The 57,671-nt window shown below is 54.5% G+C and carries 56 protein-coding genes and 1 tRNA gene (1 of these 57 running past the window's edge); 21 read left to right on the top strand and 36 right to left on the bottom strand.

What is annotated here, in order from left to right:
- The 10 genes in view from HYT79_06800 to lipA are tightly spaced (at most 38 nt apart) and all read right to left on the bottom strand, a layout consistent with a single transcriptional unit that may run on beyond the window.
- Window positions 1-433, bottom strand: the beginning of a protein-coding gene (locus HYT79_06800; protein ID MBI2070296.1) for an EamA family transporter. The gene continues 485 nt to the left of window position 1, outside the view; 433 of the gene's 918 nt are visible here — the first part of the coding sequence; its start codon is at window positions 431-433; its stop codon lies beyond the left edge, outside the window.
- Window positions 430-687: a SemiSWEET transporter gene (locus HYT79_06795; protein MBI2070295.1), complete on the bottom strand. Its 258-nt coding sequence runs from the start codon at window positions 685-687 to the stop codon at window positions 430-432. The genes HYT79_06800 and HYT79_06795 overlap by 4 nt, the downstream gene beginning before the upstream one ends.
- A gap of 6 nt (window positions 688-693) precedes the next feature.
- Entirely contained in the window at window positions 694-2,142 is a 1,449-nt protein-coding gene (locus HYT79_06790) for a hypothetical protein (protein MBI2070294.1), read from the bottom strand.
- Between the two features lie 38 nt (window positions 2,143-2,180).
- Window positions 2,181-2,858, bottom strand: a complete 678-nt coding sequence (locus HYT79_06785) for an alpha/beta hydrolase (GenBank protein MBI2070293.1) — start codon at window positions 2,856-2,858, stop codon at window positions 2,181-2,183.
- 35 nt (window positions 2,859-2,893) lie between these two features.
- Window positions 2,894-3,328 carry a hypothetical protein gene (locus HYT79_06780; GenBank protein MBI2070292.1) on the bottom strand — a complete coding sequence of 145 codons (435 nt, stop codon included), beginning with the start codon at window positions 3,326-3,328 and terminating at the stop codon, window positions 2,894-2,896.
- 20 nt (window positions 3,329-3,348) lie between these two features.
- Window positions 3,349-4,767 carry a dihydrolipoyl dehydrogenase gene (gene lpdA / locus HYT79_06775; GenBank protein MBI2070291.1) on the bottom strand — a complete coding sequence of 473 codons (1,419 nt, stop codon included), beginning with the start codon at window positions 4,765-4,767 and terminating at the stop codon, window positions 3,349-3,351.
- Window positions 4,768-5,958: a 2-oxo acid dehydrogenase subunit E2 gene (locus HYT79_06770; protein MBI2070290.1), complete on the bottom strand. Its 1,191-nt coding sequence runs from the start codon at window positions 5,956-5,958 to the stop codon at window positions 4,768-4,770.
- A complete protein-coding gene (locus HYT79_06765; GenBank protein ID MBI2070289.1) occupies window positions 5,952-6,929 on the bottom strand; it encodes an alpha-ketoacid dehydrogenase subunit beta in 978 nt (325 codons plus the stop codon). Before HYT79_06765 ends, HYT79_06770 begins: the two co-directional genes overlap by 7 nt.
- Complete coding sequence (gene pdhA / locus HYT79_06760; protein MBI2070288.1) at window positions 6,930-8,054, bottom strand: pyruvate dehydrogenase (acetyl-transferring) E1 component subunit alpha; 1,125 nt, start codon at window positions 8,052-8,054, stop codon at window positions 6,930-6,932. It lies immediately after the preceding gene.
- On the bottom strand, window positions 8,044-8,949 hold the full coding sequence (gene lipA, locus HYT79_06755; GenBank protein ID MBI2070287.1) for a lipoyl synthase: 906 nt from the start codon (window positions 8,947-8,949) through the stop codon (window positions 8,044-8,046). The genes pdhA and lipA overlap by 11 nt, the downstream gene beginning before the upstream one ends.
- Before the next feature lie 37 nt (window positions 8,950-8,986).
- On the opposite strand from lipA, the gene HYT79_06750 reads away from it, so the two are divergent.
- The 3 genes from HYT79_06750 to HYT79_06740 all read left to right on the top strand — a co-directional run bounded on the left by HYT79_06750 (window position 8,987) and on the right by HYT79_06740 (window position 12,032).
- A complete protein-coding gene (locus HYT79_06750) occupies window positions 8,987-10,207 on the top strand; it encodes an acyl-CoA dehydrogenase family protein (GenBank protein MBI2070286.1) in 1,221 nt (406 codons plus the stop codon).
- Between the two features lies 1 nt (window position 10,208).
- A complete protein-coding gene (locus HYT79_06745; protein ID MBI2070285.1) occupies window positions 10,209-11,090 on the top strand; it encodes a cation transporter in 882 nt (293 codons plus the stop codon).
- Window positions 11,091-11,180: 90 nt separating this feature from the next.
- Window positions 11,181-12,032, top strand: a complete 852-nt coding sequence (locus HYT79_06740) for a peptidyl-prolyl cis-trans isomerase (protein MBI2070284.1) — start codon at window positions 11,181-11,183, stop codon at window positions 12,030-12,032.
- 13 nt (window positions 12,033-12,045) lie between these two features.
- Here HYT79_06740 and HYT79_06735 read toward each other — a convergent pair.
- From HYT79_06735 to HYT79_06655, 17 genes are all read right to left on the bottom strand, one after another.
- Window positions 12,046-12,117: transfer RNA gene (locus HYT79_06735), tRNA-Thr, on the bottom strand.
- A 64-nt stretch (window positions 12,118-12,181) separates the two neighbouring features.
- Window positions 12,182-15,250 (bottom strand): type I restriction endonuclease subunit R, encoded by a 3,069-nt coding sequence (locus HYT79_06730; protein MBI2070283.1) that lies wholly within the window; start codon window positions 15,248-15,250, stop codon window positions 12,182-12,184.
- Window positions 15,251-15,271: 21 nt separating this feature from the next.
- Window positions 15,272-16,333, bottom strand: a complete 1,062-nt coding sequence (locus tag HYT79_06725; GenBank protein ID MBI2070282.1) for an SIR2 family protein — start codon at window positions 16,331-16,333, stop codon at window positions 15,272-15,274.
- On the bottom strand, window positions 16,324-16,860 hold the full coding sequence (locus HYT79_06720) for a hypothetical protein (protein MBI2070281.1): 537 nt from the start codon (window positions 16,858-16,860) through the stop codon (window positions 16,324-16,326). Before HYT79_06720 ends, HYT79_06725 begins: the two co-directional genes overlap by 10 nt.
- 2 nt (window positions 16,861-16,862) lie before the next feature.
- The gene (locus HYT79_06715; GenBank protein MBI2070280.1) at window positions 16,863-18,428 is read right to left on the bottom strand and encodes a restriction endonuclease subunit S; all 1,566 of its coding nucleotides are present in this window, start codon (window positions 18,426-18,428) and stop codon (window positions 16,863-16,865) included.
- Window positions 18,425-18,847, bottom strand: coding sequence for a nucleotidyltransferase substrate binding protein (locus tag HYT79_06710; GenBank protein MBI2070279.1), 423 nt, complete (start codon window positions 18,845-18,847; stop codon window positions 18,425-18,427). Before HYT79_06710 ends, HYT79_06715 begins: the two co-directional genes overlap by 4 nt.
- The gene (locus tag HYT79_06705; protein MBI2070278.1) at window positions 18,840-20,453 is read right to left on the bottom strand and encodes an SAM-dependent DNA methyltransferase; all 1,614 of its coding nucleotides are present in this window, start codon (window positions 20,451-20,453) and stop codon (window positions 18,840-18,842) included. The genes HYT79_06710 and HYT79_06705 overlap by 8 nt, the downstream gene beginning before the upstream one ends.
- A 162-nt stretch (window positions 20,454-20,615) precedes the next feature.
- A complete protein-coding gene (locus HYT79_06700; GenBank protein MBI2070277.1) occupies window positions 20,616-22,196 on the bottom strand; it encodes a glycosyltransferase family 39 protein in 1,581 nt (526 codons plus the stop codon).
- Window positions 22,197-22,296: 100 nt separating this feature from the next.
- Window positions 22,297-22,821 carry a hypothetical protein gene (locus HYT79_06695; protein MBI2070276.1) on the bottom strand — a complete coding sequence of 175 codons (525 nt, stop codon included), beginning with the start codon at window positions 22,819-22,821 and terminating at the stop codon, window positions 22,297-22,299.
- Window positions 22,822-22,898: 77 nt separating this feature from the next.
- The gene (locus tag HYT79_06690) at window positions 22,899-23,672 is read right to left on the bottom strand and encodes a hypothetical protein (GenBank protein MBI2070275.1); all 774 of its coding nucleotides are present in this window, start codon (window positions 23,670-23,672) and stop codon (window positions 22,899-22,901) included.
- Window positions 23,673-23,719: 47 nt separating this feature from the next.
- Window positions 23,720-24,925, bottom strand: a complete 1,206-nt coding sequence (locus HYT79_06685) for a phosphoglycerate kinase (protein ID MBI2070274.1) — start codon at window positions 24,923-24,925, stop codon at window positions 23,720-23,722.
- Window positions 24,922-25,998, bottom strand: a complete 1,077-nt coding sequence (locus HYT79_06680) for a PilT/PilU family type 4a pilus ATPase (GenBank protein MBI2070273.1) — start codon at window positions 25,996-25,998, stop codon at window positions 24,922-24,924. The genes HYT79_06685 and HYT79_06680 overlap by 4 nt, the downstream gene beginning before the upstream one ends.
- A 12-nt stretch (window positions 25,999-26,010) precedes the next feature.
- Window positions 26,011-27,204 carry a cell division protein FtsZ gene (ftsZ, locus tag HYT79_06675; GenBank protein ID MBI2070272.1) on the bottom strand — a complete coding sequence of 398 codons (1,194 nt, stop codon included), beginning with the start codon at window positions 27,202-27,204 and terminating at the stop codon, window positions 26,011-26,013.
- 11 nt (window positions 27,205-27,215) lie between these two features.
- Window positions 27,216-28,505 carry a cell division protein FtsA gene (ftsA, locus tag HYT79_06670; protein ID MBI2070271.1) on the bottom strand — a complete coding sequence of 430 codons (1,290 nt, stop codon included), beginning with the start codon at window positions 28,503-28,505 and terminating at the stop codon, window positions 27,216-27,218.
- Entirely contained in the window at window positions 28,498-29,298 is an 801-nt protein-coding gene (locus tag HYT79_06665) for a hypothetical protein (protein MBI2070270.1), read from the bottom strand. The genes ftsA and HYT79_06665 overlap by 8 nt, the downstream gene beginning before the upstream one ends.
- On the bottom strand, window positions 29,295-30,227 hold the full coding sequence (murB, locus tag HYT79_06660; protein MBI2070269.1) for a UDP-N-acetylmuramate dehydrogenase: 933 nt from the start codon (window positions 30,225-30,227) through the stop codon (window positions 29,295-29,297). The genes HYT79_06665 and murB overlap by 4 nt, the downstream gene beginning before the upstream one ends.
- A complete protein-coding gene (locus tag HYT79_06655) occupies window positions 30,224-31,591 on the bottom strand; it encodes a UDP-N-acetylmuramate--L-alanine ligase (GenBank protein MBI2070268.1) in 1,368 nt (455 codons plus the stop codon). The genes murB and HYT79_06655 overlap by 4 nt, the downstream gene beginning before the upstream one ends.
- Window positions 31,592-31,680: 89 nt before the next feature.
- On the opposite strand from HYT79_06655, the gene HYT79_06650 reads away from it, so the two are divergent.
- The gene (locus HYT79_06650; protein ID MBI2070267.1) at window positions 31,681-32,463 is read left to right on the top strand and encodes a hypothetical protein; all 783 of its coding nucleotides are present in this window, start codon (window positions 31,681-31,683) and stop codon (window positions 32,461-32,463) included.
- Here the strand turns inward: HYT79_06650 and HYT79_06645 are convergent.
- The gene (locus HYT79_06645) at window positions 32,458-32,997 is read right to left on the bottom strand and encodes an AAA family ATPase (protein MBI2070266.1); all 540 of its coding nucleotides are present in this window, start codon (window positions 32,995-32,997) and stop codon (window positions 32,458-32,460) included. The genes HYT79_06650 and HYT79_06645 overlap by 6 nt on opposite strands.
- A 43-nt stretch (window positions 32,998-33,040) precedes the next feature.
- Here HYT79_06645 and gcvT point away from each other — a divergent pair, with 43 nt between their 5' ends.
- The 5 genes from gcvT (at window position 33,041) to HYT79_06620 (ending at window position 38,754) form a co-directional block, all read left to right on the top strand.
- Window positions 33,041-34,147 (top strand): glycine cleavage system aminomethyltransferase GcvT, encoded by a 1,107-nt coding sequence (gcvT, locus tag HYT79_06640; protein MBI2070265.1) that lies wholly within the window; start codon window positions 33,041-33,043, stop codon window positions 34,145-34,147.
- 3 nt (window positions 34,148-34,150) lie between these two features.
- A complete protein-coding gene (gene gcvH / locus HYT79_06635) occupies window positions 34,151-34,540 on the top strand; it encodes a glycine cleavage system protein GcvH (protein MBI2070264.1) in 390 nt (129 codons plus the stop codon).
- A gap of 48 nt (window positions 34,541-34,588) precedes the next feature.
- Complete coding sequence (gene gcvPA, locus HYT79_06630; protein MBI2070263.1) at window positions 34,589-35,956, top strand: aminomethyl-transferring glycine dehydrogenase subunit GcvPA; 1,368 nt, start codon at window positions 34,589-34,591, stop codon at window positions 35,954-35,956.
- Entirely contained in the window at window positions 35,957-37,399 is a 1,443-nt protein-coding gene (gene gcvPB, locus HYT79_06625) for an aminomethyl-transferring glycine dehydrogenase subunit GcvPB (protein MBI2070262.1), read from the top strand.
- A gap of 200 nt (window positions 37,400-37,599) precedes the next feature.
- Complete coding sequence (locus tag HYT79_06620; GenBank protein MBI2070261.1) at window positions 37,600-38,754, top strand: Fic family protein; 1,155 nt, start codon at window positions 37,600-37,602, stop codon at window positions 38,752-38,754.
- A 47-nt stretch (window positions 38,755-38,801) separates the two neighbouring features.
- On the opposite strand, the gene HYT79_06615 is transcribed toward HYT79_06620, so the two are convergent.
- The 3 genes from HYT79_06615 to HYT79_06605 are packed head-to-tail and all read right to left on the bottom strand — an operon-like array spanning window position 38,802 to window position 42,591.
- Entirely contained in the window at window positions 38,802-39,185 is a 384-nt protein-coding gene (locus HYT79_06615; protein MBI2070260.1) for a response regulator, read from the bottom strand.
- 17 nt (window positions 39,186-39,202) lie between these two features.
- Window positions 39,203-42,082 (bottom strand): MASE1 domain-containing protein, encoded by a 2,880-nt coding sequence (locus HYT79_06610; GenBank protein ID MBI2070259.1) that lies wholly within the window; start codon window positions 42,080-42,082, stop codon window positions 39,203-39,205.
- Window positions 42,079-42,591, bottom strand: coding sequence for a response regulator (locus HYT79_06605; protein ID MBI2070258.1), 513 nt, complete (start codon window positions 42,589-42,591; stop codon window positions 42,079-42,081). The genes HYT79_06610 and HYT79_06605 overlap by 4 nt, the downstream gene beginning before the upstream one ends.
- On the opposite strand from HYT79_06605, the gene HYT79_06600 reads away from it, so the two are divergent.
- The 9 genes from HYT79_06600 to HYT79_06560 all read left to right on the top strand — a co-directional run bounded on the left by HYT79_06600 (window position 42,584) and on the right by HYT79_06560 (window position 50,141).
- Window positions 42,584-43,261, top strand: coding sequence for a hypothetical protein (locus tag HYT79_06600; GenBank protein MBI2070257.1), 678 nt, complete (start codon window positions 42,584-42,586; stop codon window positions 43,259-43,261). The genes HYT79_06605 and HYT79_06600 overlap by 8 nt on opposite strands.
- A 13-nt stretch (window positions 43,262-43,274) precedes the next feature.
- The gene (locus HYT79_06595) at window positions 43,275-43,505 is read left to right on the top strand and encodes an Lrp/AsnC family transcriptional regulator (GenBank protein MBI2070256.1); all 231 of its coding nucleotides are present in this window, start codon (window positions 43,275-43,277) and stop codon (window positions 43,503-43,505) included.
- 10 nt (window positions 43,506-43,515) lie between these two features.
- Complete coding sequence (locus HYT79_06590; protein ID MBI2070255.1) at window positions 43,516-44,163, top strand: succinate dehydrogenase cytochrome b subunit; 648 nt, start codon at window positions 43,516-43,518, stop codon at window positions 44,161-44,163.
- Complete coding sequence (locus tag HYT79_06585) at window positions 44,160-46,073, top strand: fumarate reductase/succinate dehydrogenase flavoprotein subunit (protein MBI2070254.1); 1,914 nt, start codon at window positions 44,160-44,162, stop codon at window positions 46,071-46,073. The genes HYT79_06590 and HYT79_06585 overlap by 4 nt, the downstream gene beginning before the upstream one ends.
- On the top strand, window positions 46,073-46,846 hold the full coding sequence (locus HYT79_06580) for a succinate dehydrogenase/fumarate reductase iron-sulfur subunit (GenBank protein ID MBI2070253.1): 774 nt from the start codon (window positions 46,073-46,075) through the stop codon (window positions 46,844-46,846). The genes HYT79_06585 and HYT79_06580 overlap by 1 nt, the downstream gene beginning before the upstream one ends.
- Window positions 46,846-47,406 (top strand): cob(I)yrinic acid a,c-diamide adenosyltransferase, encoded by a 561-nt coding sequence (locus HYT79_06575; GenBank protein MBI2070252.1) that lies wholly within the window; start codon window positions 46,846-46,848, stop codon window positions 47,404-47,406. Before HYT79_06580 ends, HYT79_06575 begins: the two co-directional genes overlap by 1 nt.
- Before the next feature lie 111 nt (window positions 47,407-47,517).
- Window positions 47,518-49,107, top strand: coding sequence for an N-acetylmuramoyl-L-alanine amidase (locus tag HYT79_06570; protein MBI2070251.1), 1,590 nt, complete (start codon window positions 47,518-47,520; stop codon window positions 49,105-49,107).
- Between the two features lie 35 nt (window positions 49,108-49,142).
- A complete protein-coding gene (locus tag HYT79_06565; GenBank protein MBI2070250.1) occupies window positions 49,143-49,961 on the top strand; it encodes a glutamate racemase in 819 nt (272 codons plus the stop codon).
- A 33-nt stretch (window positions 49,962-49,994) separates the two neighbouring features.
- Window positions 49,995-50,141: a hypothetical protein gene (locus HYT79_06560; protein ID MBI2070249.1), complete on the top strand. Its 147-nt coding sequence runs from the start codon at window positions 49,995-49,997 to the stop codon at window positions 50,139-50,141.
- A gap of 17 nt (window positions 50,142-50,158) precedes the next feature.
- Here HYT79_06560 and HYT79_06555 read toward each other — a convergent pair whose 3' ends face one another.
- The 4 genes from HYT79_06555 to HYT79_06540 form a co-directional block, all read right to left on the bottom strand.
- Entirely contained in the window at window positions 50,159-52,333 is a 2,175-nt protein-coding gene (locus HYT79_06555) for a SpoIID/LytB domain-containing protein (protein ID MBI2070248.1), read from the bottom strand.
- Between the two features lie 96 nt (window positions 52,334-52,429).
- On the bottom strand, window positions 52,430-52,957 hold the full coding sequence (gene pal / locus HYT79_06550; GenBank protein ID MBI2070247.1) for a peptidoglycan-associated lipoprotein Pal: 528 nt from the start codon (window positions 52,955-52,957) through the stop codon (window positions 52,430-52,432).
- A 12-nt stretch (window positions 52,958-52,969) separates the two neighbouring features.
- Window positions 52,970-53,314, bottom strand: a complete 345-nt coding sequence (locus HYT79_06545) for a DUF4398 domain-containing protein (protein ID MBI2070246.1) — start codon at window positions 53,312-53,314, stop codon at window positions 52,970-52,972.
- An 11-nt stretch (window positions 53,315-53,325) separates the two neighbouring features.
- Window positions 53,326-53,694: a DUF4398 domain-containing protein gene (locus tag HYT79_06540; GenBank protein ID MBI2070245.1), complete on the bottom strand. Its 369-nt coding sequence runs from the start codon at window positions 53,692-53,694 to the stop codon at window positions 53,326-53,328.
- Between the two features lie 135 nt (window positions 53,695-53,829).
- Here HYT79_06540 and HYT79_06535 point away from each other — a divergent pair, with 135 nt between their 5' ends.
- Genes HYT79_06535 through HYT79_06525 form a run of 3 tightly spaced genes read left to right on the top strand, consistent with a single transcriptional unit; the run spans window position 53,830 to window position 55,882 of the window.
- Window positions 53,830-54,414 (top strand): RNA polymerase sigma factor, encoded by a 585-nt coding sequence (locus tag HYT79_06535; GenBank protein MBI2070244.1) that lies wholly within the window; start codon window positions 53,830-53,832, stop codon window positions 54,412-54,414.
- The gene (locus HYT79_06530; protein MBI2070243.1) at window positions 54,411-54,875 is read left to right on the top strand and encodes a zf-HC2 domain-containing protein; all 465 of its coding nucleotides are present in this window, start codon (window positions 54,411-54,413) and stop codon (window positions 54,873-54,875) included. Before HYT79_06535 ends, HYT79_06530 begins: the two co-directional genes overlap by 4 nt.
- 41 nt (window positions 54,876-54,916) lie before the next feature.
- Entirely contained in the window at window positions 54,917-55,882 is a 966-nt protein-coding gene (locus tag HYT79_06525; protein MBI2070242.1) for an outer membrane lipoprotein carrier protein LolA, read from the top strand.
- Window positions 55,883-56,040: 158 nt separating this feature from the next.
- Here HYT79_06525 and HYT79_06520 read toward each other — a convergent pair whose 3' ends face one another.
- The gene (locus HYT79_06520) at window positions 56,041-57,543 is read right to left on the bottom strand and encodes an FMN-binding glutamate synthase family protein (GenBank protein MBI2070241.1); all 1,503 of its coding nucleotides are present in this window, start codon (window positions 57,541-57,543) and stop codon (window positions 56,041-56,043) included.
- Between the last annotated feature and the right edge of the window lie 128 nt (window positions 57,544-57,671).

Raw genomic sequence — 57,671 nt, 5'->3', positions numbered from 1 at the left:
TGACGAAGGGAATGCCCTGGCAGACAATGAACGCGGCCCCGGTCACGCCGCCGGCGATGGCGATTATTTTCAACAGGGTCAACGGCTCGCGCAAAAATACGGCTGAAAGCAAAACAATGGCCACGGGTTCGGTCCCGATTAATAAAGAAGCATTGGTCGCAGAGGAGAGTTTTTGGCCGATATTGCCGATTAATAAGGGAGCGGCGTACCCGAAAACGCCCACAAACGCCATCCGAGCCCATTCTTCGCGCGTAAACTTCAGAGGCCGGGCAAGGAACAAAAACGGCAGAAACAGAACAGACGCGAGCAGAGTCCGCCAAAAAACAAGCTCAAGGGGTGAAAAAGCTTTTAGGGCGTAACCCGCAAAAGCATAGGCCGAACCCCCAAGCACATTGGCGGAAACAAGCAGAAACAAGGCCCGGCGAGTGATCACTGGGGGGTTCTGATTTTTAAATAGAGAACCGAAGAAGAAAGCAAAAGACTGATGGAATTAGCCGCGATCAAAGCCGTGTCTTTTTTTAGGAAGCCATAAATCAGCCAAAGCGCGATGCCGAAGGTCAACAAAGAGTACATCCCCAAAGACAAGTCTTTGACCTTCCTGCTGCGCCAGCTTTTGAGAACCTGGGGGACATAGGAGCTTGTCGTGCAAGCGGCCGCAGTCAATCCGAGCCAAGTCAATGTGTCCACTCTATTTTAGTCACATATCCCAGGTCGTGGGTTCTCATGCGGATTAAGCTCGATAAGATCAGTGCAACGCTCATTGGTGCGGCTATTGCATGGCCAGCGCCATTCTTGGTTTCTAAAGCAGTCTAAAAGAATACCGTAATGAAATGGAGAAATCCATGCGCCGCTAGAACCAGAAAAAGATCGCTGGCCATTCATAAAATCCTTGGCATTGGGCCAAAAAATTGTCTCAGATATGGGGTCATAACCAAACTCGCCGATCACCCTTTCAGGCAACTGCCCATCGCTCGTCAAAGCCGGCGCATAGTTGGTCTGATATCTGGGATAGCGGATGCCTCCCGGATGCCTGAGCCCGCAAACAGCATGGCCAAATTCCTCGGCGACATTAGTCGAATCACTGGTGCCAAAATACACGGCCGCGGCTCGGCGCAATGGTCTACCGCATCCTACTTCCCTGGCGCTATTGGGAAGAACGGCTACGACGACAGCGTCTCCAACCAAGGGGCGATAGCGGTGCTCTTCGAAATCAATGAATCCTGCGGCTGACGCTTGCGTAGAGCTGAAAACCAACGAACTGATATTAAAACCGGCCACCGGCATCAATCTTGCGGCAAGCGCATTCAAGGATGTCCTTATAGTACCTTCAGGCACTGCCGGAGTCACCACATTGCCCTGCGCGTTCACGAGCTGAACCCTAAGTTCGACGACGTCCACTTTATGAATCGCCTCAAACTCGATAGACCGCAAGAGGGCATCCGAAGAAACAATCGCTTGATCTGCGGTCCGTTTTAAGAAAGCACTGATTTGAATCTCCATTTTACCGCGGCTCCACTGTGATGGAATCGTAAAATTAAGCGTGTGTGCAATGCGACCGCGATCAATCTGGTTCGCCGCCAGCGCAAGGGCCCGATTGCGAGACTCGATCATGTGTTCCTCAACTAATCCCCGCGGCGAACGAAGGCGAACCAGCAGTTTCCCGCTAATAAAAACAGGCGCTGACTCGTTTATCAAAGACTGGGGTGTATTGATATAAACTCGAATGCCGGTCGGTTTTCCTGCTATGAGAGGGACGGAATTGTCAGGCTTTGGGCCAGCCTCCGGAGAGCCGGGGATGGGAAGAAGTTGGGATTGAAAATACTGAATTGCCTGATTAAATTCGACGCCGACGATTTTGATGCTGGATACGCTGTCAAGGCAATCGGCAAGCTCTTTTTTGAGACGATTCCTCCGATTTTCCAGTTTTCGAATTTCCGTTCGGATAGGACCTTTATTTTTAATTTCCGGATCGATTAAAAAAGTTTGCTGGTCGCTAAGAGCCGACTCTACAGCATTAAGCTCCTGCTCAATAGACTCGCAGTCTCGAAGGCCATAAATATCCAACGATAAGCCAAAAATAATCAAAAAAATTGGCAACAAAACCAGCGTCAAATATTTCTTATCGCTAAGATCAAAAATCATATTAATCCTTCCCTCTCAAGTCGGCATCAACCGCTTTCTCAGTTATCTTGAACTTGGCGCAGCCAGTTTAAGCTGCTTTGAATAGCCGCTTTTTCATTGATATCGGAAGCCGCGCTTTTCAAAACGAAATTATGATCCCCGAATAACGTATGTACGGTCACGCGAGAGCCCAAATCCTTGAGCGCTTCATGAATTTGATTGATATCACAATAGGGATCATTGACGGAAATAACAACATGCGCCTTTTTCGTTGAAGCAAAAACGGGCTGGTAAGTTTTACGGAACGTCCGCTCGGCGTCGCAATTGGGCGTCAACAGCAGCAAGGCCCTGGCCTTTTGTTCGGGACCCAGCATGGCGACCTTAGTCCCAAAACTTTTCGCGGCTAAGACAACACGGCCGGCGTCAACCTTGGATTCCTTGCGGAAATGCTCGATCACAGCATCGAGTTCTTTGGCCTCGGCCGATAAATCGGCGGATGGCTCCGACTTTTTGGGAATATACCCCCAATTAAACCGGACAACGTAATAACCCAGACCGGCCGCCCCATGAGCCAGCTCTTCGAAAATTTTTCCTTCCATGGTGTATTGCTTAGCCGGAGCAATCACCAATAAAGGAAAGGGGCCTTTGCCTTTAGGTCGGCTGACCGCGGTCTCGATAGGTCCGGCTGCAGTTTGAATCGTCTCTTTTTTGCAGGCTAAACACGGCCAAGCCGCCATCAGCAAAAATAATAACGAGACGGCCCGGCGTTTCATCAATGCGAATGAGGGCGATAAATGAAAGAAACAACGGCGCCCAGGATCAAGCATTCAACAACGGCCGCCGCAGCCCAGGAACAGGCTAATCCGCAAGAAACAGGATAAACAAAATAATTAATCAGGGCCGAATGAACGCCGGTTAAAAGTCCGGCCATCAGCCCATAGCGCAAACCTTGCGGCAAGGGAGGTTTGGCCTCCTCGTATCCCTTGGTATAAATCCAGGCGAAGACCAGGCCGAACAAGGCATGAGCCAAGAGCATGGCCGGCATCCGCGAATTCATTGTTTCCGGCGTATTCCAAATCGAAGCGAATTCAGGTTTCTGATAAGTCGGACTCAGAATGAGATGATGAACAACAAACTCCATCGCCGTCACCAAAACCACCGAAGTTCCGGCCGCGATCCCGTATTTCTTGCAATCTTTAGAACACATGTTTCCTCCTTTTATGCCTGTTATGATTGAATGGTTTGCGGCTGTGGGCGCGGCGGCAGAATATGGATGGCTTGGCCCAAGGCCGCTTCGCAGGCTTCATGGAAGGCTTCCGGCAGCGTCGGGTGAGGATGAATGGTTGAAGCCACATCGTCAAGCGTAGCCCCCAAACGCACGGCCAAGGCCGCCTCGCTGATTAAATCCGAGGCTTCGGGACCGACGATGCCCGCCCCTAGAACCTTTTTGCTGTTCTTGTCGGCCACGACTTTAACGAAGCCATCCGGTTCGCCCGCGGCCAGGGCGCGGCCTGAAGCCGCGAATGGAAACTTGCCGACCAAAACAGAAAGCCCCTGCTCTTTGGCCTGACGCTCGGTCAATCCCACCACAGCCAACTCAGGGTCCGTGAATACGGCCCAGGGCACGGCGCCGATCGAATGAAACGGGCCGCCGGCAATCGCTTGAGCCGCGGCCAAAGCCTGGGCTGAAGAGCGATGGGCCAACAGCGGCCCCGGCGTCACATCCCCGATCGCATAAATGCCCGGCGCGCTTGTTTCACCCTGCTCATTGACTTGAATAAATCCCTTGGAATCGACATTGACGCCGGCCGCGTCAAGCCCCAAGCTTTGGCTATTGGGCTTGCGGCCCACGCAAAGCAAAATTTTCTCGGCCATCAGCTCAATCTCGCCATGAGTGGTTTTAAGCGTAACCGCAGCCTCCGCTCCCTTGTCCTGGAAACCAACGGCCTGAGTCTCGATATAAGTTTTGACGCCCAATTTCTCCAGCGACCGGACCACGGGAATGACAAATTCAGGATCAATGCCGGGCAACAATTGATTCATCAGCTCAACCACGGTCACGGCAACGCCCAGTTTGGCGTAATAAGTGCCGATTTCAAGACCGATGACCCCGCCGCCGATCACCACAAGACTCTTAGGCAAAACTTTCAGTTCAAGCGCTTCCTTGGAGCCGATCACGCGGTTGCCGTCCACGGCAAAGCCCGGAATCTCCATTGGGCGCGACCCTGTGGCGATCACGGCTTTTTCAAAAGCGATTTTGTCGCTCCCCTGGGCTGTTGTAACGGTCGCTTGACGAGGACCGGTAAAGACCGCTTCCCCCATGAACAGTTGAACGCCGTTGCCTTTCAATAATCCCTGAATGCCGCGATTTAAACCGCCGATCAAATTGCCTTTCCAGGCCTGAAGTTTCTCCAAATTAACAGAGAGGCCCTGAGTCTCAATCCCAAAATTGCCTTTTTTGATTTTATGGACTAAATTTCCGGCGGCGATCAGGGCTTTTGAGGGAATGCAGCCGTAATTCAGGCACTCCCCGCCGAGCTTGTCTTTGTCGGCCAGGAGGACTTTTTTGCCTAATTGGGCGAGCCTGATCGCGCCCACATAACCGCCGGGACCGGCGCCGATGACCAAAACTTCCGTTTGAATCACTTAAAGAGACGCCGGGGCTTCGAGCTTTTTAATCAACGCCGTCATGAACCGGGCGGCCTCAGCCCCGTCTAAAACACGATGATCGAACGACAAGCAAAGGTTCATCATGTCCCTGACCGCAATCTGGCCGTCCTTAACCGCGGGACGCTTGGCCATTTTCATCACGCCCAAAATAGCGGCTTCGGGATAATTGATGACGGGGGTCGCCATTAATCCGCCGATCGGGCCGACATTGGTGATGGTAAACGTGCCGCCCTGAAGATCAGAGACTTCAAGCTGCCCGGCTTTCGCTTTCTTGATCAGCGCATCGAGCTCTTTGGCGATTTGAATGACATTTTTTTTGTCGCAGTCTTTCATCACCGGCGTAAACAAGCCTTTCTCCGTATCAACGGCCACGCCGATCGAATAGTATTTCTTCAAAACGATTTCCTGCTTCGCTTCATCAAGCGATGCGTTCAAATACGGAAACTCCTTAAGGCCGGCCGCGACGGCTTTGACGATGTAGGGAAGATACGTCAGCTTAACGCCCTGCTGCTCGGCCGTCGCCTTGGTTTGTTCCCTCAAGGCGACAAGTTCGGTCATATCCGCTTCATCCACATGAGTCACATGCGCGGCCGTGCGCTTGGAGTGAATCATGCGCTCCGCGGTTTTACGGCGAATGCCCAAAAAAGGCACGCGCTCTTCAGGGCCGAAAGCGGCTGTCGCCATCTGAGGCTGGACTTTGGGGCCGGCGGCTTGGCGGACATCTTCTTCGGTGATGCGGCCCTGACTGCCGGTGCCGCGAATCAACACCAAATCAACGCCCAGGTCCTTGGCTAATTTTCTGACGGCCGGGGTGGCCGACACTTCACCGGTCCCGGAAACGCCCGCCATCACGCGGGAGGGCTCCGCCGCAGGGCCCGGCGCGGCCGTGGCATGATCCTTAACGCCGTTGCCGGCGCCTTGATAAGTCTCCCCTTCTTGGCCGAACACAACGATGGTCTGGCCGACTTTGATCTTGTCTCCGGGCTTGGCTAATATTTTGAGAACTTTTCCGGCCCGAGGGCAGGTGATTTCAACCGTGGCTTTGTCCGTTAAAACGTCGACTAAATGCTGCTCCGATTGGACGGCGTCGCCTTCCTTAACGTACCATTGGACGATTTCCCCTTCATGAAGGCCCTCGCCGACGTCAGGAAGCTTGAATTCTAAAATTGCAGCGTCTCCTTGACGCCACGGACAACGCGATCCGCATCCGGGACATAATATTTCTCAAGCCGAAATAAAGGCATCCGCGCATCCCAGCCTGAAACTCTTTTGACCGGCGCTTGGAGTTTCAAAAGCGCGCGCTCATGAATCAAGGCCGAAATTTCCGAAGCCACCGAACAGGTCTTGGGCGATTCCTGAGCGATCACCGCGCGCCCGGTTTTAGCGACCGATGACAAGATGGCTTCCAGATCAAGCGGCGCGATGGTTCTCAAATCAATAACCTCCGCTTCCACGCCCTCGACGGAAAGCTTTTTGGCGGCTTCAAGACAGGTATGCACCATGGCTCCCCAAGAAATAAGGGTGACGTCCTTGCCTTCTTTAGCCACTCTGGCCTTGCCGATGGGCACCTCATAAGGCTGATCGGGAACGTCCTCTTTGAGGGCGCGGTAAATTCTCTTCGGCTCAAAGTAAATGACCGGGTCCGGGTCTTTGATGGCCGCGATGATCAAGCCTTTGGCGTCTTTGGGCGTCGCCGGCGCCACGACTTTGATGCCGGGCGTATGCATGAAATAAGATTCCGGGGACTCCGAATGATGCTCGGGCGCATGGACCAAACCGCCGTGCGGAGCGCGGATGACCATGGGCACCGTATGCCGGCCGCGGCTGCGGTTTCTTAACCGGCCCATATGACAAATCACCTGGTCCATGACCGCGGGCAAAAACCCCTCAAACTGAATTTCACAGACCGGCCGCAGCCCATATACCGCCATGCCGACCGAAGCGCCCACGATGCCGAGTTCCGCCAGCGGGGTATCGAGCACGCGCTCGGGGCCGAAACGCTTCTGCAGCCCTTCGGTCACACGGAAAACCCCGCCGTTTAAGCCCACGTCCTCGCCCAATAAAACAACTTTGTCGTCGGCCTCCATAGCCTGGGCCAAACCCTGATTGATGGCTTGAACGAGATTAAGCTCGGCCATTTACGGAAACCGCCCTTCCCCGTGGGCCACCACCGGGGCTTGGCGCTCCTTTTTGACTTTTAGGATTTCCTCAAGCTCGCGGCGCTGCTCCTCGACGTGCGGTGGATTCTGCGCATAAGTATTGGTGAATATATCCATCGGGTTGGACTCAGGGTAATTTTCATATTCTTCGATGGCGGCCTGGACCTGGCGCTCGGCCTCCTTGAAGAAACGAATATCCGTGTCCTCGTCCAAGACGCCTTTGCTCAAAAGATATTTCTTAAAACGCGTGACCGGGTCCTTGGCTTTCCAGGCCTCGGTCTCTTCTTTGGAACGGTAGCGCGAAGCGTCGTCCGCGGTGGTATGATCGCCGAGGCGATAAGTCTCCGCCTCGATCAGGGTCGCGCCGTCGCCCTTGCGGCCGCGCTCGACGGCATCCGCCACCGCCTTGTAGACGGCCAGAACATCATTGCCGTCCACTTGAATCCCATGCACTTTGTACCCGATGGCTTTTTGAGCGATGGTTTCAGAAGCCGTCTGCATTTTTCTGGGAACCGAGATGGCCCATTGATTATTTTCAACCAAATAAATGGCGGGTAATTTCCAAACCCCGCAAAAATTCAGCGCCTCATGAAGATCGCCCTTGGAGCTGGCTCCGTCCCCTAAATAAGTCAAAACCACGGAGGGATCTTTCCTCAACTTGGCGGCCAACGCCAGCCCCGCGGCCTGGGTTAAATGGCTGCCCACCGGGATAGAAAAAATCATGTCGTTTTGTCCTTCGGGAAAACTCACCCCCCGGTCATCGCCGCCCCAATAAAGGAGGGAATTAACCAAAGGCATGCCCCGGGCAAAATAGGAGCCTTGGCCGCGATAAGTGGGGATCAGCCAATCCTTTTTTTGAAGACAAAAGGCCGGAACCACCTGCGTGGCTTCCTGCCCGATAATCTGGGGGTAGGTGCCCAAGCGCCCCTGGCGCTGAAGCTTAAAAGCCTTCTCATCGAAGACGCGGCACAACACCATCATCCGGTAAATGTCGAGCAGCTTGTCCTTGGCGATGGCCGGGGCCAAGGACTCGTCCGCCCGGCCGTCAAGGCCGAGTATCTCCAGGCGTTCGATTTTGAATTCGGCTAATGTTTTAATCGGCACTGTTCTTCTTTAAATACCCTTCCAAAAAAAACTCCGCCGCTTTGTACGACGATCGCACAAACGGACCGGAGGCCACGTACAGGAAGCCCATATTTTCGGCTTTTTTCTTCAACTCGTCAAATCGCTCAGGAGGAACATATTCCAGAACCGGCAAATGGCGGCCGCCGCCGGTGGGCCGCAGGTATTGGCCCAAGGTCAAAATTTCGACGCCGGTCGCGCGCAAGTCGGCAAAGCATTCCAACAGTTCATCCTCGGTTTCCCCCAACCCCAGCATCAAAGACGATTTGGTGACGATCGCTGAATCCATGGACTTGATGGCTTTCAAAACGTCCAATGACTGCTCATAACCGGCCCGCCTGTCCCTAACCGGATGAGTCAGGCGCCGGACGGTTTCCAGGTTATGGGCCAAGACATCGGCGCCCGCCTCAACCACGGTCTTGAGACAATCGCGGTCCCCTCGAAAATCAGGAATCAAAAATTCAAGCAGCATAGCCGGCGCCGAGGCTTTGACTTCGCGGATGCACCGGGCAATATGGCCCGCGCCTTGATCCGGCAAATCATCCCGGCAAACTGAAGTCAGCACCGCGTAATTCAAACCCATGCGCCCCAGCGCCTGAGCCAAATGGCTCGGCTCATCAGGATCGAGCGACGCGGGCCGGGCCAGGCTTTCCACCGAACAAAAACGGCAGCCGCGCGTGCAGGCGTCTCCCATCACCATAAAGGTGGCGGTTCCCCCGCTCCAGCATTCGGAAACATTGGGGCAACGCGCCTCTTCGCAAACGCTGTTGAGATTGAATTCCGCCATCAAATTCTTAAGACGGACATAATTTTCCCCGGAGGGCGGCTTCACTCGAAGCCAGGGAGGAAACGGAGCGCGCGTCGTCACAGCCATCATGATTTCATTGATTCTACCTAAATCCTAAAATACACTTGTGGCGACACAGATGCTGCCCGATGCGACGAAAATCGCCCGCAGTCCCCAAGACCGGGAATTTATCCTGAGGCTGCGCTCGGCTCTCGAGCAACACCTGCCCAAACTCAATGAGTACGACCGCAAAGAAAATTTCCCCTGGGACGTGGTCAAAGCCCTGGCGCCCTTGGGCGCCTGGGGCATGATTTTCCCCAAAAAATACGACGGGCTTGGACTTTCCCACGGCGTTTACGTCGAAGCCCTGGAGGAATTCGGCCGCATCGATTCCGCGCTGGCCTTGACCGCGGAATCGCACAATTCCCTTTGCGGCAACACCATTTTAACGTTCGGCAATGAGGCCCAGAAAACAAAGTACCTGCCCAAAATGGCTCAAGGCATGATGGGCGCCTGGGCCTTGACCGAACCCGAGGCCGGATCGGACGCCAAAAGCATCAAAACAAGGGCCGAATTTAAAAACGGGCGATGGGTTTTAAACGGCTCCAAAACATTCACCACGCAGGGCAGCGTAGCCGGCGTTTATGTCATCTTTGCGGTAACGCAAGCGGGAGCCGGGGATCAAGGTATTTCCGCGTTCGTCGCCGAACCGGCGCCCGGCCTAACCGTGGGCAAAGTCGAAAAGAAAATGGGCTTGCGCGCCTCGGATACGGCCCAACTTCATTTGGTCGATTTAAAACTTCCCAAGGAAAGCCTTTTGGGGGCCGAAGGCCGGGGCTTTCAAATCGCCATGAAAATTTTAGACGCGGGACGCGTGGCGATTTCAGGGGTCTCCCTGGGCATGGCGCGCGGCGCCATCGAGTGGGCCATCGAGGAAATCAAAAAACAAGAAAACAAACAAAAGCCGCGCAGCCTCAGGCAGCGATGGCTTAAGCCCAACGCCGGGTTGACCGGGGAACAAAAAATTCTGGCGCGCTATGCGGCGCGGCTGCACGCCGTGCGGTTTTTGACTCATTATGCCGCGAACCTGATCGACCAAAAAAAACGCTTCGCTTTTTACGCGTCCTTGGCCAAGCTGCTCTCCGGCGAACTGGCCATGCAGGCGGCCACGGATTGCCTGGACCTCTTCGGCGAAGCAGCCGCGCGCTTCGACAATCATGTGGCCAAAATTTTCAGAGACGGCAAGCTCTATCAAATCGGCGAAGGCACCAGCGAAATCCAGGCCATGATCATTTCCAGGCACTTAATGAGCAACCCGGATTTGCTCCTGAAGCCTGGCAACCCCTAATTTGGAAGTCTCGCACGAGAACCCACAGTCCCGACAAGCCGCCCAAAGCCTGGTCTTCGCCTCCGGCCTGACCTTCGGCTATTTCATCATCGAGCTGGCGGGCGGCTTCATGACCGGCAGTTTGGCCTTGGTGGCCGACGCCTCTCATATGGCCGGAGATTTCCTTTCTCTTTTATTCGCTTGGTTCGCCAGCGTTCTCGCCCGGCGATCCACCAATCTGATTAAAACCTACGGCTACCACCGCGTGGAGGTTCTCGCCGGGTTGGTCAATGCCATGGGTCTTTGGGTTGTTTCAGGCATGATTTTAATGAACGCCTTTAAACGCTTAGCCAACCCTCCCCCCGTTGAAGCCGGCCCCATGATGCTGATCGCTTTCTTCGGTTTGGCCGTCAACATCGCCTGCGCCCTGCTCTTAAAAAAGGACTCCCAAAAAAATCTCAACGTCCGGGGCGCCTACATTCATGTCCTTTCCGATCTATTGGGTTCCATCGGCGCTCTCGTGGGCGCAGCCGTCATGAAATGGACCGGCAATTACCTGGCCGATCCGATCGTCAGCGGTTTCGTCTGCCTGCTCATCATTGCCAGCTCCTTGAAGTTGATGCTCAATTCGCTCAATATTCTTCTTGAGGGGGTGCCCCCGCATCTCGATATTGAGGCAATCCGCCGGGAACTGCGCGCGATCGACGGCGTCCACGACATCCACGATTTGCATGTTTGGAGCTTGGGCGCGGGCATGGACATGCTTTCCGGCCGTCTCGTTTTAGAATCCGGAGCCGCTGCGAAGAGTTTCGGCATCCTCGATGCGGCCGGGCGGCGCATGCAGGAACGCTTCGGCATCAGCCATGCCACCTTGCAGCCGGAAATCGTAAAAAGTAAAAATTAAAATATTGCGCGAATACGCTATTGAAATAGCGGCGTTGCGCTTGTACACTTAACTGCGATTGATAAATATTCGAATGTTGGGAGGGTGTTTATGTCGATCATTCGAGCGTTAGTAATTTCTCTGGCGGCGGCGCCGGTTGTCGCCCAGGCGCAGCCCGCGTCCAAAGGAATTTTAGTCAACGGAAAATTAATCGATAAGGCCGTGATCGAACGCCAGCTCTGGCAGCAGCACGGCAATAACATCGCCCAACAGCTTGTCGACAGCGAACTTTTACGCCAGGAAGCGCAAGCGCTCAAGATCAAAGCCAACTCCAAAGAAATCAACGCCCGCATCGCCAAGCTCAAGGAGCAGGTCGGCCCGAATTTCGAGGCCCAGCTCAAGAATTCCGGCACCACGATGGAAGCCCTGCGCTCGCAAATCGCAGACAGCCTAATGGTCGAAGGACTGCTGAAAAAAGTCAAAGGCCTGGATGTGACTGAGAAGGAAATCAAAGACGCTTACGAAACGAATCGGGACCGCTTGGGAACGCCCGAGCGCATCCGCCTGCGCCATATCCTTGTCGCCAACCGGCAGACGGCGGATGATACGATGATCGCGCTCAAAGCCGGCGCCGATTTCGGCAAATTGGCGCAAGCCAGGTCCATGGACCAGGCCACCGGCCAGAAAAACGGCGAACTCGGGCTTTTTTCGCCGGGCATGCTCACGCCTGAAATCGAAAAAGCGGTTTTTGGACTCAAGCCCGGAGAAATCAGCGAAGTGGTGCAAACCCAGATGGGTTTTCATATCCTGCAGGTCACGGAAAAACTTCCGGCCAAGCCGGCCCAGTTCAAGGACATCAAGGAAAATTTACGCGGCGCGCTTTTGCAGCAAAAAATAAGCCAAGTTTTGCCCGCTTATCTTGAGGAATTGCGCGCCAAAGCCAAGGTTGAAGTCAACCTTTAAACTTTAAAAAAATAGCCGGCGAGAGGACTCGAACCCCCAACCTTCGCTTTACAAAAGCGCTGCTCTACCATTGAGCTACACCGGCCCTCTTGCCACATTTTCCCATACAAGCCCCATGATTTCACCCTTTCTCAGCCCTCTTGGTCCGCTCACGACCAATCCTTGCCGATTAACTCCGCCTGCTCCAAAACGGTTTTAACGGCCTTCTCCTGCTTGTCGGGCGGATAGCCATGCTTATTCAAAAGCCTCTTAATCAGTCGCCGTAGATTAGCCCGGACGCTTTCCTTCACCGTCCAATCAATTGTTGTGTTTTGCCGCACGATTTGGACCAGATCGCGCGCGATGGCTTGGAGGGTTTTATCTCCCAACTCTTTAACCGCGCTATCGTTGACCTCTAGGGCGTCGTAGAAAGCCAGTTCATCTTCGCCTAAACCCATCTTTTCGCCTCTGCGATGCGCTTCCCGCATTTCTTTGGCCAGCCGGATCATCGCCTCGATTACCTGCGCCGCCTCAATCGTACGGTTGTGATACTCCCGGACGGATTTTTCCAGCATTTCGGCAAAAGAACGGGATTGAACTAAAAATTTCCGCTCGCGCAATTTAATCTCTTGGCTTAAAAGTTTTTTCAAAAGTTCCAACGCCAAGTTTTTGTAAGGCATCCCCCGGATTTCTTCCAAAAATTCATCAGATAAAATCGAAATATCCGGCTTTTTAAGCCCCGTCGCTTTGAAAATATCCACCACGCCGTCGGATGAAATCGCTTTGGACACGATTTGCTGGATAGCGGATTCGACCTCTAGGCGGTCCTTTTTCACATCCGGCCCATCGGCGCCCGCGCTTTTAGCCAGAGCCGCCCGGATCGCTTGGAAGAACGCGATCTCTTCCCTCAAAGCCAGCGCTTTCTCATGCGGCACCGCCAAAGCAAACGCCTGGGATAGCTGGGTCACAACCGCCATAAACCGTTCCTTGCCGTCCTTAACCTTGAGCACATGCTCCATGGACTCGGCCATCACCTGCAAACGCCTCTGCGGCGCGCCTTTAAAGAATTCGGAGTAATTAAACCCATGAAACATGCTTTTGAGCACTTCATATTTCTCAAACAAAGCTGTGACCGCCACCTCTTGGTCAATACCGGCCTTCTCGCGGTCTTTATTGGAATAATCCGCCAAAGCTTTCTTAAGCTCCTGGGCGATTCCCAAATAATCCACCACCAATCCACCCGGCTTGTCTTTGAATACCCGGTTAACGCGGGCAATGGCCTGCATCAGCCCGTGCCCCCGCATGGGTTTGTCTAAATACATGGTGTGCAAGCAGGGCACATCAAAACCCGTCAGCCACATGTCCCGCACAATGACCAACTTAATGGGAGAAGCGGGTTTTTTAAACGTATCCCCAATAGCGCGCCGCCGTTCTTTATTGCGGATATGCTCCTGCCAGTCCACAGGGTCCGCCGGCGCGCCCGTCATGACCACTTTGATAAATCCTTGATCGTCCTCCGAGTTGTGCCACTGGGGCCTCAACTTCATGATAGCCTGATAAAGTTGCACGCAAATTCTGCGGCTCATGCAGACGATGAGCCCTTTGCCCTCCATGGCCTCCAAGCGTCTCTCGAAATGATTCACAATATCTTGGGCCACAAGCTCGATGCGCCGTTTGGAGCCCACCAAAGCCTCCAGGCGCGACCACTTGGTTTGAAGCCTGCGTCTTTCGGGCTCTTCCTCACCCTCTGTTACTTCCTCGAATTCGGGATCGATCCTGGGTTTTTCCTCTTCCTTGAGCCCCAGCTTGGCTAAACGGGCTTCATAGTAAATCGGAACTGTCGCCTTATCTTCGATGGAACGGTGAATGTCATAAACATCAATGTAATTGCCAAAAACCGCGGTGGTGTTCCGGTCCGTTTTTGCGATGGGCGTAGCCGTAAACCCAATAAAGGAAGCGCCGGGCAAAGCATCCCGCATGTGTTTGGCGAAGCCGTCAATAAAATCATACTGGCTTCGGTGCGCTTCATCCGCGATGACGACAATATTGCGCCGCGCTGAAAGCGAAGGGAATTTATCGCCTTTTTCTTCAGGAAAAAATTTCTGGATGGTGGTAAACACCACCCCGCCGGAGGCTACTTTTAACAACTCTTGCAATCGCTCGCGGTTTTCCGCCTGAACCGGCGTTTGGCGCAAGACTTCACCGCAACCTGAAAAAGTGTCAAAAAGTTGATTGTCCAAATCATTGCGATCCGTCAAAACAACCAGAGTTGGATTTTTCATTTCCGGGTGCTGGGCGATTTTGCCCGCGTAGAAAACCATGGTCAAACTTTTTCCCGAACCCTGCGTATGCCAGACAATGCCCACCCGCCGGTCCCCACGCGTGGCGGCCAAGGTGCTCTCCACCGCTTTCTCCACGGCATGAAATTGGTGGTAGCCCGCGATTTTTTTGGCAACGCCCCCTGGAGTTTCCTCAAAGACCACGAAATGGCGGACAATATCTAAAAATCGCCGTTTATCGAACACGCCCTTAAGCAAAACCTCAAGCTGGGGAAGCCCCGTAGGAGCCAAATCTTTGCCATCCACCGTGCGCCAGGGCATAAAGCGGTCCCAATCGGAGGTGACGCTTCCCATCCGTGCTTCAATGCCGTCTGAAATAATCAACGCCTCGTTGTAAGTAAAAAGCGATGTGATCTGCGCCTTGTAAGTTTGGAGTTGATTAAAGGCATTGCGGATGGTGGCGTTTTCATCGGCCGGATTTTTAAGCTCGATAACGCCCAGGGGCAGGCCATTGATAAAAATCACCACATCCGGCCTGCGGTCATGGCGGTTTTCAATCACGGTGAATTGATTGACCGCGAGCCAGTCGTTGTTATCTAAATTCTCAAAATCGGCCAGCCAAACCTGATCATGCACCGTGCGCCCCTCGGCCTGATATTCCACCGGCACGCCATCGGTCAAAAACTTATGAAACCGCCGGTTATTTTCCGTAAGGCTAGGATGCTCCGTGCGTAAAACCTTACGCACCGCCTCTTCCCGCGCCTCTTCAGGAATCTCGGAATTAATTTTCCCAATAGCCTCCCGCAACCGCCCCTCTAAAACAATCTGCTCAAACTCCGTCCGCTCCGCCCTGGGTTCTTCCGGCGCAATCTCCGGCCCAAACCGCACCTCATACCCAAGCCCCCTCAGCCATTCCAGCGCGGCTTCTTCAGCAGTGGATTCGGAAAAATTTTGGCGCATCAGAATTTATACGCAATTAGATTAACCATTAAAATCTTTGGCAAACTCTCGAATATCTTTGTATTTAAATAATTCGCCAAGTGGCCCCAGTGCTGGCGAAAATAGCCGAGAAAATTTTTCTTTAACAGTTTCGCTCGGATCAGCCAGATAGAGTTGCTTCAAGTAATTCCTTCTACTCCTAGCCGCTCTTGACCGGATTACTTCTGCAAATAATGCCTGAGCAAGTAGATCCGTTTCTGGAAGCGAATAACCCAGGATGACGATTGATTTACAATTTTGGAGTTTACCACCAGCCATGCGCCAAAATGTGCTGTATGGCTGCCTTTCGATTCCTTCTTTCTTCCAACCTGGTGGCAAAATAGCGATATTTTCTATACCAGGCTTGTTATTTCGATTTCTGCGAACAACATATGGTCGATCTTTGAGTCTAATTTGCTGGTTGTTATAAAGACGCCAGTTCAAACTGCCATGTAGCTTGAGCAAGGAAATGGAGCTTTCGGTTATTGTTTCAGCCTCAGACTCTTTACGTGACTTGAGCCAGTTGCGACACCATCCCCGAGTTCCTCCATGCACCTTAACTCCATAGCCATCCGTGGGTTGCCAAAGAGATGATTGAGCAAACGATTCCTCTATCACCAAATCATAATTGAATGTGACGATAGTATCGCCAGCAGTAAGGTGCTTTAAAATATCTCGATGGATGCTACTTGCCTTGGGACTGAAGGAGGGACCCTCTGTGTCACAAGCAGTGTGTATATAAACACGACGGATCAGCTCCTCCAGCTCCATGCGTCTTCTACCCCACCGCATCGGCTGATTAGGCGGCTTAACAAATCGGCCAATCACCTCCCGCGTTTCGATATCTCTATAGTAGCGCTCGAGACTAATCCCTCGGGTTTCTCCGTACAAATCCCAGACAGAATTTAATACTTGCCTGGCCAGTGAATCTGTCCCGTGGCCCTGCAATTGGCCAGCAATGTCAAAAAAATCTCTATCGATAGGCGGCGAGAACTTTGAATCCTCAAACGCTCCACGGGTAGCCCCCGCACCAAAAATGAAGACTGCTGGACGTATTATCTCCATAAAATAAATTTAACCAATCGCCAAATTCCTTGAAAAATAGGCGCGGATATCAATCCTCCGAGAATAGCCCCAACAATCGTCAAAACCAGCTGCCACCGGCGCTCTGCTTTTTCTTTTGTAGACTGAGCCAGCCAGTTTTGTAAATGCTCTTTGGCTTCCAATTCGAGAGTTTCGGCTTTTTTCTCCAAGTCATTCAGCGGAATATATTGGCTGGTATGTTTGTGGGGGGCATTGCGCAAAAATAGGATTTCCTCTTTTATTGCAGATGAGTGATGCGCTAAAAAACCTTCAGTTTTTAACTTGGAGCCTCCGCGTTCCCAGGCATTTTTCGCTAATTCCAGCCACTTAGCATGAAAGGTATCGAGCGTCCTATACGCCACCTTCTGAGCCACTACGATGACTTTTCCTCCTCCTGGAGTTCCGACTTGTGCGTTTATCTTTTGAATTTCCTGGTAAATATCTTCGGGAACTTGATGTTTATGCGTCTCAATAAAATTTTCCCACCTTTCCTGAAAAATACTATCCATAACTACGCTCTTTCGGCAGCCTTTTCTATTCCCATAGGTTTTACTTCGCCGGACAAAAGTTTAGGCAACAGCGCATTGCGAGTAGCAGCGAGGGCGTGGGATTCATGCTCAGATGAATCCATCCTTTTGTACAGTTCATTCACAACTGAATGAAAGCTCTCGAGGATAGCTGTCGGCGGTAATAAAACGGGCTGTAATTTCAGATCGGTTTGTGTCAGGAGGGGTTGAGTTGAGCCCCTGTTCAAAGAATTGAAGTCAATGCGCTTTAAATGAAGAAATAGGTATTCAAGCGCGTACAGATTGTTTGCCTTCAGGAAAAGCGTATTATCGGAAGGCCAACACGGTGAGGTGATTCTAAAAACAGACCCGAGCGTCCCGACCCGACCAGTCAGAAGAACTGGATAATTTATCAGAGCTTCTGGCACGAATGCCATCGGTCCATTACCACCCCAGAGAGGCACGCGAGCTTCTTCCGAAACTTCGGGATACCTGACGTCCGGCCTCTTCCCGCTGGATACATCAGCGAGGTCTTGAGTGGCTCCAACGCTCCATCCTGCCGGAACTTTACCCAATTCAGAGTCCTGGAAAGAATCAGGGAACAAATCGGCGATTTCTTTGGGGAGGCCGTGGTCGCGGCCTTTGGATTTGGCGTGGACGGGGTCGAAGTCTATGAACCAGGATTTGAAAATCGCCTGGGCCATGGCCTCCAGCGTCTCATTCATCCGCCGGTTCAACTCAATCTTGTCATCCAGCGTACCCAGAATGTGGGCAATGGCGCGTTGTTCAGTTAACGGCGGAAGTGGGATTGGGACTTCAGCGATATCCTCAGGCAAAACTGCAGGATAGGCAGCCCCCTTCTCCACTGAGACAAGGTAATCGGTGAATCTTTTGTGAAAGACGCAAGCATACAGGTACCGAGGGTCAATTTTTTCTGGCTTGGGTCGAAGAACTGCAAAGCCAGTGGAGACAACCCAGTCGTCCTCAGGCTTTGAAACGAAGAACATGGACCGTCTGTTTGGTCGCACAGTGGAAAGGACGGTGTCTCCCTGTCGCACGATCCGCTTTGCGCGACTTGGAGCATTCGAGAGAGGAACCTGTTCGGGTGGTTCAAGAATCATGCCTTCACCGACTGAAGATATATCGATATAGCGGATATGGGTAAAGGGCCAAGCTTTATCTACGACATCAGGGTTGATTTCCACGACATCCCCTAGAGATGCTTCACGCCAGTCACCCGACATGCCCTGGCCTTTGATCTCACGCTCAGGCTCCTGGAACACGACATATTCTTTTTTAATGTTGCGGTGGAAGTTTTCAGGGAGATCGTTCCAGGCGAGCAAATCTACGCGAAATGGCAGGGAGCTTGATTCGAAGGCTTCTTTGAGGGCGCTGAATTGGCCGGCGTGTTCCGGTTTAGTGAAAGCGACCAGATCAAAATCTGAATTGGGGCGCGCGGTCCATTTCACCCTTGAGCCGTAAGCCCAGACGAGGACTTGGGGGAGGTGTTGGCGCAAAAGGGCAAGGATGGTTTTACGCTGCTCTGGAGTAATGTCTATGGCGGGGCTCACTCCCATGTTTTGCCGGTGAGGGTTTGGTAAAGGCCGATGGCGTCATCTATAAAAGGCGCCATTATTTCGAGGCAAGCGTCGGCTTTTTCCTCACTGTAATCATGGGCGGTGTCAACGCGGATATCGGAGTATTTCAGCCATTGCTCAAGCCGGGAATCTAAAAGTTGGTTTTCATCGGCAAGCCGGAAGACCGGCTTAGGACTGTTCGGCGCTTCGGGCAGGCCCAGTTCTTCGATCAGGTGGCGCTTGAGGTGTTTCCAGAGAGTGTCGTAGCAAGTTTCAAATCGCTGAATAACGGACTCCTTGAGCGCTTGGCGGTCTAAATCGTTGAAAGCTCCGCCTTCGTGGGGGCTTTGGTAGTTTTCAAACTGTAACTCAAGCTGTTTGAGAGATTTTTGAAATTTTTCGTAATCAATCATGGCCATACCCCAATTTTTTTAAATTTTCTTTTATGGCTGATTCCAATTTGGCGGATTCGGCGAATTGGCCTTTGAGTTCGGCGGTTAAGCGTTTCATCTTTTGTTCAAAGGGTTCGCCGTCATCTTCGGCTTCCTCCGCGCCGACATAGCGGCCGGGGGTGAGCACATAATCGTGCTTTTTGATTTCCTCCAACGCGGCGCTTTTGCAAAAGCCGGGGACGTCTTTATATTGGCCTGGATTCCCGCCTTCGCGGGAATGACGGGCATTGCCGCGCCAGGCGTGGTAGACGCCGGCTATTTGGGCGATTTCTTCATCCTTGAGATCGCGGTGAACGCGATCCACCAAAAAACCCATTTTGCGGGCGTCAATGAAAAGAGTTTGGCCGCGCCGGTCGCGGAATTTTCCGTTTTTCTTATCGCGCGCGATAAACCAGAGGCAGACCGGAATGGCGGTGGAGTAAAAAAGCTGGCCGGGCAGGGCGATCATGCAGTCCACCAAGTCGGCCTCGATTATTTTTTTGCGAATTTCGCCCTCCCCTGAAGTGTTGGAGGACATGCTTCCATTCGCCAAAACGAATCCGGCCAGGCCCCCGGGGGCCAGATGGTGAATGAAATGCTGAACCCAGGCGAAGTTGGCGTTGTTGACCGGGGGAGCGCCGAATTTCCAGCGCACATCATCGCGCAGGCGCTCCCCGCCCCAATCGCTCATGTTAAAGGGCGGATTGGCGAGAATAAAATCAGCTTTCAGATCAGGATGCTGGTCCCGATGAAAGCTGTCCGCATTCTCCACTCCTAGATTCGCTTCAATGCCGCGAATAGCCAAATTCATTTTGGCCAGCTTCCAGGTGGTGGGGTTGGACTCCTGTCCAAAGACGGAGATGTCTTTCAGCCCGCCCCCGTGAGCTTCGACAAATTTTTCGCTTTGCACAAACATGCCGCCGGAGCCACAGCAGGGGTCGTAAACCCGGCCTTTGTACGGAGTGATCATCTCAACTAAAATTTTGACCACCGATTGAGGGGTATAGAATTGCCCGCCTTTTTTGCCCTCGGCGCTGGCGAATCGAGAAAGAAAATATTCATAAACCCGGCCCAAAATATCTTTGGAACGATTTTCTTGATAGCCCATGCCGATTTTGCCGATAAGATCGATTACTTCGCCCAATAGGCGCTTATCGAGCTCGGGGCGCGCGTAACTTTTGGGCAAAACGCCTTTAAGAGACCGGTTGTCTTTTTCGATGGCCACCATGGCGTCATCTATCAGCTTGCCGATGACGGGTTGCTTGGCGCTGTCTTGAATGTGACGCCAGCGGGCCGTTTTGGGTACCCAGAAAATATTTTCGGCCCGGTATTCGTCCGGGTCTTCGGGGTTTCCAAAGCCCTTGTTTCCGTCTCGGACATGGGCTTCTTTCTCTTTGATTAAAAATTGATGCCGCTCATCAAAAGCATCGGAAATATATTTGAGAAAAATGAGGCCCAGGACAACGTGTTTGTATTCAGCGGCGTCCATATGGCCGCGAAGCTTATCCGCCGCCGCCCAAAGAGCCGGTTCAAAGCTTAAACCGGCGCCATTTGAATCCGTTTTTTCCTTAAATTTAGCGCGAGCCATACAGGAAAGATTCTACCAACCCAGAACTCTAAAACATATTGGTGGAACGTCCTTGGGGTCAAGACTCAACTTGATACTTCTTGGTAGAGGGGGTCCAGAATTTATTCCGCGTATCGGGCTCGGCTGACGGAATCCCCGTGGGTGGGGCGTTGAACGATTCATTTAGCGCTTCAATGAGGCCAGTTGCCGGGCCTCATCCTTGTGGCCGACGTCATTTAACAGCTTAGCCACGCGCTCACGCAACATCCCGTCGTCCGTGATGTCATAAATCAAAATGGAATACGCGATCAAGGCTTCGGGCCGGCGGTCCCTCAAAAAATCAAAGACGCCTTTGCGGGAATAATAAGTGCTTTGGAAATTCGTGACGGACACGGCCAAATAAAGCCTTTTTTCCGTCAGCGCCGGCGATGCGTCCGCTGTCCGGGCGACATTGCCGACCGCGCCGACGGGGACATGGCGGATGCCGTAGGCGCCGGGATCGCCGCTGCCGAAATAAGAAAGATAAATAGCCCCGGCGCCCCGGTCCTTCAGCCATCGCGCCAGGGCCGCCAGCCCCTGACCCCAGTCAACGCTCGAATCGGTGAAATAACGATGGGCTTTCGACGGACCTCCGGCCAATTCGTTGAAATACGAAAGAAAATACGGAGAGCATCTCGCCGTTGAAACCAACCCCGCCAGAACAAGAACAACGGCAACCGCCTGAATCTTGCGGGTTCTCGAAAGCAACTCCTTAAGCCCGGCCCCGGCCAATACCACGATGAAAGGATACGCGGGGAGAATGTAGCGATGGCCGATCTGAATCTTGGAAACGGACGTCACGAAAAAAAACGCCACGGGCATCAAAAGACAGGCGATCAAATACCCGTTGTCCTTGGCGCGCGCGAGGGCGCCCCGGCGCAACAGATTCCGGCCGAGGATGACGGCGCCTGCGACGGCCAAGACCAAGTGGCTGATATTGGTTTTCAGCAGCAGCAGCGCCGGATAGTACAACAGCCATCCCGTCGGGGAATAGTCGCCGAAGAAAAAGCTCCCGCGCCCGGCATCGAGCCGCCGCAGCGTCGCCGTCAAGCCCTCTTGATAAAAATGCCAATCAATCCCTTGATAAACAAGCGTAAACATGGCGGCGAACGACGCCGCGGCCAGCGCCGCGCCTCGAAAATGTTTCGTCGACAACCGCTTGCGGACAAGCCACAACAAGAGCAACGCTACGGGGAAAAAAAGAAGATTCGTGTATTTCGTCAAACTTAAAGCGGCCGATGAGACGCCCAATAAAAAAGAAACCTTGGCCGAAGGACGATCCGCCCAGATCAACGTCAACAGCGTAGAAGCCGTCAGCAGCGCGGCCGAAGGGAAATCTTTGGTGGCCAAAGCCGCATGGGCCAGAAGGTTGGGTTCGATGCAAAGCAACCCAACGGCGTAAACTCCCGAGCCCGGCCGGCAACGTTCGGCGAAAATAAACAGGCTGACGGCGAGCACTGGGAAAAAAACCAGACAGCCGCTCCACCGGCCGGCCGCCGTAATGAGGTCATGGGGGATAGAACTGCCGTAGATCAGGCGATCGGCGACCTCGTAAATCAGATGATCGAGATAAGCCCGGCCGGCCGGATCAAAAACAAGCGGGTGCGAACGCCCGGCCATCGACAACCAAGCGGCGGAGACCATTTCCGCCAACGGCGGATGGTCGAATCCCTGAAAGTGATAATCCTTACGGCTTAGGGCCGCATAGCCGCCGGCAATTTGCACCGGCTCGTCATAAGTTAGGGAGAGGCCGTTGATGGCGCGGCTTGTCCACCATAGGAAAAGAGCCGCCGAAGCGGCGACAACGACCCGAGTTAAATCGTTCCTACCCCCACCAATTTTTGGCCCAAGATTTGTTCCACCAGGAACGCACCGGAACCAATGTCGTCGTCTGCCAGCCGGGCTTTTGAAAATCAAGCACATGATTCCAAACCTCGTTCCAATTCTTCCCCCCGACCCAGGTCACCCAATCCCAATCGCCGGGAACGGAGGCGGAGGAGACGGCCCATTTCCAGTTCGTCGTCTTTTTCCATGAGCCGTTTAGCTTGTTGTCGCGCCATAGAACCCAGGCCCCGGCGGGCCAATCCCACCACCAACTGCCGTTTTTATGGCCATGATGCACCCAATGCGAAGACGAGGACTCGATCCAATTTTCCTTTCTCATTTTGGCGACCAGATCGTAGACGCCGTCCCATGAGTAAGCGTCCACCCAAGCGATCACATCCCAATCGCCGGTCACGACCCAAGCGCCGATGGCTTCGTCGCATTGCTGAAACGATTTCCAGACTTTCTCAGCCATGCCGGGCTTTGCTTTCATCAAAACGTACGCGCTGCGGTTTGTCCACTCCAAGGCAATATCCTCCTTAACAGAGTTTCGGATTAAAAATTCTTTTTTAGTTTATCAAAAGGATCGGGCTAAATAATGATTTAGAACTCGCCGGAAACGTTCAGGCCGCCTTGACTGCGGCAGCCGCTGGCATTGATGGCCAGCCGATGCACGCCGATTGCGGGAATATGCCGCAAGCCGTAGCTGACGCCCGCGCACCAGGGATTGGCCGGATCATCGAAACGCCCGCTGCCGATAACGCCGAGTCGCCCGATCTCAGGCGATACCTCCGCGCCCGCGCTGACGCGATACATGGTCCAATCGCCGCTTAAGCCCAATTGCGCGCCTGAGAGAACGGGCAGGTCAAAACCCAAATAATCGCCGAACGCCGTGCGCGAATCGCCGACATGAATACCGTCTCCGGAGAGTTGATTCAAGATTCGATCGCCGTCGAAACCGTCGGATGATTCCGGTTCGGAAGCGGCCGCGCGCAAGGCCGCATCTTGCGAAAGATCAGCGGTCAGACGATACGGCATCTGCCAAGACCTCAGCCACAAGGTGTAAACATGGCTCGATGAAAAATCAGCGGGCGAACCTTCGGGAAACGGCATCTCGCCGTCATCGGCTTGAGGATACGGTGGGCTCCCGGCATTCCTATACAGCGGCTTGCGGGGGCTCGGGGAAACCGCAGACTCATCTTCGGTATTTTCCAAGGCTTCGATAGGAACGGGCTTTTCAGAATGCCCGCGTTTTTCAGAGGCGGCTTCAAAGGTGCGGACGGAATCTTGGGCTAAACGCCCGGCATCCTCGGACGGCTCATCGGCCCAAGCCGTCAATGCCGGAAAGAAAAAAACGGCAAACAGGAATGTTCGCATTCATCTTAGGGTAACAGGGTCCCGGCGCGAATGCCAGGACTGCGGCTTTAGCCGGCGATGGCCGCGACGCCGGGCAAGGTTTTCCCTTCCAAAAATTCAAGCGTGGCGCCGCCGCCGGTGGACACATGAGAAAAGCTTCCTTCTGGAACGCCGGCCTTGCTGACGGCGTGGATGGTGTCGCCGCCGCCTAAAACCGTCAACGCTCCCGCTTTCGTGCGCTCGGCGATCAACCGGGCCAAGGCCGAACTGCCCCGGTCAAAAGGCGGCACCTCGATGACGCCCACCGGCCCGTTCCAAAAAATAGTTTTTGCGTTATTAATTTCCCGGCTGAAAACATCCAACGTTTTCGGTCCGACGTCCAAACCCTCCCAGCCTGAGGGAACGCCGGGATTTTCCGTAACCTTGGCTCCCTGGGGCCGGTCCAGGCCTTGGGCGATCCAATGGTCTTTCCTTAAAACGATGCGGCTGGAGCCGTTCTGGCGGGCCAGCAGCTCTTTAACCCGAGGCACCCATTTTTCCTCAACCGGCGAATTGCCCACTTCATGCCCCTGAGATTTCAAAAACGTGTACGCCAGAGCTCCGCCGATTAAAATTTTATCCACGCCCCGGTTGAGCAAATTTTCAATGGCGCCGATTTTATCCGAAACCTTGACGCCGCCTAAGAGCACCACAAAAGGCTTGGACGGATTGGTCAACAAAGCACCCAAAGTGTCGAGCTCTTTAGCGACCAAGAATCCGAACGCGCGCTTGGCCATCAGTCGGGGCAAAGCATCGGTCGACGCATGGGCCCGGTGAAGCGCGCCGAAGGCCTCCTGAACGAACACTTCGCCTAATTGAGCCAGGCCCCGAGCCAGATCAGCGTCGTTTTTCTCCTCGCCCGCGTGAAACCGAAGATTTTCCAAAACCAAAATTTCGCCGGGCTGCAATGTTTTCGCCCGCTCGGCAAGCTCAGGCGACGGGTAAGGTTTGTCCCAAAGCGAGCATGCCGTGACCGGCAATTTCTCACGCCGGAGAATTTGGTTCAACTCATCAACAACCGGACGCAGCGAATACTTGGGCTCCCAACCATTGGGGCGGCCCAGGTGGGAACAGATGATGACCGAGGCCTTTTTTTCCAAAAGCCATTTAAGCGTGGGCAGTGTGGCGTCAATCCTCTTTGGTTCGGCCACGCGGCCGGCGTCTAAAGCCACGTTATAGTCGACGCGCAGCAAAACGCGTTGACCGGCGATGATGTTGAGTTCTTGAAGCCTCATGAACCGGCGACGACGCCGCGCACCCTGGTCATGAAATCATCCGGATTGGAGGCCGCGGCCCGGCATTCATCAAGCTCCGCCCAGCCGTTGTTGTAGACCTCGAGCAGGCTCTGCAGGAAACTTTGCATCCCGTAATGGCCGCCCTGCTCGACGGCCTTGGGGATCTCCGAGATTTTATTGTCGGCGATCAATTTGCGCACGAAGGCCGTGCCCACCAAAACCTCGGACGCGGGCAGGCGCCCCCCCTCTTTCTTGCGGATGAGCCGCAAAGCGATGGCGCCGCGCAAAAGCTCGGCCAAACGCACGCGAAGCTGCGACTGTTCATGGGGCGGGAATAAATCAATGATGCGCGAAACCGTCTGCACCGCGTCCACGGTGTGCATGGTTGACATCACCAAATGCCCGGTCTCTGCCGCTTGAAGCGCCAAACGAACCGTTTCCAAATCCCGCAATTCCCCGATCATGATCATATCCGGGTCCTGACGCAGCGCATAGCGCAGAGCCGCCGGAAAATCGCGGAAATCTTCGCTCAATTCTCTCTGGCTGATCAGCGACTTTTTCGAGGTGTGGACGAATTCGATCGGGTCTTCAAGGCAGACGATGTGCTCAGCCATGTTCCGGTTGACATGATCGATCATGGCGGCCAAGGTCGTCGATTTCCCGGAGCCGGTGGGACCCGTCACCAGGATCAAACCGCGGTGTTCCTCCGCTAATTTGAGAACGGAGGGAGGCAATCGCAAGGACTCAAACGGCGGAATCTGGCTCGGGATCATCCTCAACGTGACCGCCGACAGGCCGCGCTCCAAATAAAAACTGCCCCTGAAACGCGCGCCTAGATCCCTTCGCTCGATCGAAAATTCAGCCGTCCCCTCTTTTTCAAGCGTTTCACGCTTGCGCTCGGTCAGCAAGGGATAAATTTCTTTTTTGATGGCGGCTTCATCCATCGCCGCGAAGCCGTCCAAGCGCACAATGCCGCCGTCCAAGCGCACGTGCGGAGAAAGGCCGGACTTGATATGAAGATCGCTGCCTTTCTTTTCGACGATTTTTTTAAGAAGGTCGTCGAGGAGAGCCACTATTGATCCCGATTATTTCAGCCGGCGGCTCGTGATGCGCAGGTAAGCCGGCTTCTTCAACAAATCATCCATGGCCTGCGGGCCGATTTCCGCAGGGATCTCGCCATCCCCTGCGACGCGCCCGGGGAACGAATGGCGCGACGGGCGCGCGCCCGGGCCGTTTCGCTGAAGCATTTCCTCGGATAAAACGGGCACTTTTCTGGAACCGCCCAGATGATGGGCGCGGGACAATGTCGAGAGACGTCCGTTTTTCTGCGGGAATCCCGTGGCGATCACCGTGACCTTGATCCGGTTCTCCAAACTCTCGTCAAAGGCTTGACCGTAAAACACATGCGCTTCCGGGCTCACCACGGAATGGACGAAACGCATGGCTTCCTTAATTTCAACGAAACGCACGCTGCGGCTGCCCGTGATATTGACCAGCACGCCGCGGGCTCCGTCGATGATGACATTCTCCAACAACGGCGAGTCAATGGCTGTCTTGGCCGCTTCAACCGCGCGATTGGGCCCTTCGCAGACGCCGATGCCCATGAGCGCCTCCCCGGCGCTGGTCATAATCGAACGCACATCCGCGAAATCCACGTTGATTTCGCCCGCGGTTGTGATGACGTCCGTGATCGCTTGAACCGCCTGTCTTAAAACGTCGTCGGCCATACGAAAAGCCTGATCCGTGGTCGTTTTCTCATCGATAATCAAAAACAATTTTTCATTGGGAATGACCAGCAAGGTGTCCACATGCTGGCGGATCTCCTTCATGCCTCCGTCCGCCTGCTGGGCCCGGACCCGGCCCTCATACTCGAACGGCCGCGAAACCACGCCCACGGTCAAGGAGCCCTGCTCTTTGGCGATTTTAGCCACCAAAGGCGCGGCGCCCGTGCCCGTGCCCCCGCCCATGCCGGCCGTGACAAACACCATATCCGCGCCGGCGATCACCTCGCGGATGGCCTCAATGGATTCCTCCGCCGCCTTTTTGCCCTGAAGCGGGTTGCCGCCCACGCCCAAGCCGCGGCTTAATTTCTCCCCTACTTGAATTTTCACATGCGCCTTATTGCGGCGCAAATCCTGGGCGTCCGTGTTGATGGCGATAAATTCGACGTGGCGCAGCCCGGCCTCAACCATGCGATTGACCGCGTTGCCGCCGGCGCCGCCGACGCCGATGACTTTGATGATTGCGGGCTGCTCTTTAAACTCTTCGGTCAGCTTGATGCGGACTTGGCTCAAGAAAATAATTCCTCGAGAAAATTGGTGAATTTGCGCGTCAAGCCTTTGCGCGATTTTGCGCCCAGGCCCAAATCGATTCCCGATCGGCCCCTGCTGCCGGCCTTATCGGTCCAAAGAGGCGGCTGCTGGATGAACTGAAGCAAAGACAGCGCCGTGGCGAAGGACGGGTTGCCCGTCAATTCCCCGGCCACCGTAACCGCCTGAAATTGCGGCAAACCGATGCGCGAAGGCACGCCCAAAAGCTCCATGCTGGCCTCAACCAAGCCCCGCATCTGAGAACCGCCGCCGGTCAAAATGGCGCCGCCGGGGACAATCACCTCAAGCCAGCCCGAAGTCTCCAACTCCTTCGCCACCATGGCGAAAATTTCCTCGATGCGAGGCTGAATGATCTCAACCAAGGTCCTCTTTTTGACGCGGCGAATCTCCCGCCCGTCGATGGCGTGAAACTCGACTTCCTCATCCGGAGAAATCAGGCTGGTCAGGCACGCGCCATGCTCCTCTTTCAAGCGCTCCGCATTGACGAGGGAGGTGCGCAGCGCATAAGCTAAATCTCGCGTCAAGGAATCGGAACCCAAAGACATTTCCTTGGAATGCCGCAAAGCGCCCTCGGAATAAACCCCGATGCCCAGCGTCTGGCCGCCGAAATCCAGCAGCAAGCAGCCCTGCTCTTTCTCCTCCTGAGTAACTGCAGCTTCCCCTAAAGCGTAAAGCCCGTAAACGATGCGGCTGACTCGAAAACCGGCTTGGCCGACGGCCTTGGCTACATTGTTCAAATGCGAAGCCGTCGCTGTTAAAATATGGACATCCGCCTCAAGAAGGGAGCCTTCCATGCCCACGGGATTAGGAACGCCCTTCTGCCGGTCCACCCAAAAATCCTGCGCCACCACATGAAGCACTTCACGGTCCTGGGACATGGGCACGGCCTGGGCGATGTCCAGCACGCTTTCAACGTCCGCGGCCGTGATTTCCTTGTCGGTCCGGGCGATATTGAAGGCGCCTTTATTGTTGAAACTTTGAATATGGCTTCCGCGAACCGCAAGAATCACTTCGTTGACCGGCGCCAAATCCGCGTCCTTGACCTTTTCTTCGCAGATTTCAATGGCCTGAGCGACGGCGCGGGCCGTTTCCGGAATATTGACCACGACGCCGCCGCGCAAGCCGCGGCAAGCGACTTGGACGCCGGCTAAAACCGTGATGTTTAATTCAGCGGGATCTTGCTTGGCCAGGATGGCCATGATTTTCGAGCTGCCGATGTCAAGCGCGCACAGCGTGTTGGATTTACCCATGAACCATCACCCTTCCCTCATTAATCAACCCGCCATCAATATACTTAAATTTCTCTTCATTATTTTGAAAATGACGGAGCAAAACGCCGAGCTTGGCCGCAATCGCGCCGAGTCGGCCCGGTTCAAGATCGGCCAAAGCCAATTCCAAGCCTGCCTCAGGCCCCAAACGAAAAAGGACGCGCCCGCGTCCCCGCAAATCCATGGCCGTAATTTGTCCGGCAGGCAGCAGCACGTCGTGAAGGCTCTCGGCCGCGGCCAGCGCGCGCCGCAACGCTTCGCCTTCCAAACCCGGCCCCACGCCGATCAGGCGGCCGGCGTCGAATCCCGACGGACAGGCGAACGCGAAGCCGCCTCGATCCAAACAAACGGTCCGGCCGCTGACGCGCGCGGCGGCCACGGGCATGCGAAACGCAAAATCAAGACGGGCGTTGCCGCCGAACACCAACTCCCACCAATGAACATGCACGTCCTTCAAATACGGATGTTTCCGGCCGAGATCCCGGGCCAACCCTCCGGCGCCCAAGGCGCAGCGCAGGCGGCTTTTGCCCTGCCAGCGTCCGATCACTTCATCGGTCAGAATTTTTTCCCAAGGAGCCTGAAAGTCATGGTTCTGATCGCGGTTGATCTCAAAACTTTTAACCGGAAGAATTTCCATCTCGCGAAGTTTCCCGGCGCCCAAGCGCGCGCCCGCGCCCAGCATCAACGCGACCAGCAGCCATTTGACGAGGCCCAGCTGGCGGCGCAATTGCCAGTATTTCCATTTTGAGCGCGAACGAAATTTCGCCGGTTTCACTTTTTGAATTCTCCCAGAAAGCGGACTTCGGGTTCAAGGCGGACGCCGAATTTTTCCTCAACCGTCTCCCGGACCACCCGCATTAAGGCCGCGACGTCCTCGGCGCGCGCGCCGCCTTCGTTGACGATGAAATTGGCGTGCCTCGGTGAAACGACCGCGCCCCCGACGCGTTTTCCTTTCAACCCCGCGGCCTCGATGATCCTTGCCGCAAAATCGCCGGTTGGATTTTTAAAAATAGAACCCACATTCTTGGTGTCGACCGGCTGCGTGGCCTTGCGACGTTCCATAAGGTTCCTTATCTTATATAGCAGGTCTTCCTTGGATTTTGCAACCGGGAACTTAAATAAGGCGCTCACGATAATATCCCCGCTTCCCTGAAACGAAGAGCGGCGATAGCCGAAATCGACGGATGAAGCCGCTTGATTTTTAAAATCTCCCACGGCCTGAGCATAGACCTCGACGCTCAATAGATGGTCCCGGATTTCTCCGTCCTTCGTGCCGGCGTTCATGAAGAGCCCGCCGCCCACTGTTCCGGGGACCCCGACCATGGCTTCCATGCCTTCGAAGCCGCGCTCAGCCAGCTCGGTGACGAATTTTTGAAGCCGGCAAGCCGCTCCCGCGCGCGCGCCGTCGTCGTCGTCAAAAACAATGTCTTTGAATTCGCCCGAAAGCCTGATCACCAACCCGCTCAGGCCTTGATCCGAAATCAACACATTGGACCCGAACCCTAATAACGTCACGGAAGCGCCGTTTTCCTTGGCCAAACGGCCAACTTTTTTTAATTCGCTTCTATCCTCGATCTCGGCGAAGTATTCCGCCGGGCCGCCGATCCCGAACGTGGTCAGCGGAGCCAGAGGGAAATTCGCTTTCAGGCGCGAGCCCAATAGGCGTTTAAGTTCCTCGGCGAGGCCCATGATGGACGGCGTCAACCGTGCATCCGGCGAGCAAGGTCCTCGCCGATTTTCCAAACATCGCCGGCGCCCACGGTCAAAAACGTGTCGCCGTGGCGCAAATCCTTTCTCAAATCAAGCGCCCTGCCGGGATAAGAAGCGCAGGCGACGCCCGCCTTCCTCAAAGCATCAAGAACCAACTTTTCGCTGACTCCGGGAATGGGCTTTTCGCTGGCCGAATAAATCGGGCAAACCCAGACGAAGTCCGCGCCCTTGAGCGCAGGTCCGAACAACCGCGCCAACTGCTTGGTGCGCGAATAGCGATGCGGCTGGAAACAAACGAGCAGGCGGCCGCGGGCGTAAAACTCGCGCGCGGCTTTAAGCGTGGCCGCTATTTCCGTGGGGTGATGGCCGTAATCATCAAGAAAAAGGACTTGCCCATGATGCCCCACAACCTCCATGCGGCGGCGAATGCCTTTATATTCGCCTAAAGCCATGGCGATGGACGGCCACGAAGCCCCGGCCAAATGCGCGGCCGCCGAAGCGGCCAGGGCGTTCAACACATTGTGGCGCCCGGGCACTTTCAGCGTCACCCGCGCCACGCGTTTGCCCTGCCACAAAACGCCGAACGAAAACCCGAACCCCCGTTTGGCCAAGTCAACGCCCTGACAGTCCGAATTCCTGCTCAGACCGTAAGTCACGGTCGGGCATTTCAGCTGCGGCAAAATTTTTTCCGACAGCACCGGGTCGTCCTGGCAAACAACGGCCCAGCCGTGAAAAGGCACCTGGCTCAAATGCTGCCTGAAAGCCGCTTCCAAGCGCGCCATGGACCCATAATGCTCCAAATGATCGTTATCCACATTGGTCGCCACTGCGATCCACGGAGTGGTCTCTAAAAAACTGCCGTCCGATTCATCGGTTTCCAAGACGAAAAAATCCCCTTTCCCCCAAAAAGCATTGGCGCGAATATTTCTGATCTCGCCGCCGACGATCACTGTGGGTTTTAATCCCGCGCGCTCTAAAATCCAGCCGATCATGGACGAAGTTGTGGTCTTGCCGTGCGTTCCGGAAACCGTGACCGCCCGCTTTAATCGTGATAATTGAGCCAACACGCTGCCCCGGCGCATCATGACGATATTGCGCCGCCTAGCTTCCAAAATTTCAGAATTGTCCTTAAGCGGCACGGCCGAGGAATAAACCACCATGGTCGCCTTTTTGGGAACATTCCTCCGGTGATGGCCGACGGCCACGGGAATGCCGGCTTTGCGAAGCTCCTCAATCATGCTCGTGGCCTTCAGGTCCGAACCCGATACGCGAAAGCCCATTCTCTTGAGCAGGAAAGCCAGGCCGCTCATGCCCGAGCCGCCGATGCCGATCATGTGGATGACGGTGGCTTTCGTCACAGCCCCATCCTATGATTTAGCGTTCAAAATCGCCATACTCAAATCTGCCAAACGCCAAATGAACTGACGAGAAATCCTATGATTCGCTCATGGATCATTATGCCGTTTTGCTCACCGATGCCCGACATTTTCAACCGCCCGCCATCGCCAAAGCGATCGCCGCCTTTAAAGGCATACCGCTCTACGATGCGGCGCGTTTGGCTAAAAAGTGCCGGGGCATTGTGGGCGAAGATTTGGAAGAAGAGCCGGCCAAAAAACTCGCCCAAGAACTTAAAACCACGGGGCTCGAAGGATTGATCGTGCCGATGGCTTCGTTAGCGCAGCTTCCCGTGGCCGAACCGATTGCTCAAATCGACCCGGACTCCAAGGGTTGGCGTTTTTTATTGAAAACGGGCCAATTTGCCACGGCTGATTCAACGGCGCTCTCGCTCATCACCGCCGTCGGCTGCGAAGAAATAACCGCCAAAACAACCGAGGTCAAACAAGGGCCGACCGTCGCCCAGAGGGCGATGAGCATCGGCCTGATGATGACGACCGGCCTGCCCATTAACATCGGCGGCAAAAACCCCATGGTTAAAAAAACCGAACATCAAACCAAACAGCTTTATTTCGCGGATATTTTTTTAAAGGACCCTCCGCGGCGCTTGCGCCTCGATGCCCAGGATCTTAACTACGCTTATTTGAAGGAGCGTAAGGCCTATAACGTTTTCAACAATTTCAAGGCTTTGCTGAACGACCTCATCAAAAGCGCGCCCGGCGCCAAATTAAATTTAGGCGCAACGTCGATTATTCAAGCCAAGCCGCTCTACGACCTAGGTTATGAATCCTTGGCCGACGGCGAACGCGAAAGCCGTTGGCTGCTGACGCTATGACCCGACGATTCTTTTGAGCCAAGCTTGAAGCTCAATTTTTACTTGGGGGTAGTTGGCGCGGGTCAGCTCGATTAAGCGCAGGTTGGCAATGTTTTTAATATCGTCGGTGAACGGCCGGCTCTTGGAGCGAATCGTTGCCAAAACCGGCTTGGCTTGATCCCTTAAACATTCCATCGCCAATCGCCGGAAGTTTTCGTTTTGAATTTCCATGGCGCCGATCTCATCGATGACGATCAACTTGATCGCCTGGTTTTGGCGGGCTGATGCGACGGCTCCGAGGCCCAGCTCCTCGAGCACCGCCAAATCCAGTCCATATTTATCCAGCCGTACGGCGGAGGCCATGCCCTTGCTCGCAAAAAGGCCCCTCTTGCCGTCCGGCAGGCGCATGATTTCAAAACCCCGCCGGGCTCCGTTTTCATCCCTCACCTCGATCGTCATGAAACCGCCCGCGCGGTCCTGATATTTTAAAAGGCATTCGCGAATCAGCGTTGTTTTGCCCACGCCCGGGGTTCCGACGATCAACAGATGTTCCATGGTTTCTATGGACGATGATGCAAAATTGTTAAACTTAGCTCCCGTGGAAACAGCCGAACTGAAACGAACTCCTCTCTACGAAATCCATAAAACCTTGGGCGCCAAAATGGTTCCGTTCGCCGGCTATGAAATGCCGATTTCCTATCGTTCCATCATTGATGAGCACAACGCGGTCAGAAAAGGGGCGGGCCTGTTCGACGTCTCTCATATGGGCCAAATTTTCGCGGGCGGCCTGAAATCCGGCGCTTTCCTTAATTATTTGCTGACCAATGAAATCGAAAACCAGCCTCTGGGGAGCGCCGTCTATACCCACATGAGCAATAAAACCGGCGGCGTGATCGACGACTTGATCGTCTATAAATTTTCGGAGCGCATGAATTTGCTGGTGGTCAACGCCTCCCGGATCGCAACGGACTGGGCTTGGATCAAGGATCACGGAAAAGACTTCGAAGTCGAGTTGTCCGATGAATCCCCCAATTACGGGATCGCGGCCCTCCAGGGTCCGGCGGCGGCGGGCCTGGCCGCGGCCTGGCAATCCGAAACCCAAAAAATCGGACGCTTCAAAGCGGGGGTGATTCCCTGGCATGGCCGCGATGTCATCATCGCGCGCACCGGTTACACCGGCGAAGACGGCTTTGAGTTCATCGCGCCCAACGACGTGATCGCGGATCTCTGGGACAGCCTCGCTCGCCTGGGCCGCTCATCGGGCGCGCCTTTTGAGGCCTGCGGCCTGGGGGCCAGGGACACGCTCAGGCTTGAAGCCGGGTATCCTTTATGGGGTCATGAACTCGATGAACACATCACGCCGGTAGAAGCCGGTTACGACTGGGTCGTCAAATGGTCCAAACCCGATTTTATCGGCAAATCCGCGCTGGAAGCAATGAAGCGTCAAGGCCCTTCGCGCAAAATTTTCGGATTTGCCGGAAAAACAGCGGGTCCGGTGGCGCGCCAAGGATGCGCCATCCTCACGCCGAACGGGCAACAGGCCGGCATCGTCACCAGCGGCAGTTTTTCCCCCACCTTGGGCAAACCCATCGCCCTTGGGTTTCTTAATAAAGAATTCTGGGGGCAAACCGATTTTGTTCTAAAACAAGGCGAGCGCTCGCTCAACGCGCAAGTCGCTGCCTTGCCTTTCTATAAAAGGAGCTAAGTTATGACGGACACCAGCCGCTTAAAATTCGCCAAAAGCCATGAGTGGGTGCGTTTAGAAGGCAAAGAAGCAACGGTGGGCATTTCGGACTTCGCCCAACAGGAAATACGCGATATCGTTTATTTGGAGCTGCCTAAAGCGGGCAAGGAACTCGCCCAAGGCGCGGTGGCCGGAACCATCGAATCCGTGAAAGCGGCTTTTGAAATTTACGCGCCCGTGGCCGGCCGGGTGATGGCGACCAATGAACAGGCGCTCAAGGACGTGGCGCTGGTGCACAAAGACCCCTACGGACAAGGCTGGCTGTTTAAGCTGGAGGTCAGCGACCCGGCGCAGCTCGATTCGTTGATGAATGAAAGCGCATACGCTAAAATGACTTCCGAAGGCCATCACTAGCGGAATTTCAAATCTCAAATTTGAAATTTAAGATCGGAAAAAAACGGGATGTCTGAAGAAAAATTGCTGAAAAAAATCGGGGTTAAAAGCCTTGAGGAGCTTTTGCCCCCCATCCCCAAAGAGCTTCTTTTTCCCTCCATCAATATTCCTGGGGCCAAGACCGAATTGGAATTTGACGCCCATGTGACGCAGCTCGCCGCCAAAAATAAAAACGTCGTCAATTTCTTAGGCGCGGGCGCCTACGATCATTTCATCCCCCAAACCGTATGGTCATTGGCGACGCGCGGCGAATTCTTAACCGCTTACACGCCGTATCAGGCGGAGGCCAGCCAAGGGACGCTGCTCTACCTATTCGAATTTCAAACCATGATCAGCGAGTTATTCGCCATGGACGCGGCGAATGCCTCGCTCTACGATGGAGCCACGGCCCTCGCTGAGGCGGTGATTTTGGCGCGGCGCTGGTATAGCGAAGAATTGGCCTTAACGCCGCGGAAAGTTCTAATCCCGCGCGCCCTGCATCCTCAATACAAAGCCACGCTGGCCACTTATTTGCGCAACCTCAACGTGGAGATCGTGGAAATTCCTTATGACCGGGCCACGGGCAAGCTGGCCCTGCGCGTTCTGCAGAACGCGCTTCAAGACCCCGGTGTTTTCGCGTTCGTGGCCGGCCAGCCGAATTTTTTGGGCATTTTGGAAGACGTGGACGCCTTAGCCGAGCTCCGGCAAAAAACCCAGGCCCTCTTCATCAGCGTGGTCAATAACCCCATCACGCTGGGCTTGCTCAAGCCCCCCGGCGAGTATAACGCGGATATCGCGGTGGCCGAAGGCCAGCCGCTGGGACTGCCGTTGAATTACGGCGGCCCTTATCTGGGCCTTTTTGCGGTCAAGCAAGCGCTGGTGCGGCGCATGCCCGGACGCATTTGCGGACGCACCGTCGACGCCCAGGGCAAAACCGGCTATACCCTGACGCTGCAAACCCGCGAACAGCATATCCGCCGCGAGAAAGCCACGTCCAATATTTGCACGAATCAAACGCTTTGCGCTTTGGCGGCCACCATTTATCTCTCCCTCTTGGGCCCGGAAGGTTTAAGAGAAGCGGCCGAACTGACGTTTTCCAAAGCCCATGAGCTTTGGGGGCGCTTGGCTGCGGATAAAAATTCGGGCCGTCCGCTGTTCGAGCATGAAGAATTTTTCCAAGAATTTCCTTTTGAATCGAACATGACGCCCGAACGCCTGGAAGCGGCGTCTGCGCAGACAGGGCTCATCGCCGGTTTTCCGTTAAATCGCGATTTCCCGGAATTAAGCAACTCAATCCTGATCGCGTGCACGGAAAAGACCACGCCGTTGATGATGGATCAATTGGTTAATTTTCTGGGCCGTTCAACAATAAAAACCCCGATAAAGGAAACGATTTAAATGTTGCCGACTTTATACGAGCTCTCGACCGAAGGCCGCCGGGCTGTTCGCTTCCCCAAAGGGTCCACGCACCCCTGGCAAAAAATTCCCTCCGGACTTTTGCGCACAAAAGCGCCCAAGCTTCCCGAAGTGACCGAGCTCGATGCCGTGCGTCATTTCACCCAAGCCAGCCAGCTCAATTACTCGGTGGATACCCAGTTTTATCCTTTGGGTTCATGCACCATGAAATACAATCCTAAAGCCTGTTTCCGCCTGGCCTTTCATCCGGCATTCGCGGGCGCTCACCCGGAATCCCCCGCCTGGGCTATTCAAGGGACGTTGCGGGCGGTCAAAGATTTTGAAAACGGCCTGCTTGAGATCACGGGCATGGATGCCATCACCTTAGCGCCGGCCGCCGGCGCGCACGCCGAATTGGTCGGCATTTTAATAACCAACGCTTATTTCAGGGATAAAGGCGAATCCAAACAGCGCAAAAAAATCATCATCCCGGACTCGGCCCACGGCACCAATCCCGCCTCGGCGGCCTTAGGCGGCTATGAAGTGGTTACGATCAAATCCAACCGGCGCGGCCGCATCAATCTCGAGGATTTGAAAGCCCACCTGGATGAAACCACGGCCTTGGTCATGATGACCGTGCCCAACACCTTGGGGCTTTTTGAAGACCAGATCATGGAAGCGGCCCGCTTGGTCCATAACGTCGGCGCGCAAATGTATATGGACGGCGCCAATATGAACGCCTTGATGGGCATCGTCAAACCGGGAAGTTTAGGTTTCGACATGATGCATTTGAACCTGCATAAGACGTTTTCCGTTCCTCACGGCGGCGGCGGCCCGGGAGCCGGCGTTCTTCTCGTTAAACGGCACCTTGAGCCTTTTTTGCCTGTGCCCAGAATCGCGGAAAAAAACGGGGAATTGACCGTCGAAGACAACGCTCCTAAATCCATCGGCCGCATCCGCTCGTTCCATGGCTCCACCGGCAATTTACTCTGGGCCGCGGCTTACCTCGACCTTCTGGGCAAAGAAGGCGTTTTCGACGTCTCCAAACAAGCGATTTTAAATGCCAACTATTTGCGGGTGCTCTTAACAGAAGCCGGCCTGACGCCCTATGACGACGGGCCCTGCATGCATGAAGCCGTATTCACCGTCGACCCTAAAAAACTCAACGGGGTTCGCACCTTGGATATCGCCAAACGATTGCTTGATTTCGGTTTTTACGCGCCGACCGTTTATTTCCCCCTCATCGTTCCCGAAGCCATCATGGTGGAGCCCACGGAAACCGAATCCCCGGAAACGTTGGAAGCCTTCGCTCAAGCCGTCAAAACAATTTTGGAAGAAGCCCGGACCAACCCGGATCACGTCAAATCCGCGCCCCACAAGCTTCCCGTGCGCCGCTTGGACGAAGTCACCGCAGCCAGAAGCCCGGTGCTGCGCTGGCGTCAATAGCGCGCCACGGACCTCTCTCCGACGATAAAGTTACTTTTGGCATTCTCCCCGATGCCCTCGTACCCCACGATTTTGCCCCAAGATGGACACTTTTTGGACACCAACCGGAGGCGTACCCCGCTTTGAAATAATGATTTTTCTTATTGCAAAAAGTATGTTATTTTTGCAATAATAAAAATGGTCATTGCAATGAAAGATTTATGGACATAAACGCCTTCCAGAAAAGCTCTAGCGGCCGGCTTCATAAGGCTTCTGCAGGTTATTGGTATTTTGCTCCCAATCCTTTGCCGCCTCAAAAAATGCCGGACTTTAAGGGAGAACTTTTGGCGGCCATTTCAGCGGCGGATAGGGAACTTGGCCATTTGCGCGGCCTCATTGAGTTTTTACCTAATCCTGACTTAATTATGGCGCCTTATGTAAGGCGCGAAGCGGTTCTAAGCTCCAAAATCGAAGGAACGCGATCGTCCCTTTCCGACCTTTTTTATTACGAGGCATCCGGCGAATCTAAGGACATTGAAGACGTGCGTGAAGTCTTGAATTACGTCCATGCTCTCAAAGAGGGCATGGCAGGCTTAAAGCGCCTGCCCTTATCCTTACGACTGGTTCGCGAAATCCATAAGGTTTTAATGCGGGGCGTACGCGGCGATATAGCTACCCCCGGGGAGTTGCGCAGGAGCCAGAATTGGATTGGACGGCCAGGCAGCGCTTTGGAAACAGCGACCTATGTGCCGCCCCCGGCAGAAGAAATGCACGATTGTCTTTCGGATTGGGAGAAATTTTTGCATCTTCGGGATGATTTACCTATTCTTGTTAAATGCGGCTTGATGCACTATCAATTCGAAGCTATCCATCCCTTTTTGGATGGCAACGGGCGTGTGGGCAGGCTTTTAATTTCGCTTTATTTATTCGAACGTGGGCATCTTCCCCATCCAGCTCTCTACTTGAGCGGTTTTTTTGAAAAGTACCGCCGTGAGTATTACGATGGGCTTCTTTCCGTTAGCCAACGCGGGGATTGGGCGGGGTGGCTGGCTTATTTCTTAAATGGGGTGGCGACACAGTCCGGCCTGGCCGTTCAATGCGCTAAACGGCTCCTTAAGCTTCATGAGGATTACTTGAAAAAAATATCCCAAGATAAAAACAAAAAACGACTGACAATACTTATCGATGAACTTTTTAAAAATCCCTACATTACGCTTAAAAGAAGTTCCGAACTGACTAAGGCAGCCTTTAATACCGCAAAAGCGGACATGGCCTATTTAAGCCGCTTAGGGTTCGTTAAAGAGATTACCGGCCAACGGCGCAATAGGGTGTTTTGTGCCGGGGAAGTATTAAAAAGCATTGAATCCGGCGAATAGCCGGTTTCGGCTTATATAAGTTTGCTTTCAGGAGCGGCTATCGGCGTTTATAAATCTTTAGGATTTAATCCGCCGCATGCTTCTTTGATGGTTTCTAAAATTTTGTCCTTGCTCAGCGGCTTCTCGATGAAGCCGTCGATTTCACTGCGGATCGTATCCTGGGATGAGCTGTCAAAATGCTTGGCCGTGATCATGACCACCGGGATGGATCGAAGCTCCTCTTTCATCCGAAGCACACGGATGGCGTCCCAGCCGTTGACCTGCGGCATCCGGTAATCAAGGAAAATCAAGTCGGGTTTCTCCAAAATCGCCAGCTCCACCGCGTCCCAACCGCTGGCCGCTTCGAAAACCTGGCAGTCGTAGCTCGCTAAAATTTGGCGAAACCACAAACGTTGCTCCTCATCGTCGTCCGCGATTAATATTTTGGCCATACAACCTCCTCCTATCCTCAATGACTCTCCCGCAACGGACCAAGACGTTCAAACCAATGTTCCATTTCAACGAGATGACGCTCAACGGCCTGCGCGGATTTGGCTGCTGCGGCTTTTTCCAGGGCCGCGCCGATTTGGCCCAATGAATCGAAACCGTAACTGCCTGAAACGCCCTTGATTTTGTGCCCGGTATGCTCGATCAATAAAAAATCCTTCCGGGACAGGGCCGAACGCATCTGACCGATATCGGCGCGCCGATTCGTCAAAAAAATAGGGATCAAATCCCTGATCTCCACGTCAACGCCGTCGCCCTCGCGATCGTCTTGCGATCCGGCCGCCAAAAGCGCGGGCGACCCGATATGCGCCAAAACAGCCGGCAGAAGAACGCTTTTCTTAATGGGCTTGGCCAAATGAAGGTTGCAGCCGGCGTCCAGACAGCGGCGAATCTCTTCATTTAACGCATAGGCGGTCAAGGCAATGATCGGCACCGGTGGCCGGCCGTGCTCTTTTTCCCATTGACGGATCGCCACCGTGGCTTCATAACCATCCATCTCCGGCATTTGCATATCCATGAGGATGAGGCCGTAATTTCCGGATTTAAACATCGCTAAAGCGGCCCGGCCATCCTGGGCGATATCGATACGGCAGGATAAATTCTTCAGGTAGGTCAACACCACGAGCCGGTTGTCTTCAGCATCCTCCGCCAATAAAATTTGAGGCGACGAGGCCGCCGGAACCGGACCAACGGCGGGCGGCGGCTCAACGGCAGGCATCGCCAATTTTTGGCCGGCGCTCGACAGAGCGTTCCAAAGTTCCGACCTGCGGACCGGTTTAATCACATAAGCGAGAATATTGAGGCGCTGAGACCCCATCATCTCCGCGGCTCGATCAAGCGCGGTTAGCATCATGATCGTCGTGCCGACCGTATCGCGCATCGCCTCAAGCTTGGCGACGAATTGCAGCCAAGAATAATCCGGCAGACTGCCGTCAACGAGCAAAATGTCATAGCGGCGGCCCTCCTGCTGCGCCTCTTGAAGTTTGCCCAGGGCTTCTCGAGCGCCCGCAACGGACGTCACCTGGGCGCCGCAAGGTTTGAGCATTTCTCCGATCACGGCCTGCGTTGCGGCATGATCTTCGACCAACAACAGCCGGCGGCCGGCTAAACCGGGAGCTGCCGCCGCATCGTCGTCTCCCTGCTGAGGTTTCTCAAAAACCGCAGAAAAAAAGAACCGGCTGCCCTGGCCTTCCCTGCTTTCGAACCAAATCCGCCCTCCCAGAAGCCCGACCAAATGACGCGCAATGGTGAGTCCTAAGCCGCTGCCGCCGCGATATCCGGCCGCAAGGGTTGACGCTTGGGTAAAGGCTTCGAAAATTTTATCCTGCTTGTCCGCGGGAATACCCAAACCGGTATCCGCGACCATAAAACGCAAACAGTTGCTATTGCCGCCGGGGTCTTTTTCCACCGTGACGATCACTTCGCCACGATCCGTATATTTGACGGCATTGCCGACGAGATTGAGCAAGATATGCCGCAAGCACCCCGGGTCTCCGATCAGCATGCAGGGCACATCCGGCTTGATGTCAGCCACCAACTCCAATTGTTTCCGGCTGGCCCGAATCGCCGCGATTTCGCAAACCATGGCGACAATCTCTTCAAGGTTGAAGACGATCTTCTGGACCTCCATCTTGCCCGCCTCGATTTTGGCGAGATCGAGAAGATCGTTGATCTGATCCATCAGCGTGCCGCTGGCCTTGGTCAACGTCTGCAGGAATTTGCGCTGTTCGGCGTCCAACCGCGTCTCGGAAAGAATATCCGCCATGCCGATAATGGCGTTTAGCGGGGTTCTCAACTCATGGCTGATTTTGGCCAAAAACCGGCTTTTAGCCTCATTGGCCTCTTCCGCCTGCTCTTTGGCTTTTTGCAAATCCTCCTGCGTCCGCCGGCGCCAATCGACCTCCGTTTGCAATCGTGTCTCGGATTGCCTCTGTTCGGTGATCGCGGCGGCCAGGCTTAAACCCATGGCGCTTAGAAAACCGACAAAAGCCTGAAGAAAAAGCAGCGACTCGCGAAATTCGCCTTTAGAAAAAGGACCCAATTCGTGCATGGTTCCCACAACAGCGCAAGCGCTGATCAACAGACAGCAAAAGGAAACGCTGAAGGGGCCGAATCGAAACGCCGCCCAAAAAATATGGGCCATCAGCACGAAGGCGATAGGATAATAAGCCGCTCCGACTTTCAGCACGCCGCCGAAAACCACGATGGAGGTACCCAGCGTGGCCGCCGTCAAAACAACGGCTTCCAACACCCGGCTCCCGGCCCATGAGATCGGCGTCAAATACCGGCCGCTCAGAAAAAGAGGCGCGATCAACAGAACGCCGACCAAGTCCCCGATCCACCACGTCAGCCAGGCGTAGGGAGCATGGCTCCATGGAAGGAATCCTCCATGAACCAGGGTCGCGATCCCGATCGAAGCGGCGATGGTGCAGACCGCGGCTTCAATGCCGACGAACATTAAAACGCTGCGCGCCCTGTCAAGCAGCGATCGCCGGCCGATTATTTTTTGGATCAGATAAGACCCCAGCGCAGCCTGATTCGTCGAGCCTGTGGCAATGCAGAAACTCAACCACAACGACGACCAGGCGAACGGATTGTGTTCGATAAAAAACCAGGAATTCGCGATGAACGAACCGAGCCAAATGCCGGGCCAAAATTGATTGCCCGCAAAAAGCAACGCCACCAAAGCGATTCCGGATGGAAACCAAACGGCGCAAACATTGCCGGGATCGATCGCCAGAAGAAACCCCAACTTGGCCGTCGCTACATAAACGGCGGCGATCGCCGCGTTCACCGCGCTTTCCTTAAGAAACGGGATAAAACGGCCGGAATCGATTTTCACGAAGCATCCGCCTTGCCGGCCATCAGCTCTTTAATTTTGGCCAGCAGACGAGTGGGCTTGATGGGTTTGGTCAAATAAGCGTCGGCGCCCAAATGAAAGGCCGTTTCCGTGCTTTTGATGGTATCCGCCGAAGTCAACATGATGATGCGCAGAGGTTTGGAGGAAGGGCCTCCCTTTAAATAGGCCAATAAATCAAGACCGTCCAGGTTGGGCATATACACATCCAGGATGACCAAGTCCGGCTGCCAACGCCGCACCGCAGCCAAACCCTCATGCGCTTGCGTAGCCATTTCCACCTGATAGCCGTTCTCATCGAGCAGGGCCTGGATGAATTTGACGACTCCCTCGTCGTCGTCGATAACCAATACTTTTGTTTTGCCGGACATGCCTCCCTCGCTTTCAATATAAACCATCAAGATTAGCCCATTTTCCCCGGATGCGCCAGGGGAGCCGCCCTTGATTTCCGGGGAGGCATCGCGTATTTGTTGGATAATAGACGTCATGATCATTCGCAGCGATCCTCCCGCATACGCAGCCGCCAATATGGCCGCCGACCGCGCGCTGTTCGAACAAATAAAACGCGGCCAAAGCGAGCCGGTCATCAGGCTCTACAAATGGAAGGAAACCTCGATCACGATCGGTTTCAGTCTGTCCGCCGATCATCCGCTCGTGACGCAATTCGGCATTGCGGCCGTTAAACGGCCCACCGGAGGAGGGTTGGTTATTCACCGGCCCGAAGGCGAAGTGACGGTCTGCGTCACGGCCGAACGGCCCCATCGCCGGTCCATTAATGAAATTTACTTGGCCATCCATGAACCCTTGGCCTGGGCGTTGAACAAACTTGGGTTTCCGGTTGAGCTGTCCATGCAATGCCCCCCGAAAAGCCCGCCCGCGGCCCTGCCTTCCTGCTTCGATGATCCTCCCTCCCTTTACGACGGCCTGATCAACGGCCGCAAAATTTTAGGCGGCGGTTTGCGCTTAGCCGGCGATTGCTTCATTTATCAGGGCACGATCAAGATCGCCGGGCTTCAACAAGAAACGCTGGCTCAGACGCTGCGCTCGTGCCCTTTGCTGGCCGAAAATATTTTCCTTCAAAAGGCCAAACAAGTAGAATCATATTCTGCCCAGCGATGCGCGCCCGGCATCGGGGCCAATCAAGTCCAGAGCCCTGGACTTTAACGAGGGAGGTTCCATGATCGCTTTCGTGCTGGTCAAACTGGCCGCAGGCTTGGAGCAAAAAGTTCTTTCCCAAATCCGGCAGGTCAAAGGCGTGCAGGAAGTTTATTTGACCTTCGGCGGATGGGACGCCATCATCACGGCGGAAGCCGATACGCTCGATAAACTCTCCGGTCTCGTGGTGCGCGAAGTGCGCGCCATCCACGGCGTGCAAACCACGGAAACGTTGGTGACGACAAACATATAAGATTACTCCCATGGGCTGGCTGACCCGGCTTCTCTCCTCCTCCATCGGGAAAAAAACCTTGGTGGCTGCGGCCGGTCTGTTGCTGTGCGGTTTCCTCATCACGCACTTGGCCGGCAATCTGCTGCTCGTTGCCGGAGAAAATTCCTTCAACCGCTATGCCGAGGCCCTGGAAAGCAACCCGTTGATCATTCCGGCGGAGCTTGTCCTGGCCCTTTTATTTCTGGGCCATATCGTGATGTCGCTTAGGGTCAAATACGAAAATCGAAAAGCCAGGCCGGCGGCTTATGTTATGAGCGTGGCCAAAGGCGGCCGGACTCCGGGATCGCGCACCATGATCTACTCCGGTTTGATTCTGCTCGCCTTTGTGATCATCCACATTAAGACGTTTAAGTTCGGCGACAAATCATTCGGCCTTTACCGGCTGGTCATCGACTCTTTTCAAAACAATCTCTACACCGCCTTCTATGTGCTGGCCATGGCGCTGCTGGGGTTTCACTTAAGCCACGGTTTCTGGAGCGCATTTCAAACCTTGGGGGTGAGCCATCCTAAATATACCCCCCTCATCAAACGCACGGGCCTGGTCTTCGCCGTCGTGATCGCCGGCGGGTTCGCTTTCCTGCCGCTTTGGGCCCGTTTTAGCGGCAGTTCCATGCCATGACGGAACTCAACTCCCGCATTCCGTCCGGCCCTCTGGACCAAAAATGGGACAAGCATCGTTTTGACTTAAAACTGGTCAACCCAGCCAATAAACGCAAATTCGACATTGTCGTGGTGGGCACGGGTTTAGCCGGCGCCAGCGCAGCCGCTTCTCTCGCCGAACTCGGCTACAATGTCAAAGTCGTCTGCCTACAGGACAGCCCGCGCCGCGCGCATTCCATCGCAGCCCAAGGCGGCATCAACGCCGCAAAAAATTATCCCAACGACGGCGACAGCGTCCGGCGCCTCTTCTACGATACCATCAAAGGCGGGGATTTCAGGTCCAGGGAGGCCAATGTTTACAGACTGGCCCAAATCAGCAACGCGATCATCGATCAATGCGTAGCTCAAGGCGTGCCCTTCGCCCGGGAATACGGCGGGACTCTGGCCAACCGCTCTTTCGGCGGCGCCCAGGTTTCAAGGACGTTTTATGCCCGAGGCCAAACCGGCCAGCAGCTTCTGTTGGGCGCTTACAGCGCCTTAATGCGCCAGGCAGGGTTGGGCCAGGCGACAATTTTCCCCCGGCGGGAAATGCTCGATTTGGTGATTGTCGACGGTGCGGCGCGCGGCATTGTGGCGCGCAACCTGGTCACCGGAAAAATCGAAACATACGCCGGCCATGCCGTGATTTTGGCCACCGGCGGCTACGGCAATGTTTTTTACCTCTCCACCAATGCCTTATCCTGCAATGTGACGGCCGCCTGGCGGGCGCATAAACGCGGGGCCTTTTTCGCCAATCCCTGCTACACCCAAATCCACCCGACCTGCATCCCGGTTTCCGGAAACCACCAATCCAAACTGACCCTCATGAGCGAGAGCCTGCGCAACGATGGGCGCGTGTGGGTGCCCAAAACAAAAGGGGACAAGCGCCCCCCGTCGGCCATCCCCGAAGAGGAGCGCGATTATTATCTGGAGCGCAAATACCCCAGTTTCGGCAATCTGGTGCCGCGCGACGTCGCTTCAAGAAACGCCAAGCAGATGACCGATGACGGGCGGGGCGTGGGCGAAACGGGTTTATCGGTGTACCTCGATTTTACCGACGCCATCAAACGCCTCGGAACCGATAAAATCCGGGAAAAATACGGCAATCTCTTCGACATGTACCGGCACATCACCGCTGAGAACCCCTATGAGACGCCGATGCGCATTTACCCGGCCGTTCATTACACCATGGGCGGCTTATGGGTGGACTACAATCTCATGACCACGATCCCGGGCCTGTTTTGTCTGGGGGAAGCGAATTTTTCCGATCATGGCGCGAACCGTCTGGGGGCGTCGGCTCTGATGCAGGGCTTGGCGGACGGCTATTTCGTCATCCCGTATACGCTGGGCGGATACCTGGCCTCATCAAAATTGCCGCGCGCCGACGCTCATCCGGCGTTCAAGGAAACGGCGGCCGCCGTCGAAGAAAAAACCAAAGGGCTGCTTGCCGCCAACGGCAAACGAACGCCGAATGATTTTCATAAACAACTCGGCGCTCTCATGTGGGATTATTGCGGCATGTCCCGCAATGAAAAAGGCCTCAAATCACTCCTGGCTAAAATCCCTGAAATCCGCGAGGAATTCCGGACCAACGTCAACATCGCGGGCGGCAGCGACGATTTCAACCAAACCTTGGAAAAAGCGGGCCGGGTAGCCGACTACCTGGAATTCGCCGAACTCATCGCGCGCGACGCCTTGGAGCGCCGGGAATCGTGCGGCGGGCATTTCCGGGATGAATACCAAACGCCCGACGGCGAAGCCAAACGCGACGATCAAAATTTTTGCCATGTGGCCGCTTGGGAATTTAAAGGCGTGGGCCAAACGCCGCTGCGCCACCAGGAACCCTTGGCCTTCGAGGACGTTCATTTGACCCAAAGGAACTACGCCTAATGAATTTCACGTTAAGGGTTTGGCGGCAAAAATCCCCCGGCGCGCCGGGCAAACTGGTGGCTTACGAAGCCGACAACGTGACCGGCGACATGTCCTTTCTGGAAATGCTCGACATGGTCAACGAGAAGCTATTGGCCAAGGGCGAAGAACCCATCGCCTTTGATTCCGACTGCCGCGAAGGCATCTGCGGCATGTGCAGCTTGGTCATCAACGGCCGGGCGCACGGCCCGCAGAAAGGGACGGCCACGTGCCAGCTCTTTATGCGCTCCTTCAAAAACGGCGCCACCATCACCATCGAACCGTTCCGTGCCGCCGCCTTTCCCCCCGTTAAAGATTTAACGGTCGACCGTTCGTCGTTCGACCGCATCATGGCGGCCGGCGGTTTTGTCTCCGTCGGCACCGGGCAAGCCCCGGACGCCAACGCCACGCTGATTCCAAAAAATACCGCCGAAGCGGCGATGGATGCGGCCGCTTGCATCGGCTGCGGCGCCTGCGTGGCCGCCTGCCCCAATGCCTCGGCCATGCTGTTCGTTTCAGCCAAGGTTTCCCATTTGGCATTGCTGCCGCAAGGCGCGCCGGAGCGTGACCGACGGGCGCCGGCCATGGTCCGTCAAATGGATGCCGAAGGTTTCGGCAATTGCTCCAATGAAGCCGAGTGCGAAGCCGCCTGTCCCAAAGAAATCAAACTCGGCAATATCGCCCGATTGAACCGCGAATTACTTCGCGCCGGATTTTGTTCGCAAGAAGAAACGAAGAAAACCGGCGGCGGGTAATGGGTAGTTACAAAATTTACACGAAGAAAGGCGACGCGGGCGAAACCGGGCTTTTAGCCGGAGGGCGGGTTGCGAAAAACCATCCATCCATCGAAGCCTTGGGCGCCTTGGATGAAGCGATTTCCATATTAGGCATGGTCCGGGCCGGTTTAACCCGGCGCCCGTATGCGGCTGAAATCACCGTCATCGAAACCATGCAAAAAGTTTTCTTTTATCTCGGCAGCGTCGTGGCCCGCGGCGGCACAATGGGGAAACCATGGCCCCAACACCTGGCCAAAGAGCTCGAACAGGCCATCGATCGCATGGACGGCGAATTGCCGGAGCTCAAAAATTTCATCTTGCCCGGCGCCGACGCCCTATCCGCCAACATTCACCACGCCCGCAGCATTGTCAGAAGGGCCGAGCGCCGCCTGGCGCCCATCCTTGCCCCGACGCCCGCTAAGGAGACCCTGGTCTATGTCAACCGTTCCTCGGACTACCTCTTCGTGCTGGGGCGCTGGATCAGCCAATGTGAAAAAAGCCGGGAGATTCTCGTTCATCCGGACTCCTTGATACCCTAAGGCGACATGAATACGGCCGTCTACCGTCGAGAAAAACACTGGCGCCCGAGCCCGATCAGGGGTACACTAATAGAGACCCTACGGTCCCTGATTATGGCGCGGTTTCTCTTGTTGTCCTTATTATTACCGGTGAGCGCCCGGGCTCTGCATATCCCTGCGGGCGCGGAACGCGTCCCTTTTGCCGCTGAAATTCTGCCGCGGGAAGACACCATGAATTTTTGGGCATATGAGAACGCCGGGCTGCGCTATATCCCGGCGGCCACCGTGGCCAAAATTTTCGGCGCCAAAATTCATCGCTATAACAAAAGCAATTCCATCGAATTAAGACTGAAGGATCACAAACGCTTGACCTTCAACGTCAACGCCAACAACGCGCTGTTGGGGTCCAAATCCATGGCGCTGCCCAAGCCCGCTCTGCTGAGCCCCGACGGCAAGGAAATCCTGATCCCCCTGTCCGTCCTTCATTTGAAAACGTTGAAATCTTACGTGGGCATGGAAACCGAGGCCGCGGCCGCCAACAAAGTGCGCTTGTACTTCGTCCAAGACGTGGACGCCCCGGAAATCGAGGAACGCGCCCGGGAAACCTGGATCAGATTCCGGCTCCCCTCGGATTTGCGCCACTATGAAATCACCTATCATCCGGCCGGGCAAACTCATCAAAAACCCTACCTGGCCGTGCATTTTCCCTACAGCCGCCTAGCCGCGGGGCAACACTCCTCCGGGAAAATTGCTCCCGCGTATCGCGGCCGGTGGAAGGCCCTGCCTGATCCGGTTGAAAATTCCCTCGTTTTTCACTTTCCGGTCGATGCGGCAATCGCCTTCGGGGAAATCGACGCCACGGAAGAAACTTGGCCCCGGCGCAAGCTGAAAATAAAAATCACGAAACCGGCGCCGTTGATGGCGGCCTCGCTGGTGCAAATAGCGCCGCTGAAACCGACCCCGCCGGCAAAAATCCGTGCCGCTACGCCGACGCTCAAAAAAGAGCCGGCCGCGGTAACCTTAACGCCTGCGCCGCCGGCCATCGCTTCGCCTCGGTTGCACGCGGGCAAAAAACGATTCGTGATCGTGCTCGATGCCGGCCACGGCGGAAAAGATTCGGGCAGCACCAACAAAAAAGGAACGCGGGAAAAAGACATCAACCTGGTCATGGTGCGAAAAATCGAAACGGCGCTTAAACGAAAAATGCCGGATGCGGAAATCATCCTCTCTCGAAACCATGACCGGACCCTCGATCTCGACAGCCGCGTCGGGATCGTGCGCAAACGCAAACCCCATATTTTCGTGTCGATTCACGCCAACGCCTCGAAAAGCAGGAACAAAGGCGGTTTTGAAATCTATATTCCGGCGAATGTCTCCTCCAAGGCGGCCAGAGCCGAAGCCGCCGGCTGGGAAAAAACCGACCCCAGGCGCTCCATCAAAATCGAGCCGGAAAAAGCCGTGATCCGGGAGTCCGAACGATTGGCCGCGTCCGTCAACGCCATGCTGGGCAAGCGTCTGGGGCGCAGAATCGAAAATCGCGGGATCTTGAAAGGCGATTTCCACGTCATCCGTGAAGCCGGCACTCCGGCCGTTTTAATCGAATCCGGTTTCTTGACCTATGACAAAGATGCGCGCCTGCTCGAATCCCCCGCCTTCCAGGAGACATTCGCTCAAGCGACGGCCGAGGGCATTATCAATTACTTCAAGCAACCCCGTAAATAACCCTCATTCCTTTGATCAAACAGCGAACCGATTCCTTGCGAGAGTTGCCGATCGGGGTCTTTGACTCGGGCATCGGCGGCCTGACCGTGCTGCGCGGCTTGATGTCCGAGCTCCCCCATGAACGCTTCGTGTATTTCGGCGACACGGCGCGCGTGCCCTACGGCACAAAATCTCATGACGTTGTTTTGCGTTATTCCAAAGAAATCGCGCATTATCTCCTGGGCCCCAATCCCAAAAAACCCGCCGTCAAAATGATCGTGATCGCCTGCAATACGGCCTCCGCGCATGCCGGCGCCGCTTTGGCGAATGAACTGCCGGCGCCGGTTATCGGCGTGGTCAAAGCCGGGGCCCAAGCCGCCGCGCGCCTGGCCCCGAAAGGAACCATCGCGGTCATCGGCACCAAATCAACGATCGCCAGCTCGGTTTACGCCAAAGAAATTAAAAAAATCGCTCCCAGGGCCACGGTGCTCGGCCAAGCCTGCTCCTTATTCGTTTCTTTAGTGGAAGAGGGGTGGCTCAATCATCCGGTAACGGATCAAACGGCTCGCATTTACCTATCGGGCTTAGCCCGGAAAAAACCGGATGTCCTGGTTTTAGGCTGCACGCATTACCCGATGCTTGAGCCCGCGATCGCCAAGTTGTTCAAACGAACCACCCCGATCGTGGATTCACCGACGGCCGTGGCCTTTAACGTTCAAGAAAAACTGATGGAAATGAATTTGGCGGCTGCCGGAAAAACCCGAGGCGCGAAAGTCCGATTTTTCGTCAGCGACGACCCCGAAGGTTTCCGGCGCGCGGCGCGCCTATTCTTGGGCGGCCCGCTTCCGGGTCCCGTCCGGCTGGTCCGTTTTTAGCTTAAGCCGGACTGCCTGTGGGACAAAATCCGCATGATTCCGACGGAAACCGTGGCAGCTCACAAGACCTCACTCGATAGCCAACCGACCCATGCCCATGCCATTTTCCAAAACCCCGAAGTTGTCGAGGAGGAACTGCGCACCTTCGTCGGGGGATCACCTTTGATTGTTGCACATTAAAATTTTGCGGGAATGCGTTAAATCTTTTCTAGCTGAGCCCGATCGTAGTAGTGCTCGAGAATCTGCTTGTAGCTTTGGCCCTTTGAGGCGCGGCCAGCGGCTCCGTATTGACAAAGCCCCACGCCATGCCCCCAGCCTGCGCCGTAAAAAATAAATTCGGTTGGATTTCCTTTTTCGTCCCGTTCTGTTTCCACCATAAAGAGGGTGCTCCGCATGGAGCCAAAGCCCAAGGTTTTGCGGATGCGATGCTCCCGGTTAAGTTCTACCCTGCCTCTTTTGCCTTCGACCCATACTTCTTTTGCATGGCCTGATTTGCTGCGGCCGACAACCAGAATTCTCTGAATTTCTCCAATGGGGCTAATCCGGCTGGCCATTTCTTGAATCTCCTTGGCAGGTATTACGCGAACCCAGCGAAATCGCGCCGCTTGTCCGTCTTTGCCAAAGTTGCAATATGCCTGCGGCTTTCTCTTTAGCCAAAGATCAAGCTGCCAGGGCATTCGGGGGCCGCCGGAAGCCACCTCTTCGTCCAGTTTTCCCTTGAGATAAGAAATATCTGCCCATCCCAAAACCTCCCCGGAATCCTGGGTGTGCCCACCGCAGTTTGAGGCATAAGGGGTCTGCGCCAGCCGGCCCTTAAAGCGGAGCACTTGGCCCTGGGTCTCTTGGGCAACCTGTCTTGATCGGGGGGTTTCAGCTGGGATGCCTCCATAAACTTGGCAGTGTTGGCCGTCGCAAAGATCAAAACCTTGATGGCGGTGGGAATGGTGCTTAGCAATGTAGAGGGCATGCGTTCTGGCGATCACGGCCTGGGCTTTCAAGGCTTCCAAGGGAAAACTGGAAGGCATCTCGTGCGTGATAACACCATAGAGATAGTCTTCAAGGGAAATTTCATTGACAAGGTAAAGGCCGCGTCCTTGCCTTCGTATTTCCACCTTGCCTTTGTATTGTCTGTCGCCGACCTCGGACCAGGAAAATCCCTGGGCCATGCGCACGTTGTAAAAAATCAAGGAATCCTTCGCCGGATCCTTGGGGCGAATGGCAATAGCGCTATTAAATCGCAGGAGCCTTGCTTGATTGGCGTCCGATACCTCGAAGAAGTCTTGGGTATTAAGCCGGGTCAGGAATTTTTCGTTCGCAGGGCCTTCTTTAAGGCTTTTGCCTGTTGCGGGATCTATGACTTCAAAGGGCCCCGTACATCGGAAAACAATGGCGCGAAGTTGGAGAGGATCGCCGCCCGCGTCAGAGCCGAGCCCGATTCTTAAGACAGGATGCTTGTCATAATCTGGGGCCCGCTCAACGGGACGTGGCTCCTTCAAAGCCAATGGCGGAATAATTTTTTCCGGCGGCTCCGTGATCAACTTGGCCAGGGCTTTTTGCCGGCTCTGGGCCTCCCGGTGATAGGGCTCGGCATTTAAGATCAAGGTGTGCTGCCTCCAGGCATCATTGAAATTTCCCAGTTTCTGGTAAATCCTTCCCAAGGAAAGGCGCAGTTCCAAAGAGGCGTCATCGGCCACATACGCTTTTTTGTAAGCGTCAATGGCTTTGGGCCAATTTTCTTCTTTTTCCCAAATGCGGGCTAGATAAATCCAGGCCAGGGCGTTCTCCGGCGAGGCTTGGATTATGCTTTCCAAGGTTTTGATGGCTTGAGAGGAGATTCCCATTTCCCATTGAAGCCTGGCTAAACCAATGGCAGCCTGCTCATAATTGGGATGGATGCTTAGGGCTTTTTCGAATGCGCCTCGGGCCTTGTCGTAGCGTTTTTCTCTTAAAGCGGCCCGTCCAAAAGCAGCCTGAATATGAGGGTTGTTAGCTGAGCGGGAAGCTGTGTCTTCAAGCAAGGCTAGAACTTTTTCATTTTGCCCCAATTCCCCATAAATGACGGCGGCGTTGAGGGATGCGGAGGTATCGAAGGAAACGCGGCTTGCCTCCTCAAAAATTTTGGCAGCTTGGGATAGCTTCCCCGCTTGATATAAATCCACGCCTTTTTGACTCCAGGAACTACCAGGGGGCCATTTGTATTCTTCCTTAAGGGGGTTTTCGGCCTGGGATGTTTGTTTCAGATCGCCAGGCGCTAACGCGATTTCTTTCAATGAAGGCGCGATAGACGCGGGCGTTTTAACTGTCTTAATAGCGCAACTGGCCATCGTGAGAATAGCGGCGCAAAAAATCAATCCGAAAAAGTATTTTTTCACAGCAATTTTATTTTACGAAGCGTCAGAGAAGTTTGCGCCAAAAAAAGTTTTCAAAACGAGGAGGCTTCAGAAGAAAAGGAAAAGAATCCCATGGAATCAGCTTCTGGGCGGCAAACGGACCAGGGTTTCCGCCCTCCTGTTTTGCGCCCAACAGGATTCCTCGGGCTCTTCGCAAACAGGTTTTTCTTCCCCGTAGCTCAAGGTGGACATTTTTTTCATGCGCACGCCCAGCGACTTGTAGTAGTCCCGGATCGCTTTCGCGCGGCGGCTGCCCAGACCCAGGTTGTATTCCGTCGTTCCTCGTTCATCGCAGTGGCCTTCGATTTTTATTTCAGCGTCAGGCCGGGACTTAATCCAGGCCGCGTTTCTATAGAGAATTTCCCTGGCCTCGGAGCTTAGCTCGGCCTTGTCAAAGTCAAAATGGATCGTTTCAAGCTCCGGAGTTTTGCGGTATTCCTTGCCCCGAAGCGAGGCTTCCTCTTCGTCTTGAGACTGCGCCGCCGCTTTTTCTTGATCCAGGGCGTCTTTTTTAACCAGCGCTTTCTTGGCGCAGCCTGATGTCACGAGCCACGTCGCCATTAGACTAAGCGCGGAAAGATAGAATAGTTGTTTTACGCCTTTCACGCAAACCTCCTGCTATTTTTTCTTGATTGTTTTGGATTTCTTTTGGCTTTGCTCTGCTTTAAGCTTGGCCTCCTGGGCGCTTCGGCCAGCTGATTTGGCAAGCCTGGAAGCTGCGGAGTAATCCTTTTTTTGGAGTTTTTGTCTGGCGGATGCAATCTGTGATTCGGCCTCGCTTAACTCCGTTGAGGCGTAAAGATCCGCTTTTGCCTCTCGGGCTGAGCGGATTTCGGATTCAGCCATCGCTATATTGCTGGTCGCCGAGGTTTTCATCTCTTTCTTTGCGTTCAGGGTGGCGCAGCCCGGTCCCAGCGCCAAAGCCAGAGAAATGAAACCGTACGCGATGATTCCGCGTTGCATGAACTTCATCATCATCTCCTTTTAGCCGCCGTCGTTTTTTTCTGGGTTTTCTTGTCTTTGCTTCCCAAAGATTTTTTCCTGCTTTCCGCATCAGATTGGGCCCGCCTAGCTATCTCGCTGGCTTTGCCAGCTTCCTTTTTGGTTAAGGAATAATCTCCATCCTTAAAGTGGGACTCAGCTTTTTGAAGCCTGGACTCAGCATCCATGAATGTCCCATAAGCCAGTTTCTCGGCACCGGCGCTTCTGGCATTGGCAATGCTGGCCTTGGCCGCATCTAGGCTGCCAAGAGCATCCTGCTTGGCCTTGCCGCAGCCGGATAAAGTTGCGAGCATGATCAAACCCAAGGCGGTCAAGCCTAAAATTCCGCTATTCTTTTGCATCAATTCCTCCCTATTAATCTCACCACAGGCGTTAACGTTGACGCCCTAATGGAATATACGAACGAGATAAAAAAAAGTTCCCGAGGTTTTCCCAAAAGTGGCAGAATCATTAAACAGCCCAAGGAACTTTTGACCATGTTCACTCGTATCTTTAATAAAGAGCCTTCAAACAACAATTCAAAACTCGCGCTCTTTGAGAGGCTTCTTAAAGAACATGGAGACAAGGTGCATAGCTTGGCATGCCGCTTAACAGGCAACAAGGATTTAGCCGCGGATTTGACCCAGGAGGCTTTCTTGAGGGTTTTAGAAAACATCGAGCGCTACGACACCTCAAAGCCTTTTGAAAACTGGGTCCATGTCATCTTAAGAAACCTTTACTTTGATTGGATCAAGCGCTATGAAAATTCGCACGCTGTTTCACTCAACGGCCATAAAGATGGAAACAATAGGGAGCTTGGCGAAATCTTGCCGTTGCCCGAGGCTGACCCTTTGGGGCAGGCTATGAATCGGGAAAAGCAGACGTTGGTTCAAAAAGCGCTCAAGGCGCTGCCGGCGGAATTTAGAATGCCCCTTCTCCTCTGCGACAGCGAAGATTTGTCCTATGAGGAGATCAGCCGCATATTGAATTGCCCCATTGGCACCGTGCGTTCGCGCATCCATAGGGCCAGGAAAATGCTCAAAGAGATTCTGCAACCGAGCGCCGGAGGGATTCTTTCATGAATTGCAACGAAGCCGGGAATCTGCTCTGCGCGTATTTGGACCGTGATCTTGGCAGCGCTGAAACTAAAGCTTTGGAGGCGCATCTTGGCGAATGCTTTGGTTGCGCCAAAGAGCTAGAGAGTTTGCGTCAAGCCAAGAGTTTGCTTCAAGGCGAGCCGTCTTTTGCCATGCCGCCCGATCTTAGGCGCTCATTGATCCAAGAGGCTCGGCAACGCCTGGCTTCAAGGCCTTCCGGGATCTTGCCAAGATTCATTTTAAGACCCGCCATCGCTTTCTCTTTTGTCGGGGTCGTCCTTGCATTTGGCCTATGGCTTTATAAAGATCGTGGCGGGAAAGAGGCGGTGCCTCTTGATCTTTTTCTGGCCGAGCATACCCGAAGCGTCAGCCGCGCCACCTTGGCGCGAAGAACCGTGGCTGCAGCAAGCCCCTATTACTCGCTTCAAGCGGTGATCAATCCATGAGAATTTTCCGCCCATCTATTGTGTTTGGGTGGCTTGTTCTATTGCCTGGCGTATTAAAAGCCGGCGAACTTGAGTCTAAAAACCTATTTCTCCTGGCTACCAAAGCCCCATCCGTCTCCTATAAGGGGACGCGAACCATCATTACCTGGTTTGGCAGTGAAAGCCAGGCTGTCGAGGCCAAGGTTTATTTTAAGCCGCCTAACTTGTGGCGTCAGGAAATATTAAACCCTCAAGGCCAGGTCAGCCGCGTCGTGATCCAAAATAAAGAGGCGGAATGGATTTGGGAAGAGGAATCCAAAACTTTGATCAAGCGGCCGGCCCTTAGTTTAGGCAATGATTCTTTGCTTAATTGGACTCTGGCCAATTACGACGCTTTAGCCAAAGGCTACGATGAAATCATGGGTAGAAACGCCGCCATCGTGGAGCTGACGCCGCAGCATCGAGGAAGCCCCGGTCGCACGGTCTGGGTTGACCCCGCGACCGGCATTGTCCTTAAAATCAAACAAGCAAATCCCGATGGCTCTTTGGTTACGGAGGTCCATTTTACGGAGATTGATGTTGAGTCCGAATTGCCCGAAAGCCTTTTTGAACCACCCAAGGCTTCGCAAGATCAGATTATTATTGATGAGCCCAGGCCGGTTGTTCGCGGCCCCGGAGAACTGCCGGAGGGTTTTAGACAGATTTCTTGGATAGATGGCTTTCCCAGCGGTTTTCATTTGACCAAGGCAACGCTGATGCCTCTAGGAGAAGAAGAAAAAGCGCTTCATTTCCAATATAACGACGGATTGAGCGTTCTTTCGTTTTTTGTCTCGCCAAGGCCGATTCAAGCCGGGCCGCGGTCTCATCAAGTGGTCTTAACCCAATATGAGGACCCGGGCTTTATCACATCCACTTCCGCCGGCAGCGTTCTTGAGTGGGAGCAAGAGGGTCATTATTTTCTTTTGGTCGGTGAACTCAGCCAAACAGCGCTTCAAGAAATCATGGAATTTATCCGCAACCGGTCCTAGACCAAAATGCTGCTGTACCAATGGTGCAATTACTGGGGCAGCGAATGCGTAGCAAGCCGCGTAGCAAAAATGAATTTCTCGACGGAGTGTAATCGTCCGTGGGACACAATCCACATGGTTCCGACGGAAACTGTGGCCAGTTTTTAGCTTAGGGTCCGTTAAGCCGAAACCCAGTCGGGGATGCCTTCCCAATCCCGCTTGGGCGTATAACCGTACAATTCCTTGAGCGTCTTAAAAACATTGGGACCCGCGCTTAATTCCACGTCCTCGGCCGTAAATTGCGATGGGTGCTCATAGCCGCAGGCATGGGTCAAGGCCATGAGCTCATTCCTGAAGGACTGGCAAAAACGGGCGAAACGCTTGGCTTGAAGCGAAGGGACCAACCCGCGCTCGAGCCACGGGTTATGGGTGGTGACTCCGGTCGGGCAACGGTCGCTATGGCATTGTTGCGCTTGAATGCAGCCGATGGCCAGCATGGCCTCACGGGCGATATTGATTAAATCCGCTCCCAAACAAAGGGCTACCACCGCGCGATCGGGAAATCCCAATTTGCCGCTGCCGATCCAAATCACCCGATCAGCCATGCCTTCGTTCAAAAAAATCTGATACACCCTGATAAAGCCGATTTTAAAGGGAAGAGAAACATGATCCGCGAACGTCAAGGGCGCGGCGCCCGTGCCCCCCTCCCCGCCGTCGATGGTGATCCAGTCCGGGCCTTTGCCCGTGGCTTTCATTTCCATGGCCAGCTCCTTCCAAAAATCGCCGTGGCCCACCGCGGATTTGATGCCGACCGGAAACCCGGTCGCGCCCGCGATTTCTTCGATAAAAGCGACCATTTCGCGGGCGTTATGAAACCGGCTATGCGAATTTGGGCTGATGCAGTCGACGCCCGAGCGCACCCCGCGAATCGCCGCGATTTCTGCCGTGACTTTTTTCCCCGGCAGCACGCCGCCTTTGCCGGGCTTGGCGCCTTGGGAAAGCTTGATCTCAATGCCCCGGACAGCGGGGTGGCTGGCGGTTTCGAGCAGCTTATCCATGGAAAAACGGCCGTCCAAATCCCGGCAGCCGAACATCCCGGTGCCGATCTGGTAGATGACGTCGGCGCCATGGCGATGATGAGGCGAGAGCCCCCCTTCGCCGGTATTGTGGTAGCAGCCGGCTTCTTTCGCGCCTTTATTAAGCGCCTCCACGGCGCTGGCGGACAGGGAGCCGAAACTCATCGCCGAAATATTAACGATGCTTTTTGGCCGCCAGGCTTTCCTGCGCCCATGCGTCTCGCCCAGAACTTTGGCGCAAGGAATTTCATGGAGTTTATCGTGAATGGAGGCGGTGAAACTCACCTCGCCGTAAGGAAAAACGGAATGTTTGATGATGGGATAGCCGATGCCGTAAATTTGATCATCCGTCCCGAAGCCGAAATAGTTATTTTGCCCGCGCGCGGAGCGGTAAATCCAGTCCCGCTCCGAGCGGTTAAACGGCGCCTCTTCACGGTTGCCGGCGACGATGTACTGTCTTAACTCAGGGCCGAGTTCGATTAAAAGATAACGCAAATGCCCGACAACCGGAAAATTGCGCAGCACATTGTCGCCGCTGAAAAAAACATCATAAACGGCCACGGCAGCCAAAATAACGGCAATAACGATCCCCCCCGTAAGCAGCACGGACTTATTATTCTCTTTTTTTAAGGGACCTAAGGGTCTGTTAAGGAATTAATGATCAATTTGGAGGCCCAGATTTGTACCGGATGCTAGGCGTAAGGAGCGCAGCGTGCCTGAAAGGCACGTCAGCG

This window comes from Elusimicrobiota bacterium, from assembly GCA_016180815.1.
In the GTDB taxonomy this organism is placed as follows: domain Bacteria; phylum Elusimicrobiota; class Elusimicrobia; order JACQPE01; family JACQPE01; genus JACPAN01.
The sequence above is the reverse complement of the archived record's forward strand: the minus strand, read 5'-3'. Positions and strand labels throughout refer to the sequence as shown.

What these genes read in the sequence shown, in the direction of transcription:
- HYT79_06790 (MBI2070294.1), bottom strand. Translation starts at nt 2,142, where the DNA reads ATGATTTTTGATCTTAGCGATAAGAAATATTTGACGCTGGTTTTGTTG.
- HYT79_06785 (MBI2070293.1), bottom strand. Translation starts at nt 2,858, where the DNA reads ATGGCGGCTTGGCCGTGTTTAGCCTGCAAAAAAGAGACGATTCAAACT.
- HYT79_06780 (MBI2070292.1), bottom strand. Translation starts at nt 3,328, where the DNA reads ATGTGTTCTAAAGATTGCAAGAAATACGGGATCGCGGCCGGAACTTCG.
- HYT79_06765 (MBI2070289.1), bottom strand. Translation starts at nt 6,929, where the DNA reads ATGGCCGAGCTTAATCTCGTTCAAGCCATCAATCAGGGTTTGGCCCAG.
- lipA (MBI2070287.1), bottom strand. Translation starts at nt 8,949, where the DNA reads ATGATGGCTGTGACGACGCGCGCTCCGTTTCCTCCCTGGCTTCGAGTG.
- HYT79_06740 (MBI2070284.1), top strand. Translation starts at nt 11,181, where the DNA reads ATGTCGATCATTCGAGCGTTAGTAATTTCTCTGGCGGCGGCGCCGGTT.
- HYT79_06730 (MBI2070283.1), bottom strand. Translation starts at nt 15,250, where the DNA reads ATGCGCCAAAATTTTTCCGAATCCACTGCTGAAGAAGCCGCGCTGGAA.
- HYT79_06725 (MBI2070282.1), bottom strand. Translation starts at nt 16,333, where the DNA reads ATGGAGATAATACGTCCAGCAGTCTTCATTTTTGGTGCGGGGGCTACC.
- HYT79_06720 (MBI2070281.1), bottom strand. Translation starts at nt 16,860, where the DNA reads ATGGATAGTATTTTTCAGGAAAGGTGGGAAAATTTTATTGAGACGCAT.
- HYT79_06710 (MBI2070279.1), bottom strand. Translation starts at nt 18,847, where the DNA reads ATGATTGATTACGAAAAATTTCAAAAATCTCTCAAACAGCTTGAGTTA.
- HYT79_06705 (MBI2070278.1), bottom strand. Translation starts at nt 20,453, where the DNA reads ATGGCTCGCGCTAAATTTAAGGAAAAAACGGATTCAAATGGCGCCGGT.
- HYT79_06690 (MBI2070275.1), bottom strand. Translation starts at nt 23,672, where the DNA reads ATGCGAACATTCCTGTTTGCCGTTTTTTTCTTTCCGGCATTGACGGCT.
- HYT79_06685 (MBI2070274.1), bottom strand. Translation starts at nt 24,925, where the DNA reads ATGAGGCTTCAAGAACTCAACATCATCGCCGGTCAACGCGTTTTGCTG.
- ftsA (MBI2070271.1), bottom strand. Translation starts at nt 28,505, where the DNA reads ATGGGTAAATCCAACACGCTGTGCGCGCTTGACATCGGCAGCTCGAAA.
- HYT79_06650 (MBI2070267.1), top strand. Translation starts at nt 31,681, where the DNA reads ATGGATCATTATGCCGTTTTGCTCACCGATGCCCGACATTTTCAACCG.
- HYT79_06645 (MBI2070266.1), bottom strand. Translation starts at nt 32,997, where the DNA reads ATGGAACATCTGTTGATCGTCGGAACCCCGGGCGTGGGCAAAACAACG.
- gcvH (MBI2070264.1), top strand. Translation starts at nt 34,151, where the DNA reads ATGACGGACACCAGCCGCTTAAAATTCGCCAAAAGCCATGAGTGGGTG.
- gcvPA (MBI2070263.1), top strand. Translation starts at nt 34,589, where the DNA reads ATGTCTGAAGAAAAATTGCTGAAAAAAATCGGGGTTAAAAGCCTTGAG.
- gcvPB (MBI2070262.1), top strand. Translation starts at nt 35,957, where the DNA reads ATGTTGCCGACTTTATACGAGCTCTCGACCGAAGGCCGCCGGGCTGTT.
- HYT79_06620 (MBI2070261.1), top strand. Translation starts at nt 37,600, where the DNA reads ATGGACATAAACGCCTTCCAGAAAAGCTCTAGCGGCCGGCTTCATAAG.
- HYT79_06615 (MBI2070260.1), bottom strand. Translation starts at nt 39,185, where the DNA reads ATGGCCAAAATATTAATCGCGGACGACGATGAGGAGCAACGTTTGTGG.
- HYT79_06600 (MBI2070257.1), top strand. Translation starts at nt 42,584, where the DNA reads ATGATCATTCGCAGCGATCCTCCCGCATACGCAGCCGCCAATATGGCC.
- HYT79_06605 (MBI2070258.1), bottom strand. Translation starts at nt 42,591, where the DNA reads ATGATCATGACGTCTATTATCCAACAAATACGCGATGCCTCCCCGGAA.
- HYT79_06595 (MBI2070256.1), top strand. Translation starts at nt 43,275, where the DNA reads ATGATCGCTTTCGTGCTGGTCAAACTGGCCGCAGGCTTGGAGCAAAAA.
- HYT79_06590 (MBI2070255.1), top strand. Translation starts at nt 43,516, where the DNA reads ATGGGCTGGCTGACCCGGCTTCTCTCCTCCTCCATCGGGAAAAAAACC.
- HYT79_06585 (MBI2070254.1), top strand. Translation starts at nt 44,160, where the DNA reads ATGACGGAACTCAACTCCCGCATTCCGTCCGGCCCTCTGGACCAAAAA.
- HYT79_06580 (MBI2070253.1), top strand. Translation starts at nt 46,073, where the DNA reads ATGAATTTCACGTTAAGGGTTTGGCGGCAAAAATCCCCCGGCGCGCCG.
- HYT79_06575 (MBI2070252.1), top strand. Translation starts at nt 46,846, where the DNA reads ATGGGTAGTTACAAAATTTACACGAAGAAAGGCGACGCGGGCGAAACC.
- HYT79_06560 (MBI2070249.1), top strand. Translation starts at nt 49,995, where the DNA reads ATGATTCCGACGGAAACCGTGGCAGCTCACAAGACCTCACTCGATAGC.
- HYT79_06545 (MBI2070246.1), bottom strand. Translation starts at nt 53,314, where the DNA reads ATGCAACGCGGAATCATCGCGTACGGTTTCATTTCTCTGGCTTTGGCG.
- HYT79_06540 (MBI2070245.1), bottom strand. Translation starts at nt 53,694, where the DNA reads ATGCAAAAGAATAGCGGAATTTTAGGCTTGACCGCCTTGGGTTTGATC.
- HYT79_06535 (MBI2070244.1), top strand. Translation starts at nt 53,830, where the DNA reads ATGTTCACTCGTATCTTTAATAAAGAGCCTTCAAACAACAATTCAAAA.
- HYT79_06530 (MBI2070243.1), top strand. Translation starts at nt 54,411, where the DNA reads ATGAATTGCAACGAAGCCGGGAATCTGCTCTGCGCGTATTTGGACCGT.